Below are 57,671 nucleotides of genomic sequence, written 5' to 3' on the forward strand. Positions count from 1 at the left end.
ATGTTCAGCTTTGCAATAAAAAACGGCATTGACGGGGTTGCTCCGCGCCTCTATCTTGCACACGCTCTAAAAATGGAAGGTTATCTGCCCGAGTCTCTAGGCCAGTACGAGGCGGCTTGCGAATTCGAGCCCGATGATACCGCCCTAAAGTGGTACCCTGCAATGATCAAGATGCAGCTGGGCGATACAGCCTCTGCTGCAGAAGATTTTGCAAAACTGGGTATTGAGATTCCCGATGACGGAATTTCAGACCGTTTTTTTGCAATGGGCGTTATCAAAAAGCATATGGAGCGGGGTGATTACTCAAGGGCTGCCGTTGCTGCCCGAATTTTTATTAAGACATTTGGAAGCGATGCCGAAATACGCCTTCTTGCCGCCGAGGCTCAGCGTTCCATGGGCAACACTAATGCAGCCCTAGGTCATTATAAATGTGCAATAGAACATGAGCCTCAAAATCCTTACCCTTATTACGGCACAATGCTTGCCCTCCAAGAAGCATACCGCTGGGAGGAACTTAGCTCTGCAATCCTGCGGGCAGAAGCAAGCGGAGTTTGCGATGCCGACGATATTTATTATTATAAAATAATCACCGCCGCCCATATCGATAACCCTCCCGAAGAGGTATTACCTCATCTTCAAGCCCTTATTCAAAACGGAAGAGCCGATACAGCTATCTTTAATGCGATGGGCTGCTGTTATATAAAACTGAATATGCCCGATTTAGCTCTTAGCTGGTATGAAAAAACCTTAGGTTTGAATGAAAAAGATGAAGAAGCTAAAATAGGAATTATCGCCTCTTACGAAAATTTACAATTAAATAAAGAAGCCGATGAAGCCTACGGTTTATATTTACAAGAATGGGAAAAGAATATTTACATAAGGCGGGATTATGTTTTGTTCCTTGAAAAATGCGGGCGTTGGGAAGATGCCGGCAACCAACTTGAAATTTTAATGAGTCAAAGCGGAAAAGTTAATTTTGATCCTGAACTGGCTTTGTTCCGCCGAAAAGCAGGACAATACCAAAAAGCCGCTATTCTTTACAGGAAAATGCTTAGGGCTAAGCCTGAAGAAAGGCTTTTATTACACAATCTTGTATTCTGCCTTGATAAAATCGGACAAAGCAAAACAGCCCTCGAATTACTTAAAACAGCAGAAAAAATGTTCGGAACTAAGACGGACACCTTGCTTATAAAGGGAATCCTCCAAATGCGTTTAAAAAAGAAAGAAGAAGCTATCAAAACATTTCAATATATATTGGAAAAAGAACCGAAAAACCGGCATGCTGCCGAATTTTTGGAAAAAGCTTACGGGAAATGATTAAGAGAAAGCAGCCTCAGATAGAGCAGGAAAGCATAACATATCGGGAAGCTTTTTTATCAATAAAGTGAATTTATCATACCCATATAGATGAAATCAGCAAAGTATTTTTATTTTCGTAATTATAAAATAGTTTCAAATTTCTTCTTGATTTTTAAAGAATCAAGAAGTTTCAAGAAGTATTAAATCCTCCGATTTTTTTCCGATCGGCAGCTTGGGGGTTTTCCTTTATCCAAGTCTTGAAAAAAAGAGCCTTTTGTGGTAGGCTTGAAGCCTTATGGCTGTCGATTTTGTTCATCTTCATGTTCATTCCGATTTTTCTCTTTTAGACGGAGCGGCTTCGGTTAAAAGCCTTGCAGCAAAGGCTGAAAAGCTGGGGCAGACTGCCCTTGCATTGACCGATCACGGTAATATGTTCGGGGCTATAAATTTTTATAATGCCTGTAAAGAAAAGAATATAAAGCCCATAATCGGCTGCGAGTTCTATGTGGCTCCCGAAAGCCGCTTTGAAAAAAAAGAAACTCCGGGAGGGAAAAAATACTATCACCTCATCCTATTAGCAAAGAACGAAACAGGATACCGTAATTTAATGGTGCTTTGTTCTAAAGGATATACTGAAGGTATGTATTATAAACCGCGCATAGACGATGAGCTTTTGGCTCAGTATGCGGAAGGGCTTATATGCTTGTCGGCCTGTCTTGCAGGGGAGCTTCCTGTTCTCTTGTTAAACGGCGAAAAAGAAAAGGCCGAGGCTCATGTCAGAAAATACCGTGAAATTTTCGGTGCCGAAAATTATTTTATCGAACTTCAAGATCATGGAATAAAAGAAGAAAAAAAGGCTGCCAAACTTTTAATCGAAATAGCCCGCAAGATCGGCATTCCTTTGGTTTTAACCAACGATATTCATTATGTAGAACAAAAAGACTATATAGCGCAAGATATCTTAGTATGTATCGGGATGAAAAAACTTAGAACCGATACCAATCGAATGCAATTTGAGGGAAGCGAATTTTATTTTAAGTCGGGAGAGGAAATGGCCAAACTCTTTCCGGAATATCCTGAAGCGGTTTTAAACACTGTCCGCATTGCGGAAATGTGCAATTTGGAAATTCCGCAGCCGGGCCCCATTCTTCCGATATATGAAATCCCTGAAGACTTTAGCTCAAAAGAAGATTATATCAGGCATTTGGCCGAGGAAGGTTTAAAAAAGCGTTATCCCGTCATTACCGATAAAATAAAGGAAAGGCTTAATTACGAACTCGATATAGTTATAAAAATGGACTTTGTCGGTTATTTTTTAATTGTTTGGGATTTTATTAACTGGGCAAAAAATAACGGCATACCGGTAGGCCCGGGACGCGGTTCCGGAGCCGGTTCAATTCTTGCATACTCTTTGCGTATTACGGATATAGACCCCCTAAAGTATAACCTCCTTTTTGAACGCTTTTTAAATCCCGAGCGGGTTTCGATGCCCGACTTCGACGTAGACTTTTGCTTCGAAAGACGGCAGGAGGTAATAGAATATGTACGTCAAAAATACGGGGACGAAAATGTAGGTCAGATTATTACCTTTGGAACCTTAAAGCCAAAGGCTGTTGTAAAAGATGTGGGACGGGTTTTAAATATTCCGCTCGCCGATGTTAATGCTATCACAAAACTCATACCTCCTAAACCTCTAACTGATGGAGTAAAGGAAGTTACCTTAAAATACGCTGTTGACGTAGTCCCCGAATTAAAAGAAATGGCCGAAGACCCGCAATACAAAGAGCTTTTTGAAATAAGCATAGCTCTTGAAGGGCGAAACCGTAATTCGAGTCTTCATGCTGCGGGCATCGTTATAGGTAAGACTGCCTTAACCGACTATGTTCCGCTTTACAAGGATTCAAAAACCGGAAAGGTTGCTACTCAGTTTACAATGGATTTAATCGAAAAATGCGGCCTTGTAAAGATGGACTTTTTAGGCTTAAAAACCTTAACCCTCATAAAGCATACTGAAGACCTTATTCATAAGAGAGGTGGAGAATGGGAAAAATTTTCGATAGGCGATATTGACTATTCGGATGCTGAAACCTTTAAAATGCTTAGCGAAGGTAAAGCGGCTGCCGTATTCCAATTTGAAAGTCAGGGAATGCAAAATATTTTAAAGCGCGCAAAGCCTTCCAAAATGGAAGATTTGATTGCTTTAAATGCTTTATACCGTCCGGGTCCTATGGATTATATCAACCAGTTTATCGAGTCAAAATTCGATAATTCAAAAATCAAATATCCCGATCCCTGTCTTGAAGATATCCTAGCCGAAACTTATGGGGTTATCGTTTATCAAGAACAGGTTATGCAGGTTGCACAAAGAATAGCAGGCTATTCCCTCGGTCAAGCCGACATACTCCGCCGTGCTATGGGAAAGAAAAAAATTGAGGTTATGAAAACCGAAAAAGAAAAGTTTATTAAGGGTGCACAAGAGAAGGGCTTCAGCAGGGAAGACGCCGACAGGATTTTTGAGATTCTTATCCCCTTTGCAGGCTATGGCTTTAATAAGAGCCACGCAGCCGCTTACTCCGTTTTAGCCTTTCAAACAGCCTATTTAAAGGCTCATTTTCCGGCAGAATTTATGGCAGCTAACCTTACCAACGAAATTACCTCTACCGACAAGCTTCCTGAATATATTGTCGAAGCCGAAAAGATGGGGCTTAAAATTCTTCCCCCCGATGTAAATTTATCCGACCCATATTTTAGTGTTTCCTCCGACGGCAATATTATCTTCGGGCTTTTGGGAATAAAGGGAGTCGGAATGCAGGCTGCCCATGAACTTGCTGAAGAGCGCGAAAAAAACGGCAGATATAAGTCATTTATCGATTTTTTGGAGCGGAACGATCTGCACACTCAAAATAAGCGTAACCTTGAAGTTATGATTAAAACCGGCTGCTTTGATAGTTTGGGACAGGAGCGTTCTACCTTGATGGTAAATATGGATGGGGCCGTGGCTTACGCTTCTCAAAAAAAAGAAAATGAAAGTACCGGTCAGGGCAGTCTTTTTGAAGGTTCGGGCATAAAAGAATTTTCGGACTTTGTTTTTGAAAAAATCGAAGAGTTCCCCAAAAAAGAAAAACTCCGCCTCGAAAAAGAGCTCATGGGCTTTTATATTTCGGGGCACCCTCTGGATGAATACCGCAAGGTAATAAATAATTCTGCCACCTTGGATATTTCCCATCTTGCCCGCGCCACCTCAAAAAAGAAGTATGTTCTTGTAGGAATGCTTACCGGAGTCAGGCAGCATCAAACAAAAAAAGGTGCGATGATGGGCTTCGGAACCTTTGAAGACCTAAACGGAACATTAGATTTGGTTTTCTTTCCCAAAACATGGGAAAAGTATAGACCTTCCCTTTTGCCCGAAACAGTATGCGGCTTTGTGGGTTCTATTGATAACAGTGATGGCGAGTCTCATTCCTTTTTGGTAGACGATGTTTTGGAAATAGATAAATTGCAGCAGAAGGCTTTAAGCGAGGTTCACATTGAGCTTGATGAAAATATAACTTCTGCAAAAGAGTTGACCGGTTTAAAGGATTTTTTATATGAGAGGTCAGGTAACTGCGATGTTTATATTCATGTAAAGGATGAGGATAAGGCTTATATAATTAAGGCTTCTCCTCAAATCCGTATACCATCAACTCCCGAATTTATAGAAGAATTAAATATGCAGTTCGGGGTTGAACAAATTTGGCTTGAATAAAAAAGAATTAAATTTAAAATATAGATAGAGAGGTTTATATGATATCATCACTTTTTAGCACATTGGGTTTCGTAGTAAAGATTTATTCTTATCTTTGTATTATTTATATTTTTCTTTCGTGGTTTGGAGCACGTTCACGGGGCGGCTTTCTTTATGAAATTTGTGATCCTTACTTGAGCTGGTTTAGGAGATTCAGATTTACTCAAATCGGAATGGTAGATTTTTCGCCTATCTTAGCCATTGGGATTTTATCTCTTTTTTCCGGTGTGTTGTTCCAAATTGCAGATATGAGGTCATTTTCCGTTTTGGGAATTGTATTAAACCTTGTAAATATAGTTTGGTCGTTTTTTTCATTCTTACTCAATTTTTTTATTATAATATTGATAATTAGATTGGTTCTTGATTTTTCTGAAAACTACCGGCGGGGAAACTTTGCCGATATGCTCGACAGATTTTTATCGCCCGTTTTTGTGAGAGTTCATAAGTTATCAGGCGGAAAATTTATGAGCCTGAGAAAACAGATAATCGTATGTCTGATAGTACTGATTCTTTTACGGTTCTTATTAGGGAGCTTTATAGGATCATTGAGCGTAATGTTTACATACTTTAGGTTCGTATAAAAATCTTATTTTGCTTCGGCTTCAAGCTTTTCCGCTAAGGATAAGAGATTTATACTTGTATGTATTTGTTCTTTTGCGTTAGCAACTTCTTCGCGGAAATGCCCGTTTTTAGATCCGGCTATAATTGCCCAGTTTGTAATAGTTGCATATGTGCTTGTTTTTCCGCCGCCGAGGATTCCTGTTAAAATCAGCTCAATCGATTTTAAAGCATCAATACTCGAATTTATAAGCTGCTTTGCTTCTGCCTCGACCGTGTGCATCAAGCCTTCAATTTGATTTTTGTTTTTTAAAGTGGCTGTCTTTTCTGCACGTATTTTTGCAAAAGCTGTTCCTACGTCTCCTGTAGGAGATAAGCGGTTTTCAAACTTTTCAAATTCACCTTTACGGTGCTCAAGCACATTATATGAAGTTGTATACTCGTTCAAATTTTCATGTTTATAAAAATTGCCTTCTACTAGGATTGTTTTTAGGGTATTCGAAAGTTTGTCATCATAAAAGGCATAAAAAAATGTTTTTAAAAATAGAAAAGGAAGTTCTTTTTTAAATTTACATTCTACCCATAAATTGCGCCATGGACAAAATTTCATAGATTCCAAATCGCCCACCTTTAAAAGGTTAATCATCTGAATCTTAATATTAAACTTTTTTTGTTCATATGACCAAGTTGACCATTTTTGGTTAAACCGCTCATACCAAGCCTGTTTAAAGTAAATAAACCAATCTTCACCGCCTGTCAACTTATAAGGCATCCAATTTATGTCTTTTTTAATGTAGCGGGTAATGTCTAAGAGAGGAACTTGTTTTAAAAACAGCCTTATAGCTCCAAGGGCTTCAATAGCTTCCTTTACAAATTCGTCCGCCTCTTTTACCATTCTGCTGTCATCATCTATTATGGTCTCTTGTGCATGCATTAAAAATAGAGCTTGAAGAAGATTATAAGGTATGTTTTTTTTAGAATAAAGTATTGACGAGAGGACTTCCATTTCGGGCTGTATCGTAAGGGCTTGGCATGTAGCATTTGAATCCGAAATTACATTAAACCTCAACAAAGTTTTATCCAATGCAAGAGAGCAGAAGGATTTCATCCATTCTATAGCTTGAGCGCATAAGTACATTTCTGTTTTTTCTTCATCAGTTAAATTAGAAAAAACCGCATCAATTTTTCGTAAAAAACCTGTCCGGATATTTGATGAAACTTCTGAGCCTATCTTAATTGAAAAAGGGTTTGTTTCTTTCATGAGTTTTTCGTAGGTTGCGGGTGCAACAAAGGAACTTACAAGCATATAGAAAGAGCCCTTACCTGAGTCATAAGCCGAAAGAAGAGATGTAAAAAACAATTGGGTTTTTCGTAGATTTTTTAATTCCGTATAAAAAACACCGGTATAGACATTCTGATGTATATTTATATAGGCGCCGGCCGATCTTTTAAGATTTTTTGCCATTCTTTTTAAAAGTTCTTCATTATATATTACTTTTAAAGGTATGGATCTTAAAAACGATCTTATAGAGAGCCACAATCTTATCAAAAAGGGTTCGCTTGCTATGCCTATTCCCTGATGTTCTCTGATTTTTTCTGAAAGAGTTGCCTTTTCCTCGGGTTGGGCTTCGGCTGCAAAGTCTTCCATGCTGCGCTGAATAGTTTCCAGCAGAGTTTGCGTTTCTTCTTTTGATAATGATTTTACTAATTGATCAAATGTTGACAGACTTCTTTCCATATCCTTATATATTACCGTAAATTATGAAAAAGTCTATAGGGTATAAAATAAACTTATAAGGTGTTTTTTATATCGGAATCTACAGAACCGGTCCCTACGGGAATCGAACCCGTCTTTTAAGATTGAGAATCTCATGTCCTAACCGATAGACGAAGGGACCAATGAATAAAAAAATTCCCCAGGGAGGATTCGAACCCCCACAAGCAGAACCAGAATCTGCGGTGCTACCATTACACAACCGGGGAATAATGAAACAAGAATATATCATCAATCAAAAAAAAAGTCAATAAGCCCTGTTGAACCTTTTGCACCTTATCAAATTTTTTTTTAAGAAAAGAACTTGCCTATTTGCCGGCATTGTTGTATAGTAATTACATGAAAAACTCAACAACACCTAAACGTTCCGAGATCGCCAAGAGCGACAAATGGAATATTGAATTACTTTTTAAGAATGACAAAGAATGGGAAGCGGCTCTTGCTTCCATTCCGGAAGGCGGAAAAGAGATCTTAAAATATAAAGAAGCTTTTTCCAAGCCTGAAACAATCGATGCGGCAACCCTGCTTGCCTGCCTAAAGGCTTCAACAGGAGTTGATAGAATTGCCGAAAAGGTCGGAAACTATGCCTTTTTACAAAAATCTTCAAACGAGGGAGACCCCGAAAACATCAAACGGCTAAGTAAATACATGATGACCGTTACGGAACTTTCGGCTGCGACCAGCTGGCTCATGCCCGCCATCATGGAAATCCCTGAAGAAAAAATCCGTTCATGGATTGATCCTTCAAGTCCCACCGGAAAGGATTTTGCCGATTTTAAGGTTTCCTTGGAAAAAACCTTGCACCTAAAACCCCACACCCTTTCAGACAAGGAAGAGAAGATTTTAAGCCTTTTAAGAGAGCCCCATGGCACGCCGAGCCAAGCCTTTTCGGTTCTAACCAATGTAGACTTTGATTTCGGTACTATTACCACAAAAGAAGGCGATATAAAACTAACTCAATCTTCTTATTCAAAGTTTATGCAAAATCCCGACAGAGCTTTGCGCGAAAAGGCCTATAAACAGCTTTACGGCACATACGGTGCACATAAAAACACAATCGCAAGCCTGTACACGGGACAGGTTCAGCAAAATGTCGCCCTTGCAAAAATACGGGGCTATGCTTCTGCCAGAGAAAAATCCCTCTATGTAGACAAGGTGCCTACAGCTGTTTATGACAACCTCATAGACACCATTCACAAGAATTTAAAACCCTTACATAAATTCTACAGTCTATTAAAAAAACATTTAGGACTAAAAGAGCTCCGGCACTACGATGTATATATGCCCTTAGTCAGCGAGGTAAAAAAAGTTACCCCATATAATGAAGCAGTCGGCATCATCACCGAAGCCCTCAAACCTCTTGGAGAAGAATATGTTAAAACAATCCGAAACGGTCTTTTAAACGGTTGGGTTGACAAGTATGAAAATGAGGGCAAACGCTCAGGAGCCTTTTCGGCAGGCGGATATGACAGCGATCCCTACATTCTTATGAACTACAAAGAAGATGTTATCCGTGATGTATTCACCCTTGTGCACGAGGGCGGGCACTCCATGCACTCATGGTATTCGGTAAGAAACAACCCCTACCCCTGCTACCACTACACCATCTTTGAAGCCGAAGTTGCCTCTACCTTTAACGAGGAGCTTTTATTCAGGCACATGCTTAAAACAAGTACCGACCCGAAAATGAGAGCCTATCTTTTAAGCGTTAGGGCTTCCGATATTCTTGCAACCCTCTACAGACAAACCATGTTTGCAGAGTACGAAAGAATTACTCATGCTCTTGTTGAAAGCGGAACGCCTCTCACAGTCGAAAATTTAAGAAGCGAATACAAAAAACTTCTGGAACTCTATTTCGGGCCGGAAATGGTATTCGAAGATGTAAGCGATTTGGAAGGGTTGAGGATTCCTCATTTTTACAGGGCATTCTATGTTTACAAATATGCGACAGGCATTTCGGCTTCGATGGCTCTTGCCGAAAGAGTTTGCTCAGGCGGAGATAAAGAACGCGAAGACTACTTTAAGTTCTTAAAATCAGGAGGCTCACGCTATCCGATTGAATCGCTAAAACTTGCAGGTGTGGACATGGCAAATCCGGCTCCGGTACAGGCAGCATGCGATAACTTTGCAAAGATCGTAAACGAACTCGAAAAAGCTCTTGAAGAATTAAAAAAATAAAACTAAAAGGCTTTAACAAAGATGATTAAGGAAAATGAAAATAATCCGCTTAATTCCGATTTGTTTAAAGCCTTTTTAAAAAAAGACCTTAACCGCTGTGATTTTATATCGCAGTGGTTAAGTGCTCACAATGTTCCCCACAGCATAGTAAACCTTGCACAAAAAAAACACATCATCATAAAATACCCTGCACAATTTTACGATAAGAACTTTAAAATGAAAACCCTTGTATCCCACTATGACAGAGCTCCAAATACCCAAGGTGCTAACGACAATTCAGCCTCTTGTTTTATCCTCATGAACTTTGCAAAAAAACTATGCTCTTACACAAAGCCTCACAACATAAAAATCATCTTTACGGATGGGGAAGAAGCAGGAGCCGCAGGCCTTAAAGAACAAGGAGCATACACTCTCGGAACAGGCTTAAAAAAACTTAAAATGGATGAGGACGATATCTTTGTATTCGACATGTGCGGAAGAGGCGATACCCTAATTCTCTCCCGTTCGGGTATTTTCGGACGGGATGAAGTAAAAACAAAGAAGCTGGACGAGCTGCATAAAAGGGCGGGTCTCTTTGCTCAAAGAGCTTGTCCCAATCAATGGCTTTCAATGCTGACGGCTTATAGCGACAATGCAGGCTTTATTGCCGCAGGCCTTTGTGCGCAGGTCATAACCGTTCTTCCAAGAAAAGAAGCCGAGACTCTTTTACACTGCCTCCCGAAAGAAAAACTCACCGGCCAAAACAAAACAGCCATCAGCGAACTCACGGAAATGGTAATAAAAAATCAAAAACCGCCTCAAGGTTCCCCCTTCGAAAAAATAATTCCATTTACATGGCAGTTAATGCATACCTCTGATGACATGATTGAAACTCTTAATAGCGAAGCCTTTACCCTCACCGAAAAATATCTTAACATCTTGACGGAGAATTACCGCTAAAATTTAAAACTACTTAACTACATCTTAAAAATCTTCTATAATAGAAGTATGAGCTATGAACCTCCATTTAAAATTACGTCAAAAGCTATAAATTTGATTTCTCAAATATCCGCAGATATGGAACGCTTTAAAATAAGACTTGAACAAGAAGACGGTGTAAGACTGCGTAAAATAAACAGGATGAAAACTATACAGGGGTCTCTTGCAATTGAGGGTAATACATTAACCGAAGAACAGGTTACTGCCTTAATTGAGGGAAAACATGTCATAGCCCCCATGCGAGAAGTTCAAGAAGTAAAGAATGCAATTAAGGTTTATGAAAAATGTATGACCTTCAATCCTTATAAAGAAAAAGATTTATTAAAAGCTCATGGAATTTTAACTATGGGTCTTCTCGATAATCCGGGACACTTTAGAAAAGGAGGAGTCTGTATAGCCGGAAAAAACGGCATAAGTCACATAGCTCCCCCTGCCGATCGCGTTCCATTTTTAATGAGCGATTTATTCGATTGGCTTAAAAATAGCGATTATCATCCCCTTATAAAAAGCTGCGTTTTCCATTATGAGTTTGAGTTTATTCATCCGTTTGAAGACGGAAACGGAAGAATGGGACGCTTATGGCACTCCAGAATTCTTGCAGATTGGAATCCTATATTTATTCACCTCCCCATCGAAAATATGATTTTAAAAAATCAAGCGGCATATTATAAGGCACTTGAGCAAAGCACGGATGAAAACGATTCAGGTATTTTTATAGATTTTATGCTTGAAATAATAGTCAAAACAATGAAAAACAGCCGCAAAAAAAGCACTGTAAATGATACTGTAAATGATACTGTAAATGATACTGTAAATGATACTGTAAATCAGATACTAAAATGCTTAAAAGCAAATCCTGAAATATCATATGAACAGCTAGCTGAAAAAATGTCAAAATCGAGGGCAACCATAAGCCGAAAAATTTCGGAACTAAAAAAAGCAGGTATAATCAAACGCATCGGTGCCGACAAAAACGGCTATTGGCAAATTATGGACGAAAAGCAGTTAAAAAATTGAGCCATGCAGGCTTCGAACCTGCGACCCACAGATTAAGAGTCTGTTGCTCTACCAGCTGAGCTAATGGCCCGTAAAACGAGATTTGATTATATAAAAATCTAAAAAAAAAGTCAATGCTATACCGGATAAAAATTGTTTTTTTCATATAGACTAAGGCTAAAAATAGTGATATTATCGAAAGGTATGTACGATATAATAATAATCGGAGCAGGGGTTGTAGGAGCCTGCATTGCACGGGAACTTTCCAAGTACGAATTAAAAATTGCCGTCCTCGAAAAAGAATTGGAATTCGGCTGCGGTACAAGCAAAGCCAATAGCGGAATTATCCACGGGGGCTATGATGCAAAGGAAGGCTCCTTAAAGGCAAAGCTAAATGTAAGAGGTAATTTTTTAGTGCGCAGCTTAAAAGAAAAATTGGATCTGCGCTTTAAACAATTAGGCTCTCTTGTAATCGCCTTTAACGAAGAAGATCAAAAAGAACTTTCCACCCTCTACGAACGAGGTTTAAAAAACGGAGTTGAAGGCTTGGAAATCTGGAACAGGGAAAGGCTTTTAAAGGAAGAACCCAATCTTTCAAAAGAAGCCTTGGGAGCCCTCTACTGCGGAACAGCCGGAGTCATCTGTCCCTTCGATATGACGGCAGCCTTTATGGAAAATGCCGTAATAAACGGAGTTGACTTTCTTCCCGAAAACGAGGTCACCGCAATTGAAAAAGAAAACGAAGCCTATACAATCAAAACCAAATCAAGCAAAACGGAAGAAAAAAGTTTTAAAACCAAGCTGGTGATAAATGCAGCGGGACTTTACTCCGATAAGATTGCAAAGATGGCAGGAGATGAAGATTTTAAAATTCTCCCCCGCCGCGGGGAATACCGCCTCTTCGATAAAAGCTATACCAACCTTGTAAATCATATATGTTTTCAGGCCCCCTCAAAGATGGGAAAAGGCATCTTAGTTCTTCCCTCCTATCATGGGAATTTTTTAGTCGGCCCTTCAGCAGAAAATATCGAAGATGTTGAAGACACTTCCGTTTCAGCCCAAGGTTTGGCTCAGGTAGAAGAAAAGGCTCTAAAAACCGTACCCTCCCTCAATTTTAAAAACACCATCCGTATTTTTGCAGGAGTCAGGGCAAGGCCCGATACGGGAGACTTTATGATATATGCTTCAAAAAATTCCAAAGGAATTATACACGCAGGCGGAATCGAATCACCGGGGTTGAGCTCGGCTCCCGCCATCGGAGAATATGTTGCAGAGCTCGTAAAAAAAGAAGCCGATGACTTAAAAATTCCCTTCAATAAAAAGAAAAACTTTAACGAAAATCGAAGAGCAATCAGACATTTTGCCGGCCTTAGTGCAGAAGAACAGGATTCTCTTATAAAAGAAAATCCGCTCTACGGCCATGTTATCTGCCGCTGCGAAACCGTAACCGAAGCCGAAATCGTTGAGGCCATTCACCGCCCTGCGGGAGCCCGCACGGTTGACGGCATAAAAAGGCGGGTACGCCCCGGTTCGGGAAGATGTCAGGGAGGCTTTTGCGAGCCCCATGTGCTCCAAATTCTTTCAAGAGAATTAAAAATCCCTATCGAAAAAATTCAAAAGGACAGAAGAAATTCTCCGATTGTTTACGGAAAACTAAAGGGCGGTGCGGAATGATAAACATAAACGATAAAAAAGATTGCAGCAATTGCAAGAACGAATACGAGGTCGCCGTTATAGGCGGAGGCCCTGCAGGTTTGGCGGCAGCCCTCGAAGCCAAAAAAAACGGAGCATCTTCCGTTCTTATAATAGAAAGGGATTTTGAACTCGGCGGAATCTTAAATCAATGTATCCATGCAGGCTTCGGCCTTCACGAATTTAAAGAAGAATTAACCGGCCCCGAATATGCAGAACGCTTTATAAACATGGTAAAAAAAGAAGACATAGATATCCTCCTCAATACAATGGTAATAGACTTAACAAAGGAAAGAGAAATTACTTTCATCGGCGCACAAGGATTAAAAAAAATAAAAGCAGGGGCTGTCGTACTTGCTATGGGCTGCCGAGAACGCACGGCAGGAGCTATCGCACTAAAAGGTTACCGCCCATCCGGCGTTTTTAATGCAGGCATGGCCCAACGCCTTATTAACATCGAAGGCTTTTCTGTCGGAAAAGAAGTAGTAATCTACGGCTCAGGAGATATCGGTTTAATCATGGCCCGCCGCATGACCTTGGAAGGAGCTAAGGTAAAGGCTGTTGTCGAAATCATGCCCTACTCAAGCGGCCTAAACCGTAACATAGCCCAATGCCTTGAAGACTACGGTATTCCGCTTTTTTTAAGCCATAGCATATCCTGCGTCCACGGAAAGGACAGGGTTACAGGAGTTACAATAGCCCAAATAGATTCTTCCTTTAAGGAAATCCCCGGAACCGAAAAAGAATTTTCCTGTGATACGGTACTCCTTTCCGTAGGCCTAATCCCCGAAAACGAACTTACCCAAAAGGCAGGCATTGCTCTCAATCCGATAACGAACGGAGCCTTTGTCGATAACGGAATGGAAACCGAAACAAGCGGAATCTTTGCCTGCGGAAATGTTCTCCATGTTCATGACATTGTAGACTTTGTCACAAAAGAAAGCAGAACTGCCGGAAAAAACGCAGCCCTTTTTGCTCAAAAAAATAAAAAGGGTGAAAGCACGGAAAACAAATTCGGCACAAATACCTCCGGCTCCGCTTTTATTAAAACAATAGCTAAAAAAGGAATCCGCTACATTGTTCCAAATAAAATAAATACGGGGAACATCGACGGAGCATCCCTCTTTATGAGAGTTGACTCGGTTTATAAAAATGCCCGCCTGATAATCAAATCGGGTGAACAAATTCTTGCACAAAAGAAAACAAGTCAGATGGTTCCGTCCGAGATGATAAACATTCCCCTAAACTTTATTACTTTAAAGGGCTTAACACAAGACATAACTGCGGAGGTAATTTTAGATGAGTAGAGAATTGATAAAAGAAAAATTTACATGTGTGTCCTGTCCGCGGGGCTGTAAACTTTCGGTATTTAAAGAAGAGTCGGGAGAAATTACCGTTACAGGAAATTTATGCAAGGGCGGCGAACTTTACGCGATGCAGGAAATTAAAGACCCTAGAAGAAACATCAGCTCTACCGTAATAATCGAGGGCGGAGTTCTTTCCTCCCTTCCAGTAAAAACCTCAAGTCCAATTCCTAAGGCCTTAATCTTCGATGTAATGAAAGAAATAAACACCGTCAAAACTCAGGCTCCTAAAAAGATGGGCGATGTGATAATTGAAAATGTACTGAACACAGGAATAGATATAGTCGCAAGCCGCTCAGTAAGGGTAAAAAATGGAAAGGCCGATTAAAATACATGAGGGAACTTTTTATTACTCAAAGCATAAGGTTTTTCAAAATCTTAATATTGAAATCCTTGCACAAAAAGTTACCTGTATTTTAGGCGAATCGGGGGCCGGAAAAAGCACCCTCTTAAAAATTATTTCAGGGAATCTTGAATTAAAATCGGGAAGAATAGAAAACCGGCCGGCTCGCGGAAACTATGCAATGGCCTATCAAGACATGCGCCTTATTCCTCATCTAACTGCCGTAGAAAATATAGAATATGTTTTGAATTCAAAAAATTCTTCAAAACTTGAAAATAAAAAAAGGCTTTTTTTTATTTAGAAGCTTTAGGCCTTTCCGGCTTTGAAAACTTTTTACCCGCCGAGCTTTCAGGAGGAATGCAAAGGAGAACAGGGCTTGCCAGAGCGCTAAGCTATCCCGCTCCGCTTCTTCTTCTCGATGAAGCATTCGATTCCCTCGACGAAAAAAATAAGTACAAGGTTGCCGATCTTTTTTTATCGATTGTCAAAAAAGAAAAGCGCACCGCAGTCTGCGTAACCCACGATGCACCCTTTGCAAAAAAAATCGCCGACAAGATAATTGAGATATAAGCCTTACCTAAAATTATAAAACTCATCCATACCAATTATACTTGACTGCCTATTTTTATTCTGTTATAGTTTTATTATGTCAAAAGAAACTGTAAAAATATTATCGGTAGAGGACAGCGAGGATATAGCCTTCGGTATAAAAGAGTATTTATCCAAAAGAAATTTTGAGCTTACTCTTGCGGATAGTATTGCCCAAGCAAAAAAAAGGTTAAACGAAGATTTCGACTTGATAATTTTGGATATCAATTTACCGGATGGAGACGGAAGAAATTTTCTTAAATATATAAAGACTGAGACGGATACTCCTGTAATTTTTCTAACGGTAAAGAACGATGAAAAAAATATCGTAGAAGGGCTTGATCTTGGAGCTGAAGATTATATTACAAAGCCCTTTAAGCTTTCAATATTACATTCAAGGATAAATGCGGTTTTACGCAGAACAAGACATTCCTCAAATGAAATAATTGTTTTAGGTGAGTATAAACTGGATAAAAATCAAAAAAGACTTTTTAAAAACGAAAAAGAAATCGAATTAAGCTTGCAGGAATTTACTCTTATGCTCTTATTTATGGAAAATGCAAATCAAACCCTTACCCGGCCCCGCCTCTTAGAATTAATTTGGGATTCAAAAGATAATTTTGTAAACGACAATACCTTGACTGCAACCGTAAGGAGACTCAGGCAAAAGCTGGACGAACCTCTATTAAAAACAATTCATGGAATAGGCTATAGGTTTGAATTATGAAAAGATTTTATACCAAAACCGGCATTTGCTTTTTATTTATAATTTTACTGTTTGTAAATTTTTTTATAATTTTTATTTATAAAATAACCGAAAAAAATTTTATTTAAGTTTAGCACAAATAATCGGAGCAAGCAGCTCAATAGATGATAGTATAAATAGTGAAAACAGCACACCCGATAATCAAGATAAGTCCATTGAAAAAATTTTACTTTCAAGCTTAAAAACTAAAGACAAGACTAAAGAAGACAAAGGAAAAGAAATTTTAAGAAAACACGGATACATCAAAAGTTTTATTATTTTTAAAAATAAAGTTTATGACCTTTTTTTACTTTGCGGCCTATCCTCAATAATAACGATTGCCTTGTTTTTAGTTTACAACCGATACCAAAGTAAAAAATTAAAAAAAAGAATATCTTCTATTCTTTCTACGGCAGAAAAAATTAAAAAAGGAGATTATAAATTCTATAAGGAAAAAGAAGATGAATTTTCTCTATTGGAGGATTCAATATATAAGAGCCTTATTCTTTTGACTGAAACCCGTTTGACTGCCTTAAACGATAAAGAAGAATATAAAGAAAACCTTGAAAACATAGCTCATCAACTTAAAATACCTATTACTTCAATAAATTTAATGCTCGAGCTTTTAGAAGATAATAAAGCCGATACAAATATTTTAAAGACTGCACATTTTCAAAAAATAAAAAAACAAATTACCCGTTTGGAAAATTTAACTGAGGTGCTTTTAAAACTTGCCCGCCTTGATTCTGGAAGTATTGAAATGAAAAAGGAAGTATTTTTACTTGAAGAATGTTTAATCCATTCTATGGAAAGCATCGAAGATAATTTAAGAATAAAAGGCCTTTTACCTCAACTGAGTTTAAACGGAATTAAAATAAAGGGAGACTTTTACTGGCTCTCCGAAGCCTTTTTAAATATAATAAAAAACTTTTCTGACCTTTATCCCAAAGTAAAAAATATTTCTATCTCTGCAAAAGACAATGCAGTTTATACCCAAGTTTCTTTTGAAAATGACGGGCCTGAAATACCGGCTCCCGACTTAAAAACCATCTTCCGCCGCTTTTATAAGGGCCAAACAAATGAAGGCAACGGCTTCGGCATAGGCCTTGCGATGAGCCAAACTATCTTAAAAAAACACAATGCCGAAATCCGAGCCGAAAACACAAATTCAGGTACGGTTTTTATTGTTAAATTTTATAAAGAATAAGGGACATCTTACAAAAATTTTCTCAGATTTTTAGACCTAACAAATATTTTTTCCATTTGTCACAAATTTATCACAATTATAAATTATTATAAGCAGTAAAAAAAATACGGATTATATGGCATATTGATAATCAGGAGGACTTATGCAGATATTAAAAACTGAAAATTTGACTAAGATTTATAACAATCAGGTGAGGGCCTTAAACGGCGTAAGTATTTCAATCGAACGGGGAGAATTTGTTGCAGTAATGGGCTCAAGCGGTTCGGGGAAGTCAACTCTTTTACATATCTTGGGAGGAGTGGATAGGCCCACATCCGGTACGGTCTACATAGACGGAGAGGACATTTCAGCCTTAAAAGAAAAGGACTTAGCTCTTTTTAGGAGAAGAAAGATAGGCCTTGTTTACCAATTCTTTAATTTGATTCCCAATTTATCTGTAAAAAAAAATATTCTATTGCCCATCTTACTTGATAAAAAAAATCCGGATCAAAATTATTTTGATGAAATAATTTCGGTATTGGGATTAAAAGAAAAACTGAATTCTTTTCCAAGTGAGCTTTCAGGAGGACAGCAGCAAAGAGTTGCCATTGCACGCAGCTTAATTTACCGCCCTTCAATTCTTTTAGCAGACGAACCGACGGGAAACTTGGACAGAAAAAACAGCGATGAAATTATCGGCCTATTAAAATTATCGAATAAAAACTATAAGCAGACAATTATTATGATAACCCATGACGAAAGAATTGCCTTAGAAGCCGATAGAATTATTAAAATCGAAGACGGAGAAATTTTATGAGCATTATCAGAGAATATACTTCAAATTATGTAAAAGTAAACAGAAAAAGCGGTATTGCTTTATTTCTTTCTATCACTGCAGCCGTAGTTTTAATAAACGCTTATATCTTTTTTGTGTACAGTGTTTTAATGGATTCTTTTAAGGCAATAAAAAAAACAAACCCTTGGGATGCTCAAACCTATGAGATTCCTATGAGCAAGGTCGGTATAGTAGAGCAAAACCAAAATGTAAAATCCATAAGTCTTGAAGGAGCGGCTTATTGCGGTAAATTAAAAGAAGACAAGTCAAATAACTATATTTTTATCAGGAGCGGAGATAAAAGATATTGGGATGATTTTTCGGGTGATGAATTTATAACGGAAGGAAGGCTTCCTCAAAACCCTAACGAAATAATTGTAAACAGCTTTTTTTTAAATCAAAATCCGAATCTTAAAGTCGGGGATACAATAAAACTGAGCTTGGGTAAAAGAATGTACAAGGACAATGAACTTTTAGCCTTTGACTCTCCCATAAGCGGAGAAGAGTTTATCGAAAAAAAAGAAATCTCTCTTAAAATATGCGGTTCCTTTTTAAATTTTCCCGGCATAAACCAAAGAGCATCAATGGGATTTTATCTTTTTGATTCTGCCTCATTAACAAAAGATGAAACCATTGCCGTAAATATTTTTTTAACTTCCAAATTAAATGCTTATAAAAAATTATTTGAAATTACTGAAAACTTAGGATTTGAGCGAAACAAAGACGGAAGCTATAAAATTTTTATAAATACTCCGCTTTTGGATATGTACGGAATAAAAGATCCCTTACGCAAGGGGCGTTCCGAAATGGAAAGTTTAATTTTAAAATTTTTAATAGGACTCATTATTTTAACCCTCATCTTTGTTTATCTTATCTACAATATTTTTGAAGTTTGGGCAGCAAAGAGAATTAAACAGATAGCCATGTTAAAAAGCATAGGAGCAGGAAAGGGACATATTTTTAATAGTATCTTATTGGAAGCTGTATTGTTAAGCATTCCGCCTATCTTGACCGGTATTCTTTCAGGTATAGGTTTTAATATCTTTTTGTTTAAGCAAATTAATAAAATTGCAAATTCAGCTATGGCAGAAAACACCGATATTTTTTCGATGCCTCAATACGAATTCGGTATTTTACCGATTATTTTTGTTATAATATTTTCTTTTCTTACGGTACTCATAGCTTCGCTTATACCGGCTGTCAGGCTTTCAAAAATAAACATCATAGACTCATTAAAAGGAAATATAGAAGAATCAAAAAAATATAAACGAAAAGTTTTTACCGATGGAGCTTGGGAAAAAGAAAACCGCAAAAATAATTTTAGAACATTTAGAGGCACGAGCAATGCAATTTTTATCTCATATATTTTACTCTTCAGCTTATTGACTTTAATTACCGTAAATTTTATTCGAGAAGACCATAAATATTATGAGTCAAAAGATGAGATAAAACTGAGCTATTGTTTGGTAAATGAAGATGAACAATTCGACTGCTCCGCTAAAAATATTTTTTATCCCATTCAAAACAGAGAAGAGTGTTTATCTTCTTACTATTATGTATCTTTAGATTCTTGGTTCATTTGTTCCGATGAAAATATTTCCGCTCAGTTTAAAGAAGAGTCTTGGTTTGAACAAAAACATCAGGGAAGATATTTTTGGAAGGAAGGTAAAAGTAAAAAACTTAATGCAAAGATATACGGGCTTGACAATGAGACCTTTAAAAAATTTTTAACTTCTATAGGGGAAGATGAAGCTTCCTATTATGCGGAAGATTCTTATAAGGCAATTCTTGTAAACCGTGTACAAAAGGATTGGCGCATTCCATATAGAAATTCACAATTTATCCCCCTCCTCGATTCAAACATAAAAGAAATACATTGTTCCTTACAAAAAAAATTAGAGCCTTCTACGGAATCTCAAAAAGAAGATAGTTCTAAAACTCAAGTTCCGATTCTTATCGGAAAAACCATAAGCGATACCGATTTGATAGAAACAAAGGTTCCGCTCTATTCCGTTCTTTTAATCTTACCGATTGAAAAGGCTGAAAAACTCCGCAAGGCTCAAATTGCCTTTGATAAGGAAAACGCAGAATTTTTTCGAGACGGTCTTTTATATTCTCTCTTTTTAAAAACGGAAAAAGAAAATATAGTCCCTTTACGGAAAACCATTGAGCAGATAATGAAGTCCGCCCTGCGAGGAGAAAATATATATTGGCAGTCAGACATTTTTATCGAAAAACTTTCAGCTGAGAGCAGCAATAATTTTTTTAAAGCTGTTTTTTTCTCATTTTTATTTTTGGTGCTGCTTGCAGGCTGCATAAACAGCTATTCTGCAATTATGCTTAATTTAAGAACACGAAAAAACGAGTTTGCAATTTTAAGATCTGTCGGAGCCGATTCAAACATAATCGCAAACCTTTTTTATAAAGAGGCTGCCGGATTTTTAATCAAACCGCTCCTAAAAGCTCTTCCATTCTTTTTAGGGATTGCTGCAATCTTTATTATCAGATTTGATGAAGTTTTTGTTTTAAATTTTTTACTTTCATTTAATTGGGGCTTTTTCTTATTTTACAGTTTGTGCTTAAGCGCCTCGATTATCAGTTCATACCATTTCGGCAAAAAAGAAGTTACAGGAGGAGAAATAATAAGCGAGATAGATAAGTTTTAAGGTCAAGATTCTCGGGCAAGGAGTTTAGAATAATTTATAAACTCCTTGCTCTCATATTTATCTAAAAAACATTCCAATAAATTCGTCTTTTTCGATTGCACCGAAATAGGCTTTTAAATCGGTTTCTGCAAGTTTTTTGCTCACGGCATTTTTTTCGTATTCGCAGCCTTCCAAGAGTTTTTCAATTTCGGCAACATCCTTTGTACCGAAAAAGTCTCCGTGAATTTTTAAGCCGGAAATCTTTGCATTTTTAATGTTAAAAAACACCTCAATGCTTCCTATGGGGAACCTTTCATAGTGGGAGTATTCGGCCTTGGGAGAAGCTCCATAGTTCCATTCTTTAAGGGAAAATCTTTCGGCATATATTTTTTTTACACCCTCAAGCTCCGAAGCGGAAAGTTTGTATTCTACAGGTTCTTGACCTTCAAGTTCAAAGATAGCTTTTAATAATTCGGCCTTAAAATCCGAAACCGAAATATCCCGCTTTAAGTGGGGCTTTATATTTGTAACCCTGGCCCGAACGCTTTTTACGCCCTTTGATTCAAGCTTTTCTTTACGCACATTAAGAGCTTTTGAAAGTTCTTCCAAGCGGACATCAAAAAGAATACAGCCGTTACTCAAAACCCTGCCCTGCCAAACAGACTGTGAAGCACCGATACATTTTTGTCCGTCGATAGTAACATCATTTCTGCCGGAAAGCTCCGCCTTAACGCCGATTTTTTCCAAAGCATTTATAATCGGAATATAATAGCGTTTAAAATCAATCGTTTGATTTTCCTTTGTTTTTGCAACAAAAGAAAAATTTAAATTACCGAGGTCATGATATACGGCCCCGCCTCCGGTTATGCGGCGGACAACCTTAAGATTATGTCCTCTCACATAGTCATCGTTTACTTCCTGATAAGCATTTTGATTTTTACCTATAATTACGGCAGGCCCATTCTGCCATAAAAAAAAGTATTCATCGTTTTCAAGCGGCAGATGCCTAAAACAATATTCCTCAAAAGCCAAATTATATTCAGGATCATTTGAATAAGTTTCTAAGTATTTCATAAAAGCATTATACAATAAAATAAATTTTTATTCAATATGAGTATCCAATCCGATTATCTTACCTCTATTCAAAAATGCCTCTCCCTATCCCTGCCTGTTCCGTTGATTCATAATCATAAAACTTTTAAACCTGAATTTGTTAAAATTCCTTTTACCTATAAAATAAGAAATCAAAATAATAAGTAAAGAAACAATATAAACCGCAAGAAGGAATAATGGATAATGCACTCTTTCAAAAAAAGATTTTATAAATTCCAATTTAGGTAAACCTGAAATAATCGTCATAGATATTGCCGGAAATAAGCCGTATCCTACAATCATGATAATAATAAATCTTAGAAGGCCGCCTTTAATGGATAAGGCCGATAAGATCATACTAAAAGAAATTATAAGGGGAAACAACACAAGCCCTATAAAAATCATAAATTTAATGTCCCCTATAGGAATGAAAATATTTATTAAAAATAAAATGAGGCCTAAAAACATAAGTGCAAAAAAAGAAGTAAGAATCGAATAAATAAGTTTAGCCTTAAAAATATCTTTTCCTCTTACAGGCGTTAAGATAAAAATCGAAATTTGATCATATAGACTAAGTTGATTTATGATAAGGCCATAGCAAAAAAATATTAGCCCTTGAAAAAACAATATCCTCATTGCCTGCGGTATTGAGATAAGCAGACCGACAATCATTTCGATAAAACCAATTAAACAAAAAATTCCGCCCAACATAAAATTTACACTATTAATAGAATTAAATATAATCGCCCTTATTTTTTTCATCTTAGATTTCTCTCCTTATATAAAAATACATAATATCTTCGAGGCTTGCATCTTCGCAAACCATTCCGCCAAATTTTTGATCGTCTTTATCCGAAACCAAAACCTCATAAGCATAATCCGTTCTTCTATGACCTATATAATCATTACTATACAAAGATTTAAAAGCCTTTTCATCTATTTTTAAAAGACCGTAATTTTTATAAATATTTTCTAACGAAGAATCGAAAACTTTTTTGCCTTTACTTATAAAAACAATTTCATCGCAAATTTTTTCAAGCTCATTTGTTTGATGGCTCGAAATTAAAATCGAATGATTTCCATCAAGCATAAAATTTCTTATAATATCCAAAAAATCTTTTTTGGAAACGGGATCTAAAAAATTAAGAGGCTCATCTAAAATCAAAAGCTCTGCCCCGTGGGAGAGGGCTATAGCAATTTGAAGTTTTTGCATAGTTCCCGAAGACAAGGCAGTCAAAAATCTTGAAGGAGGAATTTTAAAATCGCTTAGATATTTTTCATAAAGAGCCTGATTCCAATTTTTATAAATTCCCGCTAAAAATTTTCCTGCCTTTTTAGCCGTATATAATGGAGAAAAGAAATTATCGTTTATAACAAAGCCTATCTTTTCCTTTATTTCTATATTCTCTCTTTTAAGTTCCTCACCAAAGAGGAAGATTTTTCCGCTTTCAGGCAAGTACATATCAAGAAGGAGGCGGATAAGAGTAGTTTTCCCTGCACCGTTTTCTCCTATCAAACCCGTAACGCAGCCCCTCGGAACCGAAAAAGAAATATCGTTTAACGAAAAAGCCTTTTTACCGTGTCCTATCGAAAATTTAAGTTTTTCGATTTTTAATACATCATCGGATATCATAAACACCCCCTATAAACCTAATAAATACGCCTAAGGATTTCATATAAATCCTCAGCATTTAAATTAATTTTTTTTGCTTGACCGCAAACTTCTTTTAATTTTTCTTCAATACTTTTTTTTATTGATTTTTCAATCTTTTTAAAATTTACATCGGCAACAAAATACCCCTTCGCAGGAACCGAATACAAAAAGCCCTCGCGGGCCAAGTCTTCATAAGACCGCTTTGTAGTGATGACGCTCACACGCAAAGATGCCGCCAAAGCCCTCATCGAAGGCATCGGCTCCTCTTTTTTTAAAGCGCCTGATAAAATCTGATTTTTTATCTGTTCTGAAAGCTGCTCATAAAGAGGAACCCCTGAAGAATTATTTAAAAAAATATTCACTCTTACTCTGCCTCCTGTTATTCTGTATATATTAAATATATACAGAATAACAATCTTTGTCAAGAGGGAAATTGAAAAAAGATACATTTTAATATAAAAATTTAAAGTTACTTAAAGACAAAAATCTTGACATTTTTAATAATGTTTGTCATAATCTACCTTAAAGTATGATAGAACTTAAAAATATTGACAAAACATATAAACCACAGGAAAGAAGATTCGGCCTTTTAGGTATCGTAAAAGATATGTTTAAACCCGATTATTCTGAAGTTAAGGCTTTAACGGATATTTCTTTTAAAATTGAAAATAATGAAAATGTTGCGATAGTCGGCAAAAACGGTTCGGGAAAATCAACCTTAATAAAAATTATTTCGGGTATTTTGCGGCCTACGAGCGGCGAAATCTTATTCAATCATAAAAACATCTATGAAAATCAAAAGGAATACAAACGGAATATCGGCGTCATCTTTGGTCAAAGAAGCCAGCTCTATCAAAATATGATTTTTAGAGAGTCCTTAGAGCTTTTTAGACTTATCTATAAAATTGAAAAAAACGAAGCAAATAAAAGACTTAACACTCTTATTGATTTATTTAAACTTGAAAATCTTTTAAAAAAGCCGATTAGAGAAATGTCTTTAGGACAAAAAATGAAGTGCGAAATCGCTTTGGTTTTGTTTCATAATCCTAAAATCCTTCTTTTAGATGAGCCGACAATAGGCTTGGACCTTGAAGTAAAAGAACAATTTTATAATCTGATAAAAACTTATAAACAATCTAATGATATTATTTTAATTTTAATTTCCCATAATTCAGATGATATAATCAATTTATCTGAAAGATTATTGGTTTTAAACAACGGAAAATTACAAGAAGATATAAGAACTCATGAATTTATAGAAAATTACGATAAGTCTAAAATTGTTACACTTTTGTATAAAAAGCATATTAATTTAACCGAAAAACTACAAAGCAATTTTAACATTATAGATAAAGATCTTCAAAAGAACAGTATTTCGTTTGAAGTTGAAAAACAGACTACAATGGAAGAAATTTTTAATTCTTTAGATGATAAAGAAAATATTTATGATATAAAAATTGAAAATGAAGATTTTTCTAAAATTTTATTAAATTATTATAAGGATAAAAAAACGGAATGAAATATTTACTGGGAATTATTTCTTTAAATATTAAACAGCTCTTATATTTTAAAATATCGGCTGTTTTTTCTATATTCTCCTTGTTGTTTTTATTTTTAATAAAATCTTCGGTTTGGTCTCAAATAGGAAATGCGGACTATATTTCTTATTTTTCAATTATAACTATAGTCAGTTCTTTTATCAGCGTAAATACGGATAGATATTTTCAAACGATTTATCAAACCGGTTCTATTTCCTTTCTTTTATTAAGACCGATTAATTTCGGCATTAATATCTTTTTACAAGATTTTGCAGCAGCTCTTACAAGATTTATATTAAAATCCCTGCCCTTGCTTATAGTTTTAATTTTATTTTTTGATGTGAACATCTATCACGGCATCATAAACTTATGTTTATTTATTTTTTCGGTTTTTTGTGCATATTTATTTAATTGGTTTACGGCTTATATTATCGGTTTATGCGTATTTTTTTATGGTAACAATGAAGGCTTTATTCAAATTAAAAATATTTTATTTTTATTTTTTTCAGGTGCATTGATTCCTTTTGATTTTTTTTCCTGAAGTTTTGCAAAAAATCTTAAATTATTTACCGTTTAAAGTACTGTATCAAATTCCTATTGAGGTTTTAAATAACAGCAATTTAAAATCATTTAATTTAATATCAAAACAATTATATTGGATATTCTTTCTTTTGGTGTTTACCTGTATTTTTCATAGGACGGCAATAAAAAAAATAGAGATAATGGGCGGATAAATGAATTATTGTTATAAACTTTTGGTTTTAAAAATAAAAGAACAGCTTTCTTTTAAAAATGATTCTATTTTATGGTTAATTGTTAGAGCCTTAAATTCCATAATGGGAATATTGGTTCTTGTTTTTATTTTTAACAAAACTCTTGAAATAAAAGGCTTTAATAGAGAAGAGTGTTTGCTGATTTATTCTTTATATACAATGTCAGTCGATGTTTTTTATTGCTTTTTTGCTTGGACACTTTGGTATTCAAATACTTATATACTGCAAGGTAAATTAAGTTTGGTATTAAAACTTCCTGTTAATCCTTTTTTATATATTACCTTTGATAATTTTGCTCTATCCGAAGTCTTTGGAATTATTACCGGTTTATTAATTTTTATATATTCGGCTCATACCCTAAATTTAGGCATAATAACTATCTTATCTTTATTCTTATTTTTAAGTGCAGGAACTCTCGGCATTATCGGCATATTTTTGATAGTTTCATCTTTTTCTATAAAATATCCTAAAATAGAAGAAGCTTTTTCACCCTTAATGGATATGCTTGATTTTGCTCAATATCCCATATCTATTTATAGTGCGTTTATTCGATTTATTCTGACATATATATTTCCTGTTTCGATGATAGCATTTTACCCTGCGGCTTTTAGTTTATCTAAATATTCATTTAATATTAAATTTATTCTTTTACCGATATATTCCATAATTATATTTATAATCGGATATCTATTATTTATAAAAAGTATAAAAAAATATGAAGGAATAGGGTTTTAGGAGAAACACAATGAAGACATTTATGATTATTTGGTTCGGACAATTTATTTCGATGTTAGGTTCGGCTCTTTCTGCCTTCGGACTCGGAATATGGATTTTTCAAAAAACGGGGAGTGCAGCATCCTTTGCAATGAGTGCAGTATGCACGGTATTACCGGCTTTATTGTTTGCCCCTTTTGCAGGTTCAATTGCCGATAGAAAAAAACGTAAGGCTATTATTCTTCTTACTGACAGTATCGATGCCTTTTTAAAAATTTTAATAGTTACCCTTCTCATCTTTAACAAACTTGAACTCTGGATGGTCTACCCGTTGGTATTTATTTCAGGGACATTGGGCACATTTCAAAATCCGGCCTTTGGCGCATCTATCCCCATGCTTGTACCTACCGATAAGCTTACACGAGCTAACGGACTTTTACAATTTTCATCTGCAATACAAAATTTATTAGCTCCTGTTATCGCAGGCTTTTTATATCCGCTGATAGAATTAAAAGGATTATTTATCATCGACTTTGTTTCATTCTTTTTTGCTTTAGCTTCCATTGCTTTTATAAAAATACCTCAGCCATTAATTGAAAAAACAAAGGACTCTTTAGTTTTAGCGGCTCTTAAAGATCTGAAATACGCATGGAAATATCTTATACAAAAAGAAGGCTTAATGCAGCTGATAGTTTTTTTTGCTTTTTTAAATTTTATTGCAAACCTTTCAATGATTTTGTTAGGCCCGCTTATGATGAGTGTTTACAACTCTCAAGCTTACGGTAATGTACAAGCCGGTATAGGCCTTGCCATGCTTTTAGGAGGACTTTGTTCAAGCCTCATCCCCGATACTAAAAATAAAATAAAACGCATTCTTTTAATATTATCCTTGTGCAGCATAGGTCCTATAATTTCAGGAACAACACTCAACCGGATTATCATTACGGCCGGCTTTTTTATCTTTATGTTTCCCGTTCCCTATGTAAACACCCTCCTCATGTCTATTTTTCAAATTAAGATAGAAAGAAATGTTTTAGGACGAGTCGGAGCCCTTATGACTGCCATTTTAGCGGCAATTACACCGATTGCATATCTATGTGCAGGCCCCCTTGCCGATTATGTTTTTGAACCTCTTATGAATGAAAAAGGCAGAGGTATAGGCCTCATCTTTATTATATCTGGAATCTTGCTGATTATAAGCTGTCTTCTCATGCGTTTAAACAAAACCGTAACAAGTATCGAAAAAAGACTGCCCGATTATGGAGACAATAAATAAACTTCTCTAAAATTAAAAAAATACTTTTTAGCTGGAAAAATTTTAATACCTGTGTTACAATTATTTTATGATCTAGTGGATAATGCTTTAGATCCAATATTTTTTATGGAGGAAATTGAATGAAACGTATTAAAGTTTTTTCGGCAATGCTTATCATTTTAATGCTGATAAGCCCTGTGTTTGCCGAATCCACACCTGTTCCGGGATTGAGCTTTTTTAAACTTGACAACGGTTTGGAGCTCTTCGTACTCGAAAACCATGCAGTGCCTCTTACCCGTATTCAGGTTACTTTTAGGTGCGGTGCCCTTACCCAAACACCGGAAACTTGCGGCATTTTCCATTTATATGAGCACATGCTCTTTAAAGGAAATAAAAAGTATCAAACAGAAACTCAATTTGCTGCAGCCATGACGGAGCTGGGTGTAGCAGGCTGGAACGGAGGAACTTCCACCGAATATGTAACCTACTACATAACCTTACCGTCCGAAAAAACCGATAAGGGCTTGGAGTTTTGGTCTTATGCAATGCGCTATCCTCTTTTCGATAAAGAAGAACTTGAAATCGAAAAAGATGTAGTATGCAACGAAATCAACGGAAACAGGGCTAATCCGGGAGTGCCTATTTCCGAAACTTTAACAAAAAGAATGTTTTCAAAATATCCGTGGAGGCGTGATGTCGGAGGATATGATGAGGTCATCAGAGCTGCAACGCCCGAAATGCTTAAAGAGATGCAAAAGACTTATTATATTCCCAATAATGCGGCAATCTTTGTTGCAGGTGATGTAAATCCTAAAGATGTTTACGATGAAGTAAAAAAATACTACGGCGATTGGGAAAGAGGTAAAGACCCTTGGAATCCCATGCCTGATCCTCAAGCTTTCCCTGCTATAAAAGAACCGCTTTATCTCGTATATCCGGATCCCAGTTTCTATAAAGGTATGGTTGTTTTTTATATGTACATGAGGGGACCGGATGTAGTTAGGGAACCCAAACCGACTTATGCAGCCGATATTTGGGGCTCGCTCTATGGGCTGCCGGCAGGTAAATTTAAAAAGAATATCTTTGAAGCCGTTCCAAGTCTTTATGAAAAAGATCAGACTTGGGCAAATTATTATACCCAAAGGGATGGAGGTCAAATCAGCTTCGGCACAGTAGCCTTTGTTGATCTTTCAAGTCCGACGGGAAAACGTGCTAAAGATTTTCAAAAAGCAATCTATGCCGAAATCGAAAAAACAAAGAATGATGCCGCCTATTTTGAAAAAAAAGAATTTGAAATTGTAAAAAGCCAATTAGAAGACGCTGAAATTTTAAACTTGGAAAAACCGGATGACTTTGTTGAAACTCTATCTTTTTGGTGGTCATCAGCCTCTGCCGATTATTTTTTCAATTATCTTAAAAATATGAATAAAGTAACGAAGGCCGACATCGATTCATTTTTACAAAAATATATTTTGGAAAATCAGCCGATTATCATTGTAAGAATGAATACCGAAGACTACAAAAACGAAATAGAAGCATTTAAACAAGAAAATTTTGATCTTATAACCAGAGAAAATTGCTTTTGGTGGGGAGATAAAAAATGAAAAAAAAGATATTTATTACACTATGTATAATTGTATTGTTGTTTTCATGTAAAACAACTCCGCCTGCTCCGAAGATTGAGGGACTTGAAACTGCAAGCAGTTTTATGAAGTCCAATGTTCCCTTGATAAGCGAATACAGCTTGGATAACGGTATCAAGGTAATTGTAAAAAAACAGGATACCAATAGAATCTTCACGCTGAACGTTGTTTACTCAGGCGGACTTGCCCTTATTCCGGAAGGAAAAGACGGTTTGGAATCCCTAACCTTGAGTATGATGCTTCGGGGCTCAAAAAAATATTCTTATGAAGACATAAAAAAAATATCTTCAGAAAACTCAAGTGCTATGAGCGCAAATACAGGTATAGATCTTTCATGGCTCAATTTAACAACAATAGATAAATATTGGAATCAAATGCTCGATGTTTTTACCGATTCGATTATGAATCCCGTCTTTGATGAAAAAGAATTAGAGCTTGTAAAGAAAGCGGCTTTGATGGATATTAAAAAAAGAATGAGCGATCCTTATGATTTTACCGTAACAAAGCTTCACGAAAAAACTTTTAAGGGTCATCCTTATTCTATCGAAAAGGACGGAACGGAAAGCTCCGTTTCGGCTATGAAAATCGAAGACTTAAAGCAATGGTATACAGAAAAACTTACAGCCGACAGAATGTTCATCGTTGCAGTCGGAAACTTTAAGCCCTCAAGCCTAATTGCACAATTAAATAAAACCATAGGCAAAATTCCTGTAAAGCAAAATGAGATACCTGAAGTAAAAAAGCTTGACATAAAACAAAATCTTTTTACGGAAGCCTTTGAGGAGTCTAAGGGGATTGCTTACATAAGAGGCGACTATATAATTCCGCCCGTACAATCAAAAGATTTTACAACATTAAGATTTACTTACACAATCTTAAACGAACTTCTTTTTGAAATTGTAAGAACCCAAAATGCAGCCTGCTATTCGGTATGGACAAACGCACACGGATTTAATTCAACTTACGGCTCCCTTGTTGTCTTTAAATCGGATAAACCTACAAAAGCAAAGACAACCTTTGATGAAGCGATTGCAGTATTAGCTTCAGGACAAACAATTAATCTAAAGGGGCAGGGAATAAAATCAGGCGAAGGAAGCGTAACACAATCCAGCGGAAATACTTATGCACCCATTGCCGAAAACCTTGAAGCCTATAAATCCAAATTTATCAATGGTTTTTTCGGGAACCAACTTACCAATTCGGATGCAGCAGCTCAAATTATGTACAGCCAAGCTTATTATGGAAATCCTTATGAATATTTAAAAATGATAGACAATATAAATGCAATTACATCTGAGGATATAATAAGGGTTACAAATGATTATATAGTAAACGGAAAGGTTAGCTGGATGGTAGTTGCCGATAAAGAAACATTGTCAAAACTGGATAAATCCAAGTTTATGAAATTTACCGGGAACATAAAAAATAAAAACGTTAAGGTAATCCAAAAACCTTAATTCAAAATTAAAAGTCGAGACCGATTAAAAGATTAAAAATCTTTATCGGTCTTGATTTTTAATATCCTTAGTATTATACTAAACGATAACAAATTAATTTACAAATAAAATAAATAAGGAAAGAAAATGAAAAAGGCCATCGTAATTGCAAGTTTTGGAACAAGCTATACCGAAACAAGAAAAAAAACTATAGACGTTATCGAAAAAGAAATCAAAGAGAATTTTAAAGATTATGAAATTTTTCACACCTATACATCCCGCATGGTAAGAGGAATTTTAAAAAAGAGGGATTCTATAAATATTCCATCTCCTAAAGAACTCATAGATAATTTAAAGGAGCAAGGTTTTTCTGAAATTTACATACAGCCTACCCATATAATCCCCGGAGAAGAATATGAAAAACTTTTATTTGAAAATACGGTTCTAGGGCTTCCCCTACTCCACGAAAAAGCAAACTTGGATGAAATTATAAAAGATCTTGAGTTAAAAAAGCCCCAAGATGATACGGCAATAGTTTTTATGGGACATGGTTCTTCACATGAGGCAGATAAATTCTACGAGATCATGCAAAATAAACTCAATTCGCAAGGTCTTGAAAATGTCTTGATAGGAACAGTTGAAGGCTCCGTAGAACTAAAAGATATCTTGCCTATTCTTGCCGAACGCAAAATAAAAAAAATTGAACTTTACCCGTTTATGATGGTTGCAGGCGACCATGCACATAACGATATGGCAGGAGATGAAGAAGACAGCTGGTACACCATTTTAAAAAATGAAGGCTACGAAGTTAATGCAAATCTAAAAGGTCTAGGCGAATATCCCATGATCCGTAAAATTATTTATAAATCTTTAGAAAATACAATAAATCTAAACCGAGGTTAAAATGAAAAATATTTTTGCCGTAGGAACAGGACCCGGAGCCCCTGAATATCTTACATTACAGGCAGTAAAAACTCTTGAAAATGCAGACCTCATTTTTGCTTCTAACAACAAGGGAAAGAATATGGCCTTAGATACGGTAAAAGATTTTATAAAGAGTAAAAAAGTTTTGCTTCTTGATTTTCCTATGGGCTTTGTATCTGAAGAAGATTATAAAATTCAAGCTGAAAACATAATAGAAAAAACAAAAGAAAATTCTAACACTGTTATTTTAACTATAGGCGATCCTACGATATACAGTACCTTTATTTACATGATGCCCTATTTTAAAATACCCGAAATCAATTTACAAATTATTTCAGGAATTCCTTCTGCAGTGGCTGCTGCAGGAAGAGCACAAATTCCTCTTGCGGAAAAAGGCGAGGTACTTACAATCACCGATCATTTAAATGAAAAAATTTTAAATTCATCTTCATCTATTGCTCTTTTAAAAACATTCAAACAAAAAAATCTTATAATAAAAGAATTTGAAAAAAAAGGTTTTGACTATGTTTACATAAAAAGGGCAACAATGGAACATGAATCAATCCTCTTCAAAGATAAAAAAGAAAAAATTTTAGAAGATGAAGATTATATATCCTTAATCATTGCCCGCAAACAAAAAGGAATATAGAAGATGAAAGGCATAATGATATCTGCACCGAACAGCAATTCGGGGAAAACGGTAATTACAGCAGCTCTTCTTTATTCTTTAAAAAAAGAAGGCTTTGATATTGCGGCTTTTAAAACAGGTCCCGATCAGGTTGACCGTAAAATACTGGAAATTATCTCAGGCAAAAGAGCCGGAAATCTCGACCCCTTTATGATGGGACAAAAAGGTATGGAGTTTTCACTTAATATTTCCAATTCGGAATACGCCCTTATTGAGGGAGTAATGGGTTGCTTTGACGGAATGGGAGCTACCTCAGAAAATTCTTCCTTTGACACGGCAGAAAAAATCGGGAGCGATATTGTATTGGTTTACTCGCCGCAGGGCGAAATGTTTACGCTTATTCCAAAACTCAAAGGAATGATTGAATTTTCAAAAAACAGAATAAAAGGAATTATACTTAATAAGCTAAATCCTAAACTTTTTCCACTTTATAAAAAAATGATTGAGGATAATCTTAAACTGCAAGTCTTAGGTTTTTTTCCTAAAGTTTCCGAGTTTGAAATTAAGGAATCAAATCTGGGGCTGGACATAGACGACAGGTTAAAGGAAGAACACTTTTTAGATGTTCTATATAAAATCGTAAAAGAAAATATAGATATAAAAAATTTTTTAAATTTATTTAAGCCCCTTAAAACAGGCAGCAAGGTAGAAATAAAAAAAACAAAAATGCGTACATCCATTGCAATGGATGAAGCCTTTAATTTATATTATTCCGAAAATTTATTTTTACTTGAAAACAGCACGGAGGTGAGTTATTTTTCTCCGCTTAAAGATAGTAAACTGCCGGACTGCGACTTTCTATATTTCGGAAACGGCCAAATAAATAAATATAAAGAAGCCCTTTCTCAAAATATTAAAATGAAAACTGCAATAAAAAAATTCGCCGAAGCCGGCGGAAAAATCCTAGCTGAAGGCGAAGGTCTTTCCTATCTTTTTGAACAGCTTAACGGTTTTAAAATGTGCGGAATTTTTCAAGGTTCCGTTGAGAGCACAAGCACTCTGCAAAATTTCGGATATAAACAGCTTGAATTTATGCAAGACTGCATTTTAGGAAAAAAAGGAACAATCTTAAATGCCGCCGAATATCATAAATCAAAAGCATCAACTGAAATTCCGCCCATTTTCACAGTTAAAAAACCTTACTCAACTTTGAGTTTTAAAGATGCTTATGTATACAAAAATTGTCTAGGTCTTTTTCAAAACATTAATTTTACCTATAGCCTTGAAAATTTTTATAATTTAATAAAAATTTAAATTGTAAGTTTTATTTTTCTAAAAAAATATATTGACACACTATTATAAAAGTGCAGAGGAGGCTAGAATATAATTTCATAAATTGTTATAATGATAAAGTAATAGTATAAAACACATTTTTATGGGAGTTATAGTATGAAAGAGGGTTTAAAAAAATACCTTGAAAAAGAAGGCCCAAATGCAAAGTTAGCAATGGTTGCATATTTGGCCAATTTGGATCAGGTTGCTTCTGTGTATCCTGAGATTGCATCAAGCATTGTTAAAGAAATTGAAAATCAGCGGAGTCACCTAAAACTCATTGCCAGCGAAAACTATTCTTCGTTGGCAGTTCAGTCCGCTATGGGTAACCTGTTGACCGATAAATATGCTGAAGGCTTCCCGGAACACCGATATTACGGAGGCTGCCAAAACGTCGATGCAGTCGAAAATGCAGCCTGTGAAGAAGCATGCAAAATTTTCGGAGCCGAACATGCCTACGTTCAGCCCCACTCCGGTGCCGATGCAAATATCGTAGCATATTGGGCTATCTTAAATGCCAAGGTTGAAGAGCCTTTTTTAAAAAAATTTGAAACGGTTGTAGATGGAAAGGTAAAAAAAATGAGCCTTGAAGGCTTGAGCCACAAGGACTGGGAAGAGCTTCGCCATTCTCTAGGAAACCAAAAACTTATGGGTTTGGACTACTATTCGGGCGGACACCTCACGCATGGGTATGTTCAAAACGTTTCTTCAAAAATGTTTAGAACATGCTCGTACACTGTCGATAAAGAAACGGGAGAGCTTAACTACGATGAAATTGAAAAACAAGCAATGCAAGAGAAGCCTCTCATTCTTTTGGCAGGTTACAGCGCATATCCGAGGAAAATAAACTTTAAACGCTTTAAAGAAATCGCCGATAAATGCGGTGCCGTATTGATGGTAGATATGGCCCACTTTGCGGGACTCGTCGCCGGAAAAGTTTTTGAAGGAGAATACAATCCGGTTCTGTGGGCGGACGTGGTTACAACTACAACTCACAAAACTCTTAGAGGCCCCCGCGGCGCCATGATTCTTTGTAAAAAAGAATTTGCAGAATTTGTAGATAAAGGCTGTCCGCTAGTAATCGGCGGTCCGCTCCCGCACGTAATGGCTGCAAAAGCCGTTGCCTTACGCGAAGCTTCAAGCAAAGCCTATCAAGATTATGCGCACAACGTACGCGATAATGCCGCCGCTCTTGCAGAAGAATGTATGAAGCTCGGAATGAAACTGCAAACCAACGGTACCGACAATCATTTAATGTTGATTAACGTAACAAAATATGGCTTAAACGGCCGGCAAGCGGAAACTGCAATGTCAGAGTGCGGCGTAACACTTAATAGGAACAGCCTTCCTTTCGATCCGAACGGCCCTTGGTGGACAAGCGGATTGAGGGTTGGAACTCCGGCAGTTACAACAATCGGAATGGGCAAAACAGAAATGAAACAAATTGCTTCAATCATAGACAGGGTATTAAAGGCTTCAAAACCCGGTGTAACAAAAAGCGGAGCCCCCAGCAAGGCTAATGTTGTGGTTGACCCTGCCGTAAAAGCGGAAATTCAAAAGGAAGTTGATGCGCTCTTACACAAATTTGTTCTTTATCCTGAATTGGACTTAGACTATTTAAAGAGTATCTATTGTTAAAGAAAATTTTCTTATAATTGAAATAGGGGGCTCCTAACGGCTTTTGCTTTGTATCGGATGCCCCTTTTTTTATTGACTGAAATGATGGAGGATGGATAAACAGTTCGCCAGAAATTCATCCTCCCTGTTTATCGGACGAGTTTTGTGCTTTGAACAAAACATCGCATTATTGTATGCAGTTTGCGAACAAACTGCTTGAAAAAACTTTTTTCGAAAGCTGATGCTTCCTGCAAAAAGTTTTTATGGAGGAAAGTATGAAAATCGAACTTTGTGCATCGGAAAATAAAAACGATGATATTGATTTTAATATATCTCAAATTGAAAATTTTGTAAAAAAGACAAGACATGAAAAGCCGGATATCCTTCTCTTTGGAGAAAGTTTTTTACAAGGTTTTGATTCTCTTTGCTTTGAATATAAGAAAGATATTTTGACAGCGCTCCAAATAAACTCGGAGCCCATCGCAAAAATTCGTTCAATTTCCAAAAAAGAAAAAACAGGCATAGGTTTCGGGTTTATCGAAAACGATCATGGAGCTATTTTCAGCTCTTATATGATAATCGGAAAAAACGGAGAAATGATTTGCCTTTACAAAAGAGTTTCCCAAGGCTGGAGGATTGACGGAACCTGTGCCGACTATCGGGAGGGAAAAGATTTTTTTGAGTTTGATTTTGAGGATAAACGCCTTGCTGTTTTTATTTGCGGCGACTTGTGGGAAGATAAACTTCTGGAACCGATTATAACTCTTAATCCCGATGTCTTTTTATGGCCGGTATTTTGCAGCTATACAAAGGAAGAATGGCAAAACGGCGAAGCCTCTGCTTACGCCGAAAGAACTGCAATCCTCGATAAACCGGTTTTATTTATAAACTCTCTTGTAGAGGAAAATTCTCCGGCTGTAGGAGGAGGAGCCTTTGTATGGCATCACGGCAACCTTGTTAAAGAAGTACCTATGGGCAAAACCGGTTTTTTAGTGTACGAAATTTAGGTAGAGCCGCTCTTTGAGTAATAGATATAGATGCTCCTTTAGCAATGGATTGAGTCCCTCTTAATTAGTAATTAGAGCTTGAAGAATGGCTCATATCTTTTAATACGACATCGTGGGGGCCGCCTTCAATAATACTGGCCGAAGAAACTAAAGTTATTTTAGCATCACGCTGGAATTCAGGAATACTTAAAACCCCGCAATTACACATTGTTGAGCGTATCTTGTTTAGGGTTACAGCAACGTTATCATGAAGTTTTCCTGCATAAGGAACATAGGAGTCCACCCCTTCTTCAAACGATAGCTTTTTCTCTCCGCCCGAATCATAACGCTGCCAGTTTCTAGCCCTCGCTGAACCTTCACCCCAGTATTCTTTCATATAGTTTCCGTTAATCAGTACCTTATTTGTGGGACTTTCGTCAAAGCGGGCAAAGTACCGGCCGAGCATACAAAAATCGCTCCCCATAGCGAGGGCTAAGGTTATGTGATAGTCAAAAACAATTCCGCCGTCAGAACATATCGGAATATAAATTCCCTTCTTTTTAAAGTATTCATCTCTGGCCTTAGCAACCTCTATTACGGCAGTTGCCTGACCTCGTCCTATTCCCTTTGTTTCGCGAGTAATACAGATTGAACCGCCTCCTATTCCGACTTTTATAAAATCGGCTCCTGCATCCGCTAAAAAATTAAAGCCGTCGGCATCTACAACATTGCCAGCCCCTATAGGAATTGAGTCCCCGTATTTTTCTTTTACAAATTGAATAGTCTGCCTTTGCCAATCGCTAAACCCGTCGGAGGAGTCTATACAGAGCACATCGGTACCCGCTTCAACAAGGGCAGGAACACGCTCTTCATAGTCCCTTGTGTTTATACCGGCTCCCACCATGTAACGCTTTTTTTCATCAAGAAGTTCAAGAGGATTTTCGGTATTGCTTTCATAGTCTTTTCTAAATACAAAAGCAACAAGACAGCCTTTTTTGTCCAAGATCGGAAGAGAATTTAGCTTATATTCCCAGATAATGTCTTGGGCTTTTTTTAGGCTTATTCCTTCTTCTGCTACATGGAGACGTTCGATAGGTGTCATAAATTCTTTTACCCTAGTATTTAAATCAGTGTGACCTATGCGGTAATCTCTGCCCGTAACCACACCTAATAGCTTTCCGTGTCCTGTCCCGTCATCGGTTACGGCAACGGTGGTATGGTCGGTTTTGTCTTTTAAGTCTAAAACATCGCTCAATGTTTGATCGGGCGTAATGTTTGAATCGCTTTCGACAAAGCCCGCCCGATAGTTTTTTACTTTTGCAACCATCTTAGCTTCATTTTCGATAGATTGAGAGCCGAAAATAAAAGAAATGCCGCCTTCCCGTGCAAGAGCAATAGCCATATTATGATCTGAAACCGACTGCATAATCGAAGATACCAGAGGAATATTTAAACTTATTTTAGGCGGTGTTTCTTTTTTGTATTTTGTTAAAGGTGTTTTAAGAGAAACTGCCTGAGGAACGTGCTTGATTCCTGAAAGACGCGGCACCAGTAAATATTCGCTGAATGTATGCGAAGGTTCATCATAAAAAAAAGCCATAGATCACCTCGAAAATGAATTTTCTAATAGTATAATTTTTTGGAAAAAAAATCAAGGCTGCGGCCTATTTTTAATATCCGCCTCTTTTGAGCAATACTGTTTAATTTTTATTTTTTGTGCCGAGATATTTTTTATAATGATTATAAAAAATAAATACCTTTTCAAACAAAAATACAAAAATTATAAATCCGCAGGAATATTCAGCGATTAAAAAGAAATTTTTAAAATTATCGGGACAATTAACAAAAAACTGTATCATTTTAAGACTGTAAAAAATCATAGTAACCGCTATTGTTATCTTCCCTCCCTTCGTAGATTTTATTTCAACAGGGAATTTCAACAACATAAAAAACAACATACCTATGGCTTGGAACATCAGCCTTCCGAAGATGAGATAGAAAAACCAATTCGGAAGTAACGCCAACTGATAATATACAATTGAAACGAGAGCAAGGAGGGAATAATCGCTCATAGAATCAAGCATACGGCCTATCTTTGTCTCCTGATTAAATTTTCTTGCTATAAAACCGTCAAAAAAATCAGTTAGAAAAACCAAAATCAACACAACAGCCAATATTATTTTAAAGTATTTTATCTCATTTTGTTTTAAAAGAAAGGCAATCAGAGGAACCGAACTTATGCGGAAAAGAGTGATGGCATTTGCAAGATTAATTTTCTCAAGTAAAAGATTATTCTCCACATTTACAAATTCTCCTTTATATAGAATCAAAAAAAGCAAAAGCAGAGAATGCCATAAAGTTATATGTATTAAAAAAGCACTAAAAATTTCTTTATCCGTGTTAAATATCTTATAAATTGCAAAAACAGCTGAAAATTGAAACAGCCAATAAAATAAGACCAATCTGCCGATTTTTTTTTCCATAAAAGAAGTAACTCCGCATTATCTCAATTTTTTATTTAAAATTTTTTCTTTTTCATAATGAATTAATGTAAAAAACAATAAGCCTACAAGTATCAGCCCTATCAAAATTATAAGAGCTTCAACCCCTTGCAAAACTATAGCCATTCCTGCAAACAAATCTATTATAAGCTGGAATATCATAAAAATATACAAAGCTCCTCTAGGACTAAAACCTATAAGCATAAGCTTATGGTGAAGATGAAATTTATCGCCCTCACCTATAGGACGTTTATCCCTCACCCTGCGCCATATAGCTGCAAAAGTATCAAAGATAGGCAGCATTAAAATAACAGCGGCAAATTGCAGTCCTGCCGATTCGTAACCTATGGGCGAAGGTATAAGAGGAAGGATTGCCAATACAAAACCTAAGATTTGTGAGCCGCAATCTCCCATAAATATTTTTGCTTTGGGACGCGACAAATTAAAAAATAAAAATCCTATGATTGCAAATGCAAGAATAAGAATACGAAATATGATCATATAGCTTATCCCAATAGCATAATAAATTGCAGCATAAGTTAGGAGTACAGAAGCACCTAAACATCCGGCTTGACCGTCAATTCCATCAACAAGATTAATTGCATTGGTAATTCCTATTATCCATAAGAAAGTAATTAAATATGTTTCAGGCCCCATATACCAAAAGAAGCCTATAGGCCCAAAACTTATTTTTTTAAATGTATATCCTCCGTATAAAACTATTACGGCTGCACAAGATTGAACTAATAGCTTAAAAATCGCCCTCCAATTTTTTATATCGTCCCAAAGGCCCATTATAAATATAATCATACTTCCTAAAGCAATATAAAAAAAATTGGAATGTATTAAGCGCAAATCAGGAAAACGAAAATGCAATATTATGCTGGAAATTAAGTAAGCAAGCCCGAATCCAACCCCTCCTATCCTAGGTATATTACCTGAATGAATTTTTCTTCCGCCTGTTTTGTCATATAGATTATGTTTTTTTGAAAACCTAATCAATATATAAACAAAAAAAGCGGACGACATACAGGGAAGAATAATTATATAAAAGACAAACTGAATTATAGGCAAACTCGGCATTCTCCTTAATTACATTCACTGCCGCCATTATACAACAATATAACTAAATTAGCAAGTCTTAACACAATAAGGAGAACCCTTCATTAACCTTATTCTATATTGATTTTTTCAACATAATCTAAAAAAGCAAAGCGAATGCCGGAATATTCTTTTTCGGCTTGTACAATTTTCTTCTTTAAATTATCCAAGGAATTTTCTATCTCCAAAAGTTTATCTAAGAACATTTTTCCTTGTTGAGTCTCGGAGCCCACAGCTTGAATATTTTTGCGTACCCTATCTTGTTCGGTATTAAGTTCTTTTTGTTCATTTTGTAAATTATTTAAAGAAATTTGGGCCTTGTCTACCTTAGCTTTTTCATCTAAAATTGATTTAAAAGCTTTTTTTATTTTTTCAGGAATCTCCGAATTGGAATAAATACCTAGCATTGCATTATTATCCATCGTATTGATTTGCAAAATTTCTTCAAAAAGTCTTTCTTCAACTACTTCAAGTTTTCCTTGCGAACCGGCTTTTACCTTTATGTTAAACCTGTACTTGTTTGAAGTCTTTTCCAACAAGGCTTTTTCATCGGCAAGCTTGTATCCCGAGCTTATAGGATGCTCGACCACAATAGAGCGTTCTTTTGATGCAGCATTCTTAATAGTATACAGAGAGTTCTTAGACGACTTGTATTGCCGATGCAGCACTCCCTTTACAATTTTAATAGTTTGGATTTGCTTGTCAAAGTTTTCGGTTCTACTCCCCCGCACATCCATATCATCCCCAAAAGCTATAAACCGTTTTTCTTTTTCGGGTAAAAACTCCAAAATAGCATCGCCTACATATTCTCCGTTTTCAAAAACCGTAATAGGCCCTGCAGGAAATTTAAGTCCGGAATTATTCTCGATACTGATACATAGCTTAGGGTGCACATCAGCCCCATAAGCCATATTCGAAAAAACCGAATATTTTTGAGCCGGAAGAGAAACAAGGCTTAACGGAATCATAGTGCTTTTTTGTCTGGGTAAATTAACGGGTTTAACCGGAGTAAAAGCAAACATTTCTCCTGCCGAGGTCTTAGCAACAGTCTGATTTTCAAAATAAGAAGAGCCGTCGTCATCGGCCATTGCAGAAGCAAGTTCCTTAGAATAAGCCCTTTTTTCCATCAATGGTACTGCCATAGGTTCTTCATAAACCATATCGCTATCATAAGCGGAATCAAAGGTTTCAGGACTAGCCGCCTGACCTGCAAGAATCGGAATAGTTTCGCGCTCAGTATAATAAGGTTCATATAAATTTTGTTTAAAACCTACCGGCCGGCCGCTTGTCAGAGTAAGTTTTACATCCTTCCAATCGATATCAGTAGAGTTGTCTATTATTGCCCAAGCCTGAAATGCTGCACTGGTATTACCCATGTCGAGCCTATATGAAGGCTTCCAAATAGGAGCTTCCATAACATAAGAAAGTCCTATCTTCCTTTCACCCTCCGATTCTATATCTATTGAAATCAGCTTTCTTTCCTTTGCCGAAGCTTCTAAAATGAGACTTAAGGCTTTTTGCAAATCTTCATTTCTCTGGGGATCCGTAAATTTGAAAGATTGCACATCATTAAAAGATATAATCTTAACACCATCAGCCGAAACAATGGAAAGTAGAATACCGGCTTTAGAATCTTCAATTTTATCTACACTTAAAATTTTACCTGTAATCTTATTCTGGGTATAAACTTCAATTTCGGCACCTTTTTGTGCCTTAAGAAGTTTAAAAATAGAGTCATTCCCGAATAAATCAACCTTTAAACTCTGCATTGTTTTTTTAAGAGTATCTTCCGATTGATAATTTATCGATAAATTCTTTGCGGCAGGGTCTTTTACAAAAACGGACTTTAAGACATCGCTGATTTGGGAAGGAAGAAACAATAAATCTATCTTACCGGACCCTTTTACAATGCCTTCATGCTCATAATGGGCTACACCCGAAGAATAAAGAGTTACCTTTTTTAACGGAATATCATCTTCATTAAAACCGCTTTCAGGATCGGCAAAAACCGTAGCCATACAAAGTAATGAAATTAACATAAAAAATCTTTTTTTCATACCTCCTCCAAGGAAATAACGTATTTTTTATTATATCATAGATAAAAACCGTTGACTAGGGTATAATTTGCAGCTATCGGTAATTTATGACGTGATTATTAATAAATTCAATTCATCTTCCATTGACATATCTCAAAATAAAACGCATAATAGGAGAATGGTATCAACTATTATTATTTCCTTTTTTATTATTATTATTGTTGCTGTTATCATTGTCTTTATAGCTACACAGAAAAAATCCTCAGCGGGAGGAGGAAGAAAGAAAGTTAAAGGCAGGGCAGCTTTAATGAAAGAAGCCTCACGCCGCTTAGCCCAAAACCCTCATGATATTGAAGGTTTATTTATAATGGGGGATATTTATTATCAAGACCAAGACTGGGAAAAAGCATATACGGCATATTCGGCCTTGCTGGATAGAATGAAACCGCTCGAAATTAATAAGCAGCTGGATGTTGCAATAAAGTATGGAACTTGTGCCTCAAAAACGAACAGGCTCCCTGAAGCAAAAAAAGGTTTTCTTTTGGCAGAAACGATCAATCCTAAAAGTATTGATGTCAGTTATAATTTAGGTTATATCTATTATCTCGAAAAAGACTACGAAAAGGCGGTTAAATTTTTCAAAAGAGCCTTAATAATTGAACCAAACAGTTTTTTGGCTACAAAATATCTCGGATATACCTTTCAGAATTTACATAAATACAATGAGGCCTTACCTGCTTTTAAAAAGGCTTTGGATTTTAAGCCCGATGACAAAGAAGTTTTATTTGCAATGGGTGAATGTTTTTATGAAACGGAAGCAACAGACCGCTGCTTAAAGATATTGAACCATCTTAGGGTGGATCCGGTTTTTGGGCCGCAGGCTGCCCTGTATACAGGTATGATAAAGGCAAAGGCCAATCAATTGGAAAGAGCTATTGAAGACTTCCAAATAGGTTTAAAACATACAGGAGCATCCCCGGAAATTTCCAATGAGCTAAAGTATAGGCTGGCACAAGCTTATATCAAGACTCAAGAAATAGGCCAAGCTCTTCATCTTTTGAAGGAAATTCAAAATACAAGCCCGGGATACAAGGATGCAGCAACCTTAATAATGAGATATCAGGAATTAAATAAAAACAAGAATTTGCAGATATATCTAATGTCGGGGCAAAGCGAATTCGTAGCTCTTTGCCGAAAGATTGTAGCCCGCTTTTATCCGAAAGCTAAGGTAAAAATAGTTGACATTTCCGTATTGGCAGCCTATACCGATATAGTCGCAGAAATAGATACCCCGCGCTTTTCGGATACGGTTATTTTTAGATTTTTTAGATCACAAGGAACGGTAGGAGAACTTCTTTTGCGGGAACTGCATGCCCGCCTCAAAGAAGTAAAGGGCGGAACAGGAATCTGTATGAGTGCAGGGACATTCACCGAAGAAGCGGTTAGATTTTCTGAAGGCCGGCCTTTAGACCTATACGACAAAACAAGACTTTCGAGCGTTTTAAACTCATTAAAATAAATATAACAAAAAAGGCAGCTCGCAAGAGCTGCCTTTTTTAATTAAAGTTAGAAATTTACAGCCTGATAGAAAGGCCTAATTTTAAGTTTACGCTGTTAGCAATAACATCTTTTATGTTGCCGCTAGTATTGGAAACCGTATATTCTTGATCTCCAACTTTAAATGTCTTTTGAACTTTTAAAGGAGCAAAATAAACAGTATCGGCAACACCTGCATAAATACCTATAATATTTGTAAAATAATAGCTTGCAAGAACATTAACTCCCATACCGAACATTACATCCAATTTGTCGTAACTGACATTCTGGTTAGCTATAGAAAGAGATTGAGTTGCCTTCATAGCATTTAACCCTATACCGCCTCCCAAAAATAGGTTAAAAGGAGTATTTTTAAGCAAGGTGATGCCGACTCCAAGCTGAGAGTCAAGAATAAAGGCATTCTTTACTAAAAACTTATCTTTTTCAGAGGTTGCTCCCTTTACAAGTTGGCTATGGTTTTGACCGGGAAAGGCAATTTGAGTCATAAGATAAAAAATACCTGCCCTAAGATCCACAGCCGCACCCGCAGCATTGTTCTTTTCCTCTTTAGCATTTTTTAATGCATTTTTTACATCGGCACTAAACGTATCAAAATTGCCATCATTTTTAGTATGTACAAAATAACTCGTAAAGGCAGGGCCGAACGAAATAGCAATATCTGCAAATGCAAAAGCAACAGATGTAGCCGAAATAATCAAAATTAAAATCATTTTTTTGTGCTTCATAATAAACCTCCTATAAAACACATTTTTTTCTATTTAGAAAAACATAGTTAAAACTCCGAAGACCGGAATTTGTTACAGCTTTATTAAAAACAATACTTATTTTACAGCTTAAAGGCAACAGCCAATCTTAATGCAAGGTTATTAGCCCATGAATAATTTATAAGAGAATTAATATCTTGTTTTCCATCACTGGTAATCGTATAAGTAAAACCGCTTCCGTTTATTGCCTTTCCTTTGTAATATCTTTGGTTTGACATCGGAATAAAATATACCGTATCTTTAATATCAAAAGAAATGCCTATATTTTTTGTAAAATAATAATTCAAAGCTGCATTTATACCCAGACCCGCCATAGCGATACTTCGTGTCTCGTTAAGTTCCCTTGCTACGATATTGCCATCTTTATCTTTTATCGTTTTGACGTATTCATCGGGAAGTTTTCTTTTTGTCTGAATATAGTTTATACCTAAACCGCCTCCTACAAAAAGATTTACAGGTAAGCTCTTTAAAATATTTATACCCAAGCCTATCTGACCATCAACAATAACGGAATTATTCAACTTATTTGTAGCCCCCATGTCCTTTAGTTTTTGACCAAGAGGGTCATCTCCTGTAGGTATCTGTGTAAAAGGAAAGCCTATGCTTATATTTGCATAAACATAGCTTATTTTAAGTTTTAAGCCCAGGGCCAAGGCATTATACGAATCAACAGACTTTGGAGCATCCATTGTAAGGTTTCCTTGTCCTAGAGCATCCCCTAAACCTTGTGCCAAATTAGCTTTAAGAGAATCCGTGTTATAAACTGTCACCATATTATGATTCATATAACCGAGTCCTACATCCCCGGATATGTCCATAAAATCGAAATCAAGAGCCGATAAAGGTAAAATACAGCCTAAAACTAAAACAATAAAAATAAATTTTTTCATAAATCAATCCTCCAAAATAAAATTACAATCGATAGTCCTAATAGACTACCGTAGGTATTATAGCCCAATATAAATATATTTTCAATAAAAAATAAGAAATAATTATTTTTTAATATCTATTGCCGTTTTTACTTAAAAATAGTAGGATATAAGTATGAATGTACCACAGTATCCTGAATTTGCACCCATTTCGTTGGAAATGCAATCCGAAATGGAATTTTATTTAAAAAGGCTTCCTGACGGAATATCGGAGCTTACTTTTCTTAATTTATACCTTTTTAGACATAATTATAAGTATCAAGTCTCAAAAACCGATAATCTGTTGATAATACTAGGAGAATACAGGGGTGAAAGTTTTTTTATTACACCTTGCTGCACAGTAGATGTCGAAATAACAAAGGAATTATCGGCAAAATATAAAAAATGGATGATTCTTTCAAAATCTTTTTTAGATAATAACACCAATGTCTTCAATCTGCCTTTTTTTTAAAGAGCTAAAAATAGAAGAGGATAGAGATAACTTTGACTATGTTTATCTTAGGAAAGATTTGGCTGAACTAAAAGGTAAGGACTTTCATAAAAAAAAGACCCATATAAATAAGTTTGAAAAATCTTATGACAAGATAAAAATCGAACCTCTCACCCTTGAAAATGTAGACGATGCCAAGAAAGTGCTTGAGGAATGGAATAGAACAAAAGTAACCTCAAATCCTGAAAATTCCGACTATGAAGCAGCCTTAGATGCCCTTTCAATTTTAAGCAGGACTTCAATGATGGGCATAATTCTATATGTTTGGGATGAACCCGTAGCTTGGACGCTGGCGGAAATAACACAAAACAATAAAACAGCCGTTATTTTATTTGAAAAAGCTCTGGCTTCTTACAAGGGAAGTTTTCAATACATTAACTATGCCTTTGCAGGTTATCTGCCTAAATATATAGAATTTATAAATAGAGAACAGGATTTAGGCGATGAGGGACTAAGACAAGCAAAAATGACATATAAACCGATAAAATTCATAAAAAAGTATAGAATTTTATTTTAAATATGATACAATAGGAAAACATGGATCTGGTAAGTACACGTAACAGTAATAAGATAGTATCTTTCTATGAGGCCGTAACAGACTGTATTCCGGCCGATGGAGGACTTTATATTCCGAAAGAAGCCTTGGACTTAAGCAATTGGACTTTTCATCTTAATGAAACTTCCAGTTTTGCCGCCATAGCGGGCTCCTTAACCTCTGCAATACTGCAAGAAGAATTCAGCCCGGCCGTATCGGAACGTATCGCCGTTTCAGCTTTCGGAAATTACAGCCCCAGATTGCGGCAATTGGACGAAAAATTCTTTTTGCTGGATCTTTTTCACGGGCCGACAGGCTGCCACAGAGATTTCGGCTTTTTATGGTTTGCCTCGGTTCTTGAACATATTTTAACCATAACCGACAAAAAAGCCATAGTTTTAGGAACGGGAACCAAAAAGAATGGTCAAAGCATGGCTGCCGCTTTTTGGAATAAAAAAAGAGTTAAAACGCTCTTAATACACCCCAAAGGTTATGCATCCGGTATCAGGGAAGAATATTTAGCCGAAAACGGAGGTTCTATTTACTCTGTAGAATGTGACGGAGATGTAAAGGACGTTGAAAACTTAAAAAGAGCCGTATATCTTGATAGAGCTCTTGTAGAAAAATACGGCCTTACCTTAGCAAATACGGTAAACATAGGCCGACTCCTGCCCCAAATATTCTTCTATTTTTTTGCTTTTACCCGCTTTAGAAAACAGATTTTCGGCGAAATCTATTATGCTCTTCATTCAGGTAATTATGGAAATCTTGCAGCCGGTCTTTTTGCATGGAAGAGCGGGCTTTCCCTAAACGGCTTTATTACGGATGCTACACCTGAACTATCGGTAAACAAGGACGGAGATTGCTTTTGCAAAACAATGGAAATTCCTTTGACCCAAAGAAGTGCAGCGGATCCTGTAAGCCCCTCAAACATTGAGCGCTTGGAACAGATTTTTGAAATAAGCCCCGCAATTATGAAAGCCTTAATTTTTCCAAAGCAGGTAGATGCTAAGGACTATAAAGAACTTATCAGAAAGGCCTATCAAAGATATGGAATTATGATCGATACTTCTACTGCTGCAGCCTATGGGGCCGCCATAAAGAGTAAAATTTTAAAAAATAAGGGGCCTGAAACCATTGTTCTTATTTCAAAAGACCATCCGGCCTTTGAAAGAGATATAGTCGAGGATGCCTGCGGCGAAAAGCCTAATCAGCCTGAATACATGAAAGATTTGGACAAACCTATAAAAAATATAAAAAAGATACAGGCCTCTAAAAAAGAAATTGAAAATATGCTAAAATATATGGAGAGGTAGTTTTTATGTCATATAAACTTGATGGAGCTAAATTTCCCACGCTTGAAGAGCTTGTGGAAGCCCTTTATCCTATTTATTCCGATAAAATGAGCGAGGAAGAATTTAAAAAATACGCAGAAGAAAATGCCGAAAAAGATTAGTTTTTTCTCTTTATAAATCAATAAGGCTTTTTACCTTATATTCGGCAGCCGAAAACATCTTGGTCATATCCGAATAAATACCGGCATAAGAGTTTAAAGATAAAATATTGCATTTATGTACACTATCTTCAGGTCTTTCTTCCCATACAAGTTTAAACAAAATATTTATCAAAGCCAGCCTTTCCGTAGATTCTTTATTAAACCAAAGCTCCCCATTCCACTCGTTCAAACCTAAACAATTTTTAAGTACTTCATCATGTAAACAAAAATCCATAAAGTCCTTAACGCAATCCTTTTTTGAAATCAAATTTTCAAAAAACTTTTTCTCAGTTTCCGCCAAGCAAAATAAGCGGTTTAACAAAAATAAGGTGCTTTTTGAATTTAATTCCGGGACGCCAAAAGAGCAAAGCATTTCGGCAAGAGCAGAATCAAGGCGGCAGGTTTTTATTTTTTCTTTAGGAAAAAATTTAAACAGGGCAGACAATAAAAGGCCTGCCGTATATATGAGTACATCATCTTTTGTGTTAAGAAGCAATGTCTTAAGATCATTTATAAATAAGGTTGTTTCTTCGCTTTTAAGACTTTTATCATTAACATTTCCGTCAATTAAAGGCTCATTTGAACAAAGGCATAAAAAACACTCCATAGAATTTTTTAAACTCAAAGCTTCGGCCTTGTTTTTTTCTTTGAGGCCTTTTAAAGTTTCTTTTTCTTCATCAGAATAAAAGGTCTTAAAAAATATTTCTTCAAAGGCATCAAAGAAATCCGAAAATTTAGGATAAAGTTTCTTCAATATATCTTCAATTGTTTTCTCGTCTTTTTTAGAAGTATCGCAATAATCAGCAATTTGAGGAAAAATTTGTTTAGTGCATAGGTCCTGAACGGTCACGTAGAGAGCCCCGTACTTACATTTATTTATTTCGAATTCAATGTCTTTAAAACCCCGTCCTTCCGCTTTGTGATAGAGTTCCCTATAATAGCCATCATCATCCTTAATCTCATGGATGTTTAAAAATACTTGGCATTGATAACCGTCTAAGGCTGCAAAAAAGCCCTTTTCGGCAAGTTCGGAATTTTTTCTTAAAAAGAATAAGGAAGAACGCTGCTCATAAAACACCGTAAAATAGTACTCTCCCGAATTTAAATTAAGAGCGTTCATAAGATTTTCTTGCCTTAATTCTTTTTCATTTTGTGCATTTTTTACGGCAAAAGCCGCTGAAAGTTTTACCCACCCCGAGGCTCTTTCATAGGCATTATTATAAAATATCAATGAACGCTCTCCGTTAAAATCATTTGACCAAACAAAGACATTTTCGTTTACATTCCCCTCATTCCAAAAATCAAAGAGTCTAAATTTTTCAACGCCCGAAAAAATATGGCGTTTTTTTAAAAGAGGAAATATTTCCTTTTTATGCCTTTCAAGCAGACCGGAGTTTACGGCTTCATCCTTATAAGCTCTTTTATATTCCATCCCGTACTTTTCCGTAAAGCCTTCAAGCTGACCGTGCCCGAACATTGGAAGGCCAGGCATAGCCGACATCATTGTGCAGACGCCGAAGTACTTATCTCCGTCCCCGAATTGGGCTATGGCTGTTTCTTCATCAGGGTTATTCATAAAATTGACATACCGCCTTAATATCTCAGGGTCAAATTCAAGAGTGTTCTTTATGGTTTCCCTGTATTTTGCGTTTTCTTCGTTTTTGAGCATATTCATAAATGCAGAGTTATATACGCGATGCATTCCGAGGGTGCGGACAAAGTAGCCTTCCATCATCCAAAAGGCTTCGGCCAGTAAGAGAGTGTCGGGAGCTTCATTTGCGCAGCGGTCTACAACCTCCCTCCAAAATTCTTCAGGAATTCTTTTTTCAAATTCTTCAATAGAAAGAGCATAGCGGGATCGGCTTGCAATGTCTCCGCCTGAACCGGGAGCCGGGTACCATAGACGGCGAATATGTTTTTTAGCAAGCACCATAGCCGCATCGAAGCGTATGATGGGAAAATTCCTTGCAACATGGAGAATTTTTTGGATAACTTTTTCCCTCGCCTCCTTGTTTAAAAAATCTATTTGAGCCGTATCATTCCATGGGAGGCCTGTGCCGTCATTTCCATGATAGATATAGCGTACATCGCCGGAATAGTTATCGGCGCGTTTAAAAACTACGGCACAATCCGTCTTTGAATAATAACCGCTTTCAAGATAAACACCGGTTCTTCCATCCCGGGAAAGGTTTTCAGTATTGTAATTATAGGCGGGAAAAGGAGAGTCTCTTGTTTGTAAAAAAAGATTCGGCTCTTCCATAATCCATTTGGAGTCAAGCCCCGTATGATTGGGAACCATGTCGGCCGCCATTCTAATTCCGAATTTCCAAGCTCTTTCCCTTAAATTAGCCAGAGCCGGCCAGCCGCCCAATTCTTCTGCAATTTCATAGTCATAAATACTGTAGGCACTGGCGGCCGCATCAGGATTCCCGCAAATTTCTTTAATACGGCGGCTCGCCTCGGAACGCTGCCAAACTCCGATTAACCAAAGTCCCGTTATTCCCGCATCCGCCAAAAATTTGAGCTCGGCATCAGGAATTTGATCTAAGCGGGTAATCGGTGCAGAATATTTTTTGCTTAATTGATCCAGCCAAACCAAGGTACTCTTTGCTATTAAAACCAAATTGGGCATCCAATTTTTATCGGGAGTAAAAGCCTCATACTCTTTTAACAAATTTTCAAAGGTATAGACCGGAACATCAAAGCCTCCCCCTTGGGGCGGTGTCCATCCGCCCTTTTGTTCTTCCCTTATTAAGTCCTCGGCACCCAAAAGTTTAAGCAAAAGATTTTGAGTAAAGCGGCTCCAGTTTTCTTTTACATAGCTAAGCTGCCCTAAAATACTGTCAGGGCAACGGTTGATAGGTTCTTCCAAAAAAGAAAGAATATCAAGGTCTCCTTGTCCTTTTCCAAGTATGGCCCCTATGGGCTTATTTTTTTTGACCATTTTTTTACCGTATCCCAAAAAATACCGTATGAATCTATTGTTTTTAAATTTAAATCATTAAATAAAACATCAAATTGTGCATTTGCAGGATTTCTATTTGCAAGGCATAGTAAAATAAACTCTTCAAAGGCGAGCAGTTTGTTGGGTACATTTGATGAGCCGTCAGTTGATTCAAACCATTCATCTAAGGAGAGCTTATCCGTGTAAACATCCTTTGGAGGAAAATCTTTGCAAAACTCTTTTAATAAAAAATCAAGACTATGAAGATTTTTATTTTTAAATTCTTTTTCGATAAATTCATATCCCTTAACAAAAAAATCGGCATCAACATTTTGACGGTAAAGTCTTAAAACATAATGAAGAACTTCATCCAAAATCCCCATCGCATTTAATTCGCCTGCTTTTAAATGAGCTTGTCCTTCTCCAAAAAGGCCTTTATTTACAAGAGAATTAAAATTAAACACAAAATTATGAACTTCGGAAATGTTTTCAAATATAATATTTCCGCATGAAGAAAAAAGAGCCGACTTTAAATTACACTTTTTGCGGATATCGCCGTTAATATGAAATTCCATTTCTTGAAAAAAAGCATTTAAACTCATAGGTTAAGTATAGCATTAAAAAGTTTAAAACGCAAGTTCTCTTTTTGACAGCCTTGAATACACAGGTTTACGGCAAAAGCATAAAAGAAAGTATGTAACTTTTTATATTTTTATCTATTAAGGTTGATAGCAAATTAAATTGAAATAAAGGCTTTTACTAAAGGCCTTATCTTAAATACCGATAAATTTAGGAGACACTTATTTTTATTTTTGGAGGGGATATGAGTTATAATAGTCAGGCAGCAGCAGCCTATAAAGAAACAAGTGTTAAAACGGCAAGTCCGGGCTCTCTTATTCTTATGCTTTATGCAGAGGGAATAAAAGAGATAAATCTTGCAATTTCTAAGATGAATGTGCCTAAAATTCCTGCAAAAGATATCGAACCCATAAACAACCACATCATTAAAGCCCAAGAGATTATTACAGAGCTTATGGCGGCCTTAGATATGGATATTGGGGGAGAAATAGCGGCAAATCTTCTTTCTATTTACTCGTATTTTAACCAGCAGCTTTTAACCGCAAATTTAAAAAAAGACTACAAACCCTTGTTGGATGTAAGCTCGATGATGCAGGAGCTACATGATGCATGGAAGCAGATTACTGTGTCTCAACCTGTGCCTCAAAGGTCTGAGGTTTCCGTAGGTGTAAACATAGCGGGGTAAAAAACTTATGAAGAAAACATTAAGCCGCCAAGAAATCGATCAGAGGGTTGCTGTTCTTAAAAGGTTTAAGACTCTTTTACAAGAACAAAGAAAAAAATTCAGCGACTATCTTGTTGTCCTTGAAACACAGGAGCGAAGCATACATGAAGATAATATAGATGCCTTGGTGCATCACACGGAGTTGGAACAGTCGATAATTGGGGATATTTTTACAATTCAAAAGGTAATAGACCCGATAGAAGAAATGTACCGATTCGGTATGCCCGATAAGGACGACGCCGAGGTTGTAAGGCTTAAATCGGATCTGAGTAAACTTCAATCCCAAGTCATAGACCAAAATAAAAAGAACAGGGAGCTTTTACAATCCCGAATGACTGATTTGAGGCAAGAAATAATATCCATAAAACCGAACTACAGCTATACATCAAAGGCCTTTGCCAAGCAAGAAGCCGTTTCAGGCTTAGTTGATATAAGCATTTAATTTTTATTTTTCAGGTATTCAATATCTTCCCTTATGGTTGCGGCTCTAAAAGAGTTAGGGGCTTTTTTTAAAGCTGCTTCAAGGTATTCTATTATTTTTTTTGCAGGCGTATTCGGTAAAATAGAGTAAAAATATGCAATATTGCATAATACCCCTTGCTCTTCTTCAGAAGTTAGAAGCCCTGTTTCTAAGGTTTTGTTTAATTCTGCTATTATTTCATTGTGTTTTTGTTGTTTAAACAATGGTTCAATGTTTAGCTGCATTCTCGCAAGTATAAAGGAGCCTAATAGTCCGCTTTCATTTGAAGGATCGCTTTTTATGCCTTCTTCAAAAAGATTTCTGTACTTTTCGGAATCGACAAGATAAATTTTATCAAAAAATGCGTTTATAGCCTTTATTTTTTCAGGGCCGTTCGCTTCATTGATGTTTTTTCGTAAATTTTCTACAGCTTTTCCCTTTTCTTTTAGTTTATTCAAATACTCTAAAAATGAAGAAGAGGATGTAATCTGTTCAGGAATTAGATCCGAATGATAAACGTCTCCGTGTTCATTTATCAAACACAGGTATGGAACTTGAGTAATATTATAATCCGAAAAAAGGACATAATTTTTTTCCAGTTGAACCGAATCGGCTGATTCTTCATCCTTTACTATGTCTACATTGTAAAAAATAAAATCCTTATTTATTTTTGAAAATAAGCTGCCGGTAAAAACGTTTTCTAATAAGTTTTTACTTTGCGGATCGGTATCCGAAGCAGTAAAAAGCATTAGCCCATGTTTTTTTGACAGAGCTATATCTTTTTCGATAGCGGATCCGTCCGTTTTCCAGTCTTTTTGTATGCTTGAACAGCTTGTAAGAAACAGCATAGAAAAAATAAACAGGTAAATTTTCATAATATTGATAGATTTCATATTAACTCCTGCAAAATAAATTTTATTTTAGTATTCTAAACAAACTTAGGATAAAAGGCAAGGCTGTTTTTACCGAAATGTAGAGTAAAAAGCTATATCCTCCGATCTGGAGAATTGAGCCGATTAGTCCTACAAGTTTTTCTTTATTTTTTAATTTATAAAAAAGACCTGTCCTTCCGGCCCATGCTAAATATCCTGATGCTATTATCGGGATACTCATCCCTATAGACATAGCTATTACCGAAAAAATTCCTAAGGCTAAAACATCAAGGCTTACAGCTAAGACCAAAACAAGCATTGCCGCCGGACAAGGATAAATACCGCTTAGTAAAATTGCCCCAAGTTTAAGTTTTTTATTCTCAGAATTTTTTTTGTATTTATATCTTTTAGTGCATCAATTATTCCGCAAAGAGATAGCACTATCAAAATTAAAAAAGAAACTCCCTCCATGTATATCATTGCATCATTTGAACGTGAGAGGATTGCTCCTGAAAGCCCCTTAAAAATAAGCATAAGGACTATTGCGGCACCTCCATGTGCACCTGCCAAAATAAGACCTGTAAAAAGAGGCTCTAAGCTATTTGATTCTTTTGTAATGTAAAACGAAAAGATTACAGTCTTACGGTGTCCCGGCCCTGCTGCATGAACCAAGCCGTATAAGAATGCAATGGCCAATATGGACAATAAAACGTTAAAATTTTTATTTTCTTTCCAATCGTTTATATAATCTCCCAGCTTTTGGTTTAAAATACGCTGACCCTTTAAAATATTTTCCGAAGGTTGTCCTTGATATACAGGCATAGGAGAATTCTTTTTGCCTGTAAAAGGATTTGCAAATAATGAGGTTATATTAACGACAAAAAAAATAATTATCCATCTTTTTTTCATAAGCATTTTCAAACCTAATTCTTACTTCTTTTGGATAATAGGTATTAAGCCCGGGTGCCCATTTATAATATATTCTATTATCGTCCATTGCTCCTAAAGGGTCATAATAAACGGGATAATTTTTATTTTCTATAATCATATATGATGGCTTTACCATAGTTTTGTCATATATGAATTTAACGGCCGCATTTTCAGGATAGGTAATATCGCAAAAAAACGTATAATCATAGCAGGCTAAAAATATTTCCTGCCCCTCAAACCCGCTTAAATCTATAAAAAAGCGGTAACTTAAAATACCCTTATTTTGCCAAACGGAAAAAGAGTCTTTTTCAATATGCTCAGGGGTTACCCGTTTTTCTCCCTGCCTAATGAAGGTAAAATAATAAAAATTTTCAGTGTAGCTAAATGCATTTTCGTAAACATCGGCAGTTTCTTTTGTGCTGAATATTCCGTCGCCATTTAAGTCATAACCGCTTATTACATCTGCACTAAAAAATCTATCAAATGTCCATGTAATATAGGCTCCTTTTATAGCTTTCCTCGAAAAAACTACCTCAAGGGAGCTTGTAAACCACATATGAGGATGAGAAAAGGCCGGAAAGCCTATTAGAAAAATGAATATTATAACCGGTATACTTTTTTTTAATTTTATCAACATAGTTCCGTATCTACAATCCAGTACAAAAATAGAACAAACATTCTTTTGATATGATACAAAAAAGTCCTTGTTTTGTCAAAGGAAATAGTGTATAATATTAGCATGAATAAACGAACGCATGTAGCAGGAACTATTACTTCCTCAAAAGAAGATTATCTTGAACGTATTTATGACTTATCTTTGATTGATGAGCACGTGAGGTCTATTGATGTTGCAAGAGCATTAAACGTTTCGAGGGCAAGTGTTAATAAGTCTCTTGGGGGGCTAAAAGAAGATGGATATATTGAGCAAGAGCCTTATGGAACCATTACTTTAACAAAAAAAGGCAAGGCTATTGCAAAAGATGTCCGTACAAGACACAATGCGCTAAGAGCTTTTTTAACTCAAGTTCTTAAAGTAGATTATGAAATTGCAGATACTGATGCTTGCGAGATGGAACATGCAATAAGTAAGCACACTGCAGATAAACTTTATGCCTATTTAAAAAAGCTGGGTATAACAGAAAAAAATACGGAAAAATAATCTATCTTACCTGCCACTTTCCCCCGATATTGACTATACGTTTTGCAGGGAGAGAAAGGATTCGGCCGTCATCTCCTAAAAGAGAGACCATCCTGTTAAGAAGATTTACTTCGGTAATTTTAAAGATTGTGCCGTCATACGAGAACTTTGCTCCTTCCGGCGGCATCGATCTTCTTGCTTCTGCATACCAATCATATTCGTAAGAGAGACAGCATAATAACCTTCCGCACTGTCCCGATATTTTAGATGAATTCAACGATAGATTTTGCTCTTTCGCCATTTTTATAGAAACAGGCTTGAGTTTATCGGTTACATTATGGCAGCAATAGGGCCTGCCGCAGCAGCCGAGTCCTCCTATAATTCTAGATTCGTCTCTAACACCTATTTGCCTTAACTCAACTCGTATTTTAAAAACGGAAACGAGATCTTTAACCAGCTTTCTAAAATCTATACGGGTGTCGGCACTGAAAAAGAATAATACCTTCGGTTCATCAAGCAAAAAATGACAACCTATAAATTTCATTTCCAAGTTATTTAAGGACACCTTTTCTTTAAAAATCTTGGCAGCTTCTTTTTCTTTTTTATTGTTTTCTTCTAAGATAATCTCTTCTTCAGTATTTATTTTTCGAATAATTTTTACAACCTCGTCAGGATCTGCATTGATGGGAGTTTTGACAAGACCTCCTAATCTTGCTGCATCATTACCATATCGTGTAGGTACAAGAACAAAGTCTCCCGTTTTAAACTCTTGGTGTTCGTCAGCTGTCGCATAAAAGCTTTCTTTTGAGTAATCCAAATTAAGTTCATACAGGGGTTGAGGAAAATCTTTAGGATTTGAGCTCATTTTTACAGGCTTTTGATCCTTATCTTCAAGAGATTCAATATCTTCTATATTTTCATTAATATCATAATCCATTTTTACTCCGCTATGTTGTCAAATTGATTAAAAGGCCTTTTATTTCATCCAGTTTAGCTAAAATTTGTAGTTTTTCAAGTTGATTAAATAAAAGTTCCTGTGTCAGCTTGTCTATTTTTTCATCAATGACTTTTACTATTACATAATTACGCTGTTTTAGAGGATTTAAGCCTCCTGAAGTTACCGCTTTTGCGTCAAGAGAGTGAGAAACGGCAAAACGGACAAATTTTTTAACAGCTTGTTTATATTTGGTAATAGTTTCGGTATTTACATTATCAGCCAGATTTGCCCCGCTTGAATAGACATCGTCTTGTAAAAGAGCCAGAATGTCATCTACGGCCTTTTTTCTTTCTTCAAGATTAAGACCTTCCAGCTTTTTTTCATAATAGAATTCTTCAGATTCTTGAATATTATTATCCAAAATTGTGTCTAAAAAGGATTTTTGCTTTTTTAGCTTGGTATCTTCTGCTTTTCGTGTTTGATTTTTTTGAGTATGCGAATCTTTTGCTATTAAAGGTGCGGCAGTATTAAGAGCGGAAACATAGTTGCTTGTGTCCACAGAGTTTCCCATAATTTAACCTCACCTTGAATGCACAAGAGCAGAAGCCGCAAGGCCCTGTCTGTTTTTATATTCTTTTTCTGCCTTTTCAAATTCATTTTGATTATCTACGGCAAAGCAGTAGCCGTGTAAAAATACATCATCATCAAGGCGTATCTTTTTTGTCAAAACGGAACCTAAAACAAGGCCTGTTGACAATACTACTACGCTTTCCGGGGCTATAACATCGCCCTGAACCATTCCGCCTATGGTTATTGATTTGGCGTGTATGTTGCCCCTGACTCTGGCGTTCTCTGCAATTATAACTCTTCCGGGAGTGTTGATATCTCCGTTTATATCTCCATCTATACGTAAAAAGCCGGGCACACTTAAACTTCCGTTTACGAAAGTTCCCGGGCCTATGATTGTGTTTATGGAAATATCATCAGTAAAATCGGCCATGACTATTTTTTTCTTCCGGTATTTTTTATGTTCAGATATTTCATAGGATCTACAACATCCGAACCTATGTGGACCTCATAGTGCAAATGAGGGCCGGTAGATATGCCTGTATTTCCTATATA

General features: G+C 36.2%; 50 protein-coding genes, 3 tRNA genes and 3 pseudogenes (2 of these 56 running past the window's edge). 33 read left to right on the forward strand and 23 right to left on the reverse strand.

The annotated features are described in order from the left end of the window. From JO40_RS03145 to JO40_RS03155, 3 genes are all read left to right on the forward strand, one after another. On the forward strand, nucleotides 1-1,317 hold the 3' portion of the coding sequence (locus JO40_RS03145) for a tetratricopeptide repeat protein (protein WP_044977892.1). It extends 567 nt beyond the left edge of the window; only the last 1,317 of its 1,884 coding nucleotides appear in the window; its start codon lies off the left edge, out of view; its stop codon occupies nucleotides 1,315-1,317. 277 nt (nucleotides 1,318-1,594) lie between these two features. Beyond that, the gene (gene dnaE, locus JO40_RS03150; protein ID WP_044977893.1) at nucleotides 1,595-5,044 is read left to right on the forward strand and encodes a DNA polymerase III subunit alpha; all 3,450 of its coding nucleotides are present in this window, start codon (nucleotides 1,595-1,597) and stop codon (nucleotides 5,042-5,044) included. Between the two features lie 38 nt (nucleotides 5,045-5,082). Next, complete coding sequence (locus JO40_RS03155) at nucleotides 5,083-5,664, forward strand: YggT family protein (protein WP_044977896.1); 582 nt, start codon at nucleotides 5,083-5,085, stop codon at nucleotides 5,662-5,664. A gap of 5 nt (nucleotides 5,665-5,669) precedes the next feature. Here JO40_RS03155 and JO40_RS03160 read toward each other — a convergent pair whose 3' ends face one another. From JO40_RS03160 to JO40_RS03170, 3 genes are all read right to left on the reverse strand, one after another. After that, complete coding sequence (locus tag JO40_RS03160) at nucleotides 5,670-7,379, reverse strand: DUF5312 domain-containing protein (protein WP_044977898.1); 1,710 nt, start codon at nucleotides 7,377-7,379, stop codon at nucleotides 5,670-5,672. Nucleotides 7,380-7,467: 88 nt separating this feature from the next. Further along, nucleotides 7,468-7,539: transfer RNA gene (locus JO40_RS03165), tRNA-Glu, on the reverse strand. Nucleotides 7,540-7,553: 14 nt separating this feature from the next. Next, a tRNA-Gln gene (locus tag JO40_RS03170) sits at nucleotides 7,554-7,624 on the reverse strand. 130 nt (nucleotides 7,625-7,754) lie between these two features. Here JO40_RS03170 and pepF point away from each other — a divergent pair. The 3 genes from pepF to JO40_RS03185 are packed head-to-tail and all read left to right on the forward strand — an operon-like array spanning nucleotide 7,755 to nucleotide 11,588. Then, a complete protein-coding gene (gene pepF / locus JO40_RS03175) occupies nucleotides 7,755-9,593 on the forward strand; it encodes an oligoendopeptidase F (protein WP_044977900.1) in 1,839 nt (612 codons plus the stop codon). A gap of 21 nt (nucleotides 9,594-9,614) precedes the next feature. Then, complete coding sequence (locus JO40_RS03180) at nucleotides 9,615-10,532, forward strand: M28 family peptidase (RefSeq protein WP_044977902.1); 918 nt, start codon at nucleotides 9,615-9,617, stop codon at nucleotides 10,530-10,532. A gap of 48 nt (nucleotides 10,533-10,580) precedes the next feature. Then, entirely contained in the window at nucleotides 10,581-11,588 is a 1,008-nt protein-coding gene (locus tag JO40_RS03185; RefSeq protein WP_044977905.1) for a Fic family protein, read from the forward strand. On the opposite strand, the gene JO40_RS03190 is transcribed toward JO40_RS03185, so the two are convergent. Beyond that, nucleotides 11,586-11,658: transfer RNA gene (locus tag JO40_RS03190), tRNA-Lys, on the reverse strand. The genes JO40_RS03185 and JO40_RS03190 overlap by 3 nt on opposite strands. Nucleotides 11,659-11,771: 113 nt before the next feature. On the opposite strand from JO40_RS03190, the gene JO40_RS03195 reads away from it, so the two are divergent. The 8 genes and pseudogenes from JO40_RS03195 (at nucleotide 11,772) to JO40_RS03230 (ending at nucleotide 20,986) form a co-directional block, all read left to right on the forward strand. Further along, complete coding sequence (locus tag JO40_RS03195; RefSeq protein WP_044979685.1) at nucleotides 11,772-13,241, forward strand: NAD(P)/FAD-dependent oxidoreductase; 1,470 nt, start codon at nucleotides 11,772-11,774, stop codon at nucleotides 13,239-13,241. After that, the gene (locus JO40_RS03200; RefSeq protein ID WP_044977907.1) at nucleotides 13,238-14,566 is read left to right on the forward strand and encodes an NAD(P)/FAD-dependent oxidoreductase; all 1,329 of its coding nucleotides are present in this window, start codon (nucleotides 13,238-13,240) and stop codon (nucleotides 14,564-14,566) included. The genes JO40_RS03195 and JO40_RS03200 overlap by 4 nt, the downstream gene beginning before the upstream one ends. Further along, nucleotides 14,559-14,951, forward strand: a complete 393-nt coding sequence (locus JO40_RS03205) for a DUF1667 domain-containing protein (protein WP_044977909.1) — start codon at nucleotides 14,559-14,561, stop codon at nucleotides 14,949-14,951. Before JO40_RS03200 ends, JO40_RS03205 begins: the two co-directional genes overlap by 8 nt. Further along, a pseudogene (locus JO40_RS15155) lies at nucleotides 14,935-15,536 on the forward strand (ATP-binding cassette domain-containing protein). The gene JO40_RS03205 and the pseudogene JO40_RS15155 overlap by 17 nt, the downstream one beginning before the upstream one ends. Before the next feature lie 76 nt (nucleotides 15,537-15,612). Then, complete coding sequence (locus tag JO40_RS03215; protein WP_044977911.1) at nucleotides 15,613-16,281, forward strand: response regulator transcription factor; 669 nt, start codon at nucleotides 15,613-15,615, stop codon at nucleotides 16,279-16,281. A 361-nt stretch (nucleotides 16,282-16,642) separates the two neighbouring features. Continuing rightward, nucleotides 16,643-17,506, forward strand: coding sequence for a sensor histidine kinase (locus tag JO40_RS03220; RefSeq protein ID WP_245608977.1), 864 nt, complete (start codon nucleotides 16,643-16,645; stop codon nucleotides 17,504-17,506). Nucleotides 17,507-17,648: 142 nt separating this feature from the next. After that, nucleotides 17,649-18,302: an ABC transporter ATP-binding protein gene (locus tag JO40_RS03225; protein ID WP_044977917.1), complete on the forward strand. Its 654-nt coding sequence runs from the start codon at nucleotides 17,649-17,651 to the stop codon at nucleotides 18,300-18,302. Next, a complete protein-coding gene (locus tag JO40_RS03230; RefSeq protein WP_044977919.1) occupies nucleotides 18,299-20,986 on the forward strand; it encodes an ABC transporter permease in 2,688 nt (895 codons plus the stop codon). Before JO40_RS03225 ends, JO40_RS03230 begins: the two co-directional genes overlap by 4 nt. A gap of 57 nt (nucleotides 20,987-21,043) precedes the next feature. Here JO40_RS03230 and JO40_RS03235 read toward each other — a convergent pair whose 3' ends face one another. The 4 genes from JO40_RS03235 to JO40_RS03250 form a co-directional block, all read right to left on the reverse strand. Then, entirely contained in the window at nucleotides 21,044-22,039 is a 996-nt protein-coding gene (locus JO40_RS03235) for a lipoate--protein ligase (RefSeq protein WP_044979686.1), read from the reverse strand. Between the two features lie 84 nt (nucleotides 22,040-22,123). Beyond that, nucleotides 22,124-22,819 (reverse strand): hypothetical protein, encoded by a 696-nt coding sequence (locus JO40_RS03240; protein WP_044977921.1) that lies wholly within the window; start codon nucleotides 22,817-22,819, stop codon nucleotides 22,124-22,126. A 1-nt stretch (nucleotide 22,820) separates the two neighbouring features. Continuing rightward, a complete protein-coding gene (locus JO40_RS03245) occupies nucleotides 22,821-23,690 on the reverse strand; it encodes an ABC transporter ATP-binding protein (protein ID WP_044977923.1) in 870 nt (289 codons plus the stop codon). Nucleotides 23,691-23,707: 17 nt separating this feature from the next. Next, entirely contained in the window at nucleotides 23,708-24,160 is a 453-nt protein-coding gene (locus tag JO40_RS03250) for a GntR family transcriptional regulator (protein ID WP_084224509.1), read from the reverse strand. An 80-nt stretch (nucleotides 24,161-24,240) separates the two neighbouring features. On the opposite strand from JO40_RS03250, the gene JO40_RS03255 reads away from it, so the two are divergent. The 11 genes and pseudogenes from JO40_RS03255 to JO40_RS03305 all read left to right on the forward strand — a co-directional run bounded on the left by JO40_RS03255 (nucleotide 24,241) and on the right by JO40_RS03305 (nucleotide 36,578). Then, nucleotides 24,241-25,230: an ABC transporter ATP-binding protein gene (locus JO40_RS03255; RefSeq protein ID WP_044977925.1), complete on the forward strand. Its 990-nt coding sequence runs from the start codon at nucleotides 24,241-24,243 to the stop codon at nucleotides 25,228-25,230. Then, nucleotides 25,227-25,983, forward strand: a pseudogene (locus tag JO40_RS03260) (ABC transporter permease). The gene JO40_RS03255 and the pseudogene JO40_RS03260 overlap by 4 nt, the downstream one beginning before the upstream one ends. Then, nucleotides 25,984-26,757, forward strand: coding sequence for an ABC-2 family transporter protein (locus tag JO40_RS03265; protein ID WP_044977927.1), 774 nt, complete (start codon nucleotides 25,984-25,986; stop codon nucleotides 26,755-26,757). Nucleotides 26,758-26,767: 10 nt separating this feature from the next. Further along, entirely contained in the window at nucleotides 26,768-28,012 is a 1,245-nt protein-coding gene (locus JO40_RS03270) for an MFS transporter (protein WP_044977928.1), read from the forward strand. A 119-nt stretch (nucleotides 28,013-28,131) separates the two neighbouring features. Beyond that, nucleotides 28,132-29,595 (forward strand): M16 family metallopeptidase, encoded by a 1,464-nt coding sequence (locus tag JO40_RS03275; RefSeq protein WP_044977930.1) that lies wholly within the window; start codon nucleotides 28,132-28,134, stop codon nucleotides 29,593-29,595. After that, a complete protein-coding gene (locus JO40_RS03280) occupies nucleotides 29,592-31,091 on the forward strand; it encodes a M16 family metallopeptidase (RefSeq protein WP_044977933.1) in 1,500 nt (499 codons plus the stop codon). The genes JO40_RS03275 and JO40_RS03280 overlap by 4 nt, the downstream gene beginning before the upstream one ends. 126 nt (nucleotides 31,092-31,217) lie before the next feature. Next, on the forward strand, nucleotides 31,218-31,973 hold the full coding sequence (locus tag JO40_RS03285) for a sirohydrochlorin cobaltochelatase (RefSeq protein WP_044977935.1): 756 nt from the start codon (nucleotides 31,218-31,220) through the stop codon (nucleotides 31,971-31,973). 1 nt (nucleotide 31,974) lies between these two features. Continuing rightward, a complete protein-coding gene (locus JO40_RS03290) occupies nucleotides 31,975-32,643 on the forward strand; it encodes a precorrin-2 C(20)-methyltransferase (protein ID WP_044977937.1) in 669 nt (222 codons plus the stop codon). Nucleotides 32,644-32,646: 3 nt separating this feature from the next. Continuing rightward, nucleotides 32,647-33,936: a cobyrinic acid a,c-diamide synthase CobB gene (locus JO40_RS03295; RefSeq protein WP_044977938.1), complete on the forward strand. Its 1,290-nt coding sequence runs from the start codon at nucleotides 32,647-32,649 to the stop codon at nucleotides 33,934-33,936. Nucleotides 33,937-34,071: 135 nt separating this feature from the next. Then, nucleotides 34,072-35,592: a glycine hydroxymethyltransferase gene (locus JO40_RS03300; RefSeq protein ID WP_044977940.1), complete on the forward strand. Its 1,521-nt coding sequence runs from the start codon at nucleotides 34,072-34,074 to the stop codon at nucleotides 35,590-35,592. A 254-nt stretch (nucleotides 35,593-35,846) separates the two neighbouring features. Continuing rightward, on the forward strand, nucleotides 35,847-36,578 hold the full coding sequence (locus JO40_RS03305; RefSeq protein ID WP_044977942.1) for a carbon-nitrogen hydrolase family protein: 732 nt from the start codon (nucleotides 35,847-35,849) through the stop codon (nucleotides 36,576-36,578). A gap of 64 nt (nucleotides 36,579-36,642) precedes the next feature. On the opposite strand, the gene JO40_RS03310 is transcribed toward JO40_RS03305, so the two are convergent. The 4 genes from JO40_RS03310 to JO40_RS03325 form a co-directional block, all read right to left on the reverse strand. Next, the gene (locus JO40_RS03310) at nucleotides 36,643-38,157 is read right to left on the reverse strand and encodes an IMP dehydrogenase (RefSeq protein ID WP_044977945.1); all 1,515 of its coding nucleotides are present in this window, start codon (nucleotides 38,155-38,157) and stop codon (nucleotides 36,643-36,645) included. A gap of 100 nt (nucleotides 38,158-38,257) precedes the next feature. Further along, the gene (locus JO40_RS03315; protein ID WP_044977947.1) at nucleotides 38,258-39,040 is read right to left on the reverse strand and encodes a CDP-alcohol phosphatidyltransferase family protein; all 783 of its coding nucleotides are present in this window, start codon (nucleotides 39,038-39,040) and stop codon (nucleotides 38,258-38,260) included. Between the two features lie 18 nt (nucleotides 39,041-39,058). Further along, nucleotides 39,059-40,132, reverse strand: a complete 1,074-nt coding sequence (locus JO40_RS03320) for an MraY family glycosyltransferase (protein WP_144242235.1) — start codon at nucleotides 40,130-40,132, stop codon at nucleotides 39,059-39,061. A gap of 98 nt (nucleotides 40,133-40,230) precedes the next feature. Then, nucleotides 40,231-42,216: a DUF4139 domain-containing protein gene (locus JO40_RS03325; RefSeq protein ID WP_044977949.1), complete on the reverse strand. Its 1,986-nt coding sequence runs from the start codon at nucleotides 42,214-42,216 to the stop codon at nucleotides 40,231-40,233. Between the two features lie 157 nt (nucleotides 42,217-42,373). Between JO40_RS03325 and JO40_RS03330 the strand changes: the two genes are divergently transcribed. Continuing rightward, on the forward strand, nucleotides 42,374-43,714 hold the full coding sequence (locus JO40_RS03330; protein ID WP_044977952.1) for a tetratricopeptide repeat protein: 1,341 nt from the start codon (nucleotides 42,374-42,376) through the stop codon (nucleotides 43,712-43,714). A 55-nt stretch (nucleotides 43,715-43,769) separates the two neighbouring features. Here JO40_RS03330 and JO40_RS03335 read toward each other — a convergent pair whose 3' ends face one another. Then, nucleotides 43,770-44,477 carry a DUF2715 domain-containing protein gene (locus JO40_RS03335; protein ID WP_044977954.1) on the reverse strand — a complete coding sequence of 236 codons (708 nt, stop codon included), beginning with the start codon at nucleotides 44,475-44,477 and terminating at the stop codon, nucleotides 43,770-43,772. A 101-nt stretch (nucleotides 44,478-44,578) separates the two neighbouring features. Further along, nucleotides 44,579-45,406 carry a DUF2715 domain-containing protein gene (locus JO40_RS03340; protein ID WP_044977957.1) on the reverse strand — a complete coding sequence of 276 codons (828 nt, stop codon included), beginning with the start codon at nucleotides 45,404-45,406 and terminating at the stop codon, nucleotides 44,579-44,581. Nucleotides 45,407-45,560: 154 nt separating this feature from the next. On the opposite strand from JO40_RS03340, the gene JO40_RS14405 reads away from it, so the two are divergent. The 4 genes from JO40_RS14405 to JO40_RS15015 are packed head-to-tail and all read left to right on the forward strand — an operon-like array spanning nucleotide 45,561 to nucleotide 47,926. Then, a complete protein-coding gene (locus JO40_RS14405) occupies nucleotides 45,561-45,896 on the forward strand; it encodes a GNAT family protein (protein ID WP_245608980.1) in 336 nt (111 codons plus the stop codon). Next, nucleotides 45,871-46,452, forward strand: a complete 582-nt coding sequence (locus JO40_RS03345; protein WP_245608981.1) for a DUF2156 domain-containing protein — start codon at nucleotides 45,871-45,873, stop codon at nucleotides 46,450-46,452. Before JO40_RS14405 ends, JO40_RS03345 begins: the two co-directional genes overlap by 26 nt. 20 nt (nucleotides 46,453-46,472) lie before the next feature. Further along, on the forward strand, nucleotides 46,473-47,786 hold the full coding sequence (locus JO40_RS03350; protein WP_044977959.1) for a PALP domain-containing protein: 1,314 nt from the start codon (nucleotides 46,473-46,475) through the stop codon (nucleotides 47,784-47,786). Between the two features lie 5 nt (nucleotides 47,787-47,791). Continuing rightward, complete coding sequence (locus tag JO40_RS15015) at nucleotides 47,792-47,926, forward strand: hypothetical protein (protein ID WP_002673521.1); 135 nt, start codon at nucleotides 47,792-47,794, stop codon at nucleotides 47,924-47,926. A gap of 10 nt (nucleotides 47,927-47,936) precedes the next feature. Here the strand turns inward: JO40_RS15015 and JO40_RS03355 are convergent. After that, nucleotides 47,937-51,511 (reverse strand): annotated as a pseudogene (locus JO40_RS03355) (alpha-amylase family glycosyl hydrolase). Nucleotides 51,512-51,732: 221 nt separating this feature from the next. Here JO40_RS03355 and fliS point away from each other — a divergent pair. Both fliS and JO40_RS03365 read left to right on the forward strand, forming a co-directional pair. Continuing rightward, on the forward strand, nucleotides 51,733-52,173 hold the full coding sequence (gene fliS / locus JO40_RS03360; protein WP_044977960.1) for a flagellar export chaperone FliS: 441 nt from the start codon (nucleotides 51,733-51,735) through the stop codon (nucleotides 52,171-52,173). A gap of 7 nt (nucleotides 52,174-52,180) precedes the next feature. Continuing rightward, nucleotides 52,181-52,654, forward strand: a complete 474-nt coding sequence (locus JO40_RS03365) for a hypothetical protein (RefSeq protein ID WP_044977964.1) — start codon at nucleotides 52,181-52,183, stop codon at nucleotides 52,652-52,654. Here JO40_RS03365 and JO40_RS03370 read toward each other — a convergent pair. The 4 genes from JO40_RS03370 to JO40_RS03380 are packed head-to-tail and all read right to left on the reverse strand — an operon-like array spanning nucleotide 52,651 to nucleotide 55,111. Continuing rightward, nucleotides 52,651-53,565, reverse strand: a complete 915-nt coding sequence (locus tag JO40_RS03370; RefSeq protein WP_044977967.1) for a hypothetical protein — start codon at nucleotides 53,563-53,565, stop codon at nucleotides 52,651-52,653. The two genes, JO40_RS03365 and JO40_RS03370, sit on opposite strands and share 4 nt — an antisense overlap. A 22-nt stretch (nucleotides 53,566-53,587) precedes the next feature. Beyond that, nucleotides 53,588-53,863 carry a hypothetical protein gene (locus JO40_RS14415; protein ID WP_245608984.1) on the reverse strand — a complete coding sequence of 92 codons (276 nt, stop codon included), beginning with the start codon at nucleotides 53,861-53,863 and terminating at the stop codon, nucleotides 53,588-53,590. 26 nt (nucleotides 53,864-53,889) lie between these two features. Then, complete coding sequence (locus JO40_RS03375) at nucleotides 53,890-54,453, reverse strand: HoxN/HupN/NixA family nickel/cobalt transporter (RefSeq protein ID WP_245608985.1); 564 nt, start codon at nucleotides 54,451-54,453, stop codon at nucleotides 53,890-53,892. Next, a complete protein-coding gene (locus tag JO40_RS03380) occupies nucleotides 54,416-55,111 on the reverse strand; it encodes a DUF1007 family protein (protein WP_044977970.1) in 696 nt (231 codons plus the stop codon). Before JO40_RS03380 ends, JO40_RS03375 begins: the two co-directional genes overlap by 38 nt. Before the next feature lie 102 nt (nucleotides 55,112-55,213). Between JO40_RS03380 and JO40_RS03385 the strand changes: the two genes are divergently transcribed. Next, the gene (locus tag JO40_RS03385; protein ID WP_044977971.1) at nucleotides 55,214-55,633 is read left to right on the forward strand and encodes a metal-dependent transcriptional regulator; all 420 of its coding nucleotides are present in this window, start codon (nucleotides 55,214-55,216) and stop codon (nucleotides 55,631-55,633) included. Nucleotide 55,634: 1 nt separating this feature from the next. Here JO40_RS03385 and JO40_RS03390 read toward each other — a convergent pair whose 3' ends face one another. The 4 genes in view from JO40_RS03390 to JO40_RS03405 are tightly spaced (at most 10 nt apart) and all read right to left on the reverse strand, a layout consistent with a single transcriptional unit that may run on beyond the window. Then, complete coding sequence (locus JO40_RS03390; RefSeq protein WP_044977973.1) at nucleotides 55,635-56,549, reverse strand: PSP1 domain-containing protein; 915 nt, start codon at nucleotides 56,547-56,549, stop codon at nucleotides 55,635-55,637. Between the two features lie 10 nt (nucleotides 56,550-56,559). Next, entirely contained in the window at nucleotides 56,560-57,120 is a 561-nt protein-coding gene (locus tag JO40_RS03395) for a YaaR family protein (RefSeq protein ID WP_044977974.1), read from the reverse strand. A gap of 9 nt (nucleotides 57,121-57,129) precedes the next feature. Further along, nucleotides 57,130-57,549, reverse strand: a complete 420-nt coding sequence (locus JO40_RS03400; RefSeq protein ID WP_044977981.1) for a bactofilin family protein — start codon at nucleotides 57,547-57,549, stop codon at nucleotides 57,130-57,132. A 2-nt stretch (nucleotides 57,550-57,551) separates the two neighbouring features. Further along, a protein-coding gene (locus JO40_RS03405; RefSeq protein WP_044977983.1) for a M23 family metallopeptidase crosses the window boundary here: on the reverse strand, nucleotides 57,552-57,671 show its end. It continues 912 nt past the right edge of the window; the window shows 120 of its 1,032 coding nt (coding positions 913-1,032); the start codon falls outside the window, past its right edge; its stop codon occupies nucleotides 57,552-57,554.

The organism is Treponema putidum (genome assembly GCF_000755145.1).
GTDB lineage: Bacteria > Spirochaetota > Spirochaetia > Treponematales > Treponemataceae > Treponema_B > Treponema_B putidum.

Excerpts from the sequence above, each read along its gene's own strand:
- dnaE (WP_044977893.1), top strand. The coding sequence starts at position 1,595 with ATGGCTGTCGATTTTGTTCATCTTCATGTTCATTCCGATTTTTCTCTT.
- JO40_RS03155 (WP_044977896.1), top strand. The coding sequence starts at position 5,083 with ATGATATCATCACTTTTTAGCACATTGGGTTTCGTAGTAAAGATTTAT.
- JO40_RS03160 (WP_044977898.1), bottom strand. The coding sequence starts at position 7,379 with ATGGAAAGAAGTCTGTCAACATTTGATCAATTAGTAAAATCATTATCA.
- pepF (WP_044977900.1), top strand. The coding sequence starts at position 7,755 with ATGAAAAACTCAACAACACCTAAACGTTCCGAGATCGCCAAGAGCGAC.
- JO40_RS03180 (WP_044977902.1), top strand. The coding sequence starts at position 9,615 with ATGATTAAGGAAAATGAAAATAATCCGCTTAATTCCGATTTGTTTAAA.
- JO40_RS03185 (WP_044977905.1), top strand. The coding sequence starts at position 10,581 with ATGAGCTATGAACCTCCATTTAAAATTACGTCAAAAGCTATAAATTTG.
- JO40_RS03195 (WP_044979685.1), top strand. The coding sequence starts at position 11,772 with ATGTACGATATAATAATAATCGGAGCAGGGGTTGTAGGAGCCTGCATT.
- JO40_RS03200 (WP_044977907.1), top strand. The coding sequence starts at position 13,238 with ATGATAAACATAAACGATAAAAAAGATTGCAGCAATTGCAAGAACGAA.
- JO40_RS03205 (WP_044977909.1), top strand. The coding sequence starts at position 14,559 with ATGAGTAGAGAATTGATAAAAGAAAAATTTACATGTGTGTCCTGTCCG.
- JO40_RS03215 (WP_044977911.1), top strand. The coding sequence starts at position 15,613 with ATGTCAAAAGAAACTGTAAAAATATTATCGGTAGAGGACAGCGAGGAT.
- JO40_RS03225 (WP_044977917.1), top strand. The coding sequence starts at position 17,649 with ATGCAGATATTAAAAACTGAAAATTTGACTAAGATTTATAACAATCAG.
- JO40_RS03230 (WP_044977919.1), top strand. The coding sequence starts at position 18,299 with ATGAGCATTATCAGAGAATATACTTCAAATTATGTAAAAGTAAACAGA.
- JO40_RS03235 (WP_044979686.1), bottom strand. The coding sequence starts at position 22,039 with ATGAAATACTTAGAAACTTATTCAAATGATCCTGAATATAATTTGGCT.
- JO40_RS03240 (WP_044977921.1), bottom strand. The coding sequence starts at position 22,819 with ATGAAAAAAATAAGGGCGATTATATTTAATTCTATTAATAGTGTAAAT.
- JO40_RS03245 (WP_044977923.1), bottom strand. The coding sequence starts at position 23,690 with ATGATATCCGATGATGTATTAAAAATCGAAAAACTTAAATTTTCGATA.
- JO40_RS03250 (WP_084224509.1), bottom strand. The coding sequence starts at position 24,160 with ATGTATCTTTTTTCAATTTCCCTCTTGACAAAGATTGTTATTCTGTAT.
- JO40_RS03255 (WP_044977925.1), top strand. The coding sequence starts at position 24,241 with ATGATAGAACTTAAAAATATTGACAAAACATATAAACCACAGGAAAGA.
- JO40_RS03265 (WP_044977927.1), top strand. The coding sequence starts at position 25,984 with ATGAATTATTGTTATAAACTTTTGGTTTTAAAAATAAAAGAACAGCTT.
- JO40_RS03270 (WP_044977928.1), top strand. The coding sequence starts at position 26,768 with ATGAAGACATTTATGATTATTTGGTTCGGACAATTTATTTCGATGTTA.
- JO40_RS03275 (WP_044977930.1), top strand. The coding sequence starts at position 28,132 with ATGAAACGTATTAAAGTTTTTTCGGCAATGCTTATCATTTTAATGCTG.
- JO40_RS03280 (WP_044977933.1), top strand. The coding sequence starts at position 29,592 with ATGAAAAAAAAGATATTTATTACACTATGTATAATTGTATTGTTGTTT.
- JO40_RS03285 (WP_044977935.1), top strand. The coding sequence starts at position 31,218 with ATGAAAAAGGCCATCGTAATTGCAAGTTTTGGAACAAGCTATACCGAA.
- JO40_RS03290 (WP_044977937.1), top strand. The coding sequence starts at position 31,975 with ATGAAAAATATTTTTGCCGTAGGAACAGGACCCGGAGCCCCTGAATAT.
- JO40_RS03295 (WP_044977938.1), top strand. The coding sequence starts at position 32,647 with ATGAAAGGCATAATGATATCTGCACCGAACAGCAATTCGGGGAAAACG.
- JO40_RS03300 (WP_044977940.1), top strand. The coding sequence starts at position 34,072 with ATGAAAGAGGGTTTAAAAAAATACCTTGAAAAAGAAGGCCCAAATGCA.
- JO40_RS03305 (WP_044977942.1), top strand. The coding sequence starts at position 35,847 with ATGAAAATCGAACTTTGTGCATCGGAAAATAAAAACGATGATATTGAT.
- JO40_RS03310 (WP_044977945.1), bottom strand. The coding sequence starts at position 38,157 with ATGGCTTTTTTTTATGATGAACCTTCGCATACATTCAGCGAATATTTA.
- JO40_RS03315 (WP_044977947.1), bottom strand. The coding sequence starts at position 39,040 with ATGGAAAAAAAAATCGGCAGATTGGTCTTATTTTATTGGCTGTTTCAA.
- JO40_RS03325 (WP_044977949.1), bottom strand. The coding sequence starts at position 42,216 with ATGAAAAAAAGATTTTTTATGTTAATTTCATTACTTTGTATGGCTACG.
- JO40_RS03330 (WP_044977952.1), top strand. The coding sequence starts at position 42,374 with ATGGTATCAACTATTATTATTTCCTTTTTTATTATTATTATTGTTGCT.
- JO40_RS03335 (WP_044977954.1), bottom strand. The coding sequence starts at position 44,477 with ATGAAGCACAAAAAAATGATTTTAATTTTGATTATTTCGGCTACATCT.
- JO40_RS03340 (WP_044977957.1), bottom strand. The coding sequence starts at position 45,406 with ATGAAAAAATTTATTTTTATTGTTTTAGTTTTAGGCTGTATTTTACCT.
- JO40_RS14405 (WP_245608980.1), top strand. The coding sequence starts at position 45,561 with ATGAATGTACCACAGTATCCTGAATTTGCACCCATTTCGTTGGAAATG.
- JO40_RS03345 (WP_245608981.1), top strand. The coding sequence starts at position 45,871 with ATGTCTTCAATCTGCCTTTTTTTTAAAGAGCTAAAAATAGAAGAGGAT.
- JO40_RS03350 (WP_044977959.1), top strand. The coding sequence starts at position 46,473 with ATGGATCTGGTAAGTACACGTAACAGTAATAAGATAGTATCTTTCTAT.
- JO40_RS15015 (WP_002673521.1), top strand. The coding sequence starts at position 47,792 with ATGTCATATAAACTTGATGGAGCTAAATTTCCCACGCTTGAAGAGCTT.
- fliS (WP_044977960.1), top strand. The coding sequence starts at position 51,733 with ATGAGTTATAATAGTCAGGCAGCAGCAGCCTATAAAGAAACAAGTGTT.
- JO40_RS03365 (WP_044977964.1), top strand. The coding sequence starts at position 52,181 with ATGAAGAAAACATTAAGCCGCCAAGAAATCGATCAGAGGGTTGCTGTT.
- JO40_RS03370 (WP_044977967.1), bottom strand. The coding sequence starts at position 53,565 with ATGAAATCTATCAATATTATGAAAATTTACCTGTTTATTTTTTCTATG.
- JO40_RS14415 (WP_245608984.1), bottom strand. The coding sequence starts at position 53,863 with ATGCTTGTTTTGGTCTTAGCTGTAAGCCTTGATGTTTTAGCCTTAGGA.
- JO40_RS03375 (WP_245608985.1), bottom strand. The coding sequence starts at position 54,453 with ATGAAAAAAAGATGGATAATTATTTTTTTTGTCGTTAATATAACCTCA.
- JO40_RS03380 (WP_044977970.1), bottom strand. The coding sequence starts at position 55,111 with ATGTTGATAAAATTAAAAAAAAGTATACCGGTTATAATATTCATTTTT.
- JO40_RS03385 (WP_044977971.1), top strand. The coding sequence starts at position 55,214 with ATGAATAAACGAACGCATGTAGCAGGAACTATTACTTCCTCAAAAGAA.
- JO40_RS03390 (WP_044977973.1), bottom strand. The coding sequence starts at position 56,549 with ATGGATTATGATATTAATGAAAATATAGAAGATATTGAATCTCTTGAA.
- JO40_RS03395 (WP_044977974.1), bottom strand. The coding sequence starts at position 57,120 with ATGGGAAACTCTGTGGACACAAGCAACTATGTTTCCGCTCTTAATACT.
- JO40_RS03400 (WP_044977981.1), bottom strand. The coding sequence starts at position 57,549 with ATGGCCGATTTTACTGATGATATTTCCATAAACACAATCATAGGCCCG.